Origin of the sequence: Proteus sp. G2300, assembly GCF_009915965.1 — a bacterium.
Lineage (GTDB): Bacteria > Pseudomonadota > Gammaproteobacteria > Enterobacterales > Enterobacteriaceae > Proteus > Proteus vulgaris.
In genome coordinates, this window is the sequence record NZ_JAABNK010000007.1 from 173014 (window position 1) to 219401 (window position 46388).

A 46388-nucleotide genomic window follows, 5' to 3' on the forward strand; every position below is an offset into this window, starting at 1 on the left:
TCCTGCTTCGCTTTTTACTGATCCTGATATGCGCGATATCTTCTTTATCAGCCGTGTGCCAAGAACCCTGTCATTATTACTTGCCGGTGGTGCCATCAGTGTTGCAGGCTTAATTATGCAACTGCTAACTCAAAATCGCTTTGTCGAGCCCTCTCTTGCAGGAACAACTCAATCTGCAAGCCTCGGGTTGTTAGTCGTCATGTTGCTCTTTCCTGCGGCGGGCATCTTTACCAAAATGGTAGTGGCTACTGTTTTCGCCCTTCTTGGTACGTTGTTATTTATGTTACTCCTGCAAAGGATCACGTTAAAAACAACACTGATTGTGCCTTTAGTGGGAATTATGCTTAGCGCAGTTATCGGTGCATTGACTATCTTCTTAGCCGTTTATTTCGATTTATTGCAATCCTTAGATGCATGGACAAGTGGCGATTTTTCAAGTGTATTACAAGGCCGTTATGAGTTGTTATGGCTTGTAGGTGCACTTGCATTAATGGCGTGTTGGGTCGCTGATAGCTTTACTGTTGCTGGTATGGGACGTGAGTTTTCAATTAATGTGGGCCTAAATTACCGTAAAGTGATGATCATCGGATTATCGATTATCGCTCTAATTAGTGGCGTCGTTGTTTCTGTTGTAGGTGCATTACCTTTTCTCGGCTTGATTGTGCCAAATCTGGTGAGCTTAGTGATGGGGGATAATATTCGTAAAACCATCCCTTGGGTTTGCTTAAGTGGCGGCGCTATCGTTTTATTATGTGACATCATTGGTCGCCTTATCCGTTATCCATTTGAGATCCCAGCTAGCGTTATTTTAGGGGCTGTAGGGGCTGTCATTTTCCTTTTCTTATTATTAAAGCAACAACGTTATGCAAAAAGTTAATTCATCTATAATTAGCACATGTACTGGCGCTGTTAAAGATAAGAAAAAGCGCCTATCTCCGATGGCACGTATTGGGTTATTGCTTGGTGCCTCGTTATTAGCCATTGTGTTATTTATGACAATAAACCTAAATGGCAATATCTCTTATATTCTGACTCATCGTGCTTATATCGTTCTCACCATGATTGTAGTGGCGTTCGCGGCCGGTGTTTCCACCATATTGTTCCAAACTATCGCGAATAACCGTATCTTGACACCGTCGCTGATGGGATTAGAGGCTCTGTTTGTTTTGCTACAAACCGTGTTTGTCTTCTTTGAAGGTGATATGCCTGTATCGTGGATGTTGAACCTATCAAAGTTTTTCCTAGAATCAACATTGCTGGTACTGTTTTCGGTTGTACTCTATCGTTGGTTATTCAGCTCTGTGCGTTTTAACATTAATTTAGTCCTGATGATTGGAATTATCTTAGGCACGTTATTTCGCAGTTCAGCGACTCTATTACAACGTTTGATGGATCCCAATGAGTTCTCCATTTTACAAGGGCGCATGTTTGCCACTTTCACCCGTGCAACCCCTGATCTTATCTTTTGTGCTTTAGCGATTATTGTGGTTGTTGGCATCTTACTTTGGCGTATGCGCTACAGCTTTGATGTCATGGCATTAGGTCAAGCAAATGCCATTAACCTTGGTATAAATTACCGCAAACAAACCACTTATATTTTATTACTGATTTCTGTTTTAGTGGCTGTTTCAACTGCCTTAGTTGGTCCATTAACCTTTTTAGGTTTAATTGTGGCTAACCTTGCTTACCATATCAGTGGCAGTAGCCAACACCGTTTCTTAATGCCTGTTGCCTTTTTACTGGGCACTATCGCCTTAATCGGCGGGCAACTGGTTTTAGAATATGGTTTAAAAATGACAGGAACACTTTCTGTTGTAATTGAGTTTGTCGGTGGAATGTTCTTTATCTATTTGGTGTTAAGAAGACTTTAATATGATTGAAATCAGCAAAATATCAAAGCATTATCAAGATATAACCGTTCTCGATAATATTACAACAACAATTCAACGTGGCGGTATTACTTCGATCATTGGCCCTAATGGTGCGGGTAAATCCACACTGCTTTCTGTTATTGGACGTTTATTAATTCCTGAAAGTGGCATGGTCAGTGTTAACGGTATGGACGTTGCAGCAACAGATAGCGATGTGCTTGCAAAAAACCTTTCAATACTGCGCCAAGAAAACCAGTTCGTCAGTCGTTTAACCGTAGAAGAATTAGTCGGATTCGGCCGTTATCCTTACAGCAAAGGCCGTTTAACGCTTGATGATAAAAAAGTCATTGATGAGTCATTAGCTTTTTTAAATTTAACTGAATTTCGTCATCGCTATCTCGATGAATTGTCTGGTGGGCAACGTCAACGCACCTATGTGGCGATGGTGCTATGCCAAGACACAGAATATGTCATGCTTGATGAACCACTCAATAATCTTGATATGAAACATGCGGTGATCATGATGAAACTTCTGCGAAAAGCCGCAGATGAATTAGGAAAAACTATTATTATTGTTATTCATGATATCAATTTTGCCTCTGTTTATTCTGACTATATTTTAGCCATGCGTAATGGACAATTGTATTATCATGGCTCCCCAAAAGAGATAATGAAAGCGGACATTATCGAAGATATTTTCGACACCCCCGTTGACATTAAAGAGCTCGATAATAAATTAATTGCTATGTATTACTAATTCTATTTATCCCGATTATCGTCAATAAAAAGCATGTTGTTCTTCTTATTAACAACATGCTTTTTTATTGTCTTTTTTCTTTTGAGATCAGCGCCGAATCAATATCTTCAAAGATAGATTGCCATTCATTATCATCAATATCCATCAACCCAAAATAGCGTAACAAAAAAGTGCCTTCTGCTGCTAAAAATGCCAATCGCGCACGTTTTCCTGCTTCTGTTTTCGTATCTACACCTGCTAATCGTTGCTGATACCACTCTTTTGTACTTTGTAAATATTCTGGCGTTTGTAGCAAAGCGGCCATCAAACTGGCACCTTTAGCAAAGGCGACCTTATCATGTGTATGAATGGCACGAATATGTGCGGTTACCCGATTTTCAGGCGAATTATCGTTTTCAACGATCGCGTTAAATTTAGCTTCGTAACTACCTTCCCAGTGTTCAAACATTGCGTCAATCATCGCTTCTTTGCTACTAAAACAGTATTGAACACCACCTTTTGAAATTCCCATTTTTTTCGCCACAGTGTCAATAGTCAGAGCCGCAGCACCTTGCTCCATGACAATATCAAAAATGGCTTCGAGTAGCTTTTCTCTATCAATCGTTCTTTGGCGTCCCATGAAAAAACCTCTTTTCAATACGTTCGTATGGATTTATATTATACCCGCTAGTAAAAATAATACTCATAAAAATAACCGAGATTCTCTATGATAAAAGATTATAAGCGTTGGATAGTATTACTTTTGGTATCTAGCATGCTGTTTCTCATTGTTGTTGATGTAACGGTGCTTTATACCGCATTACCTCGTTTAACCCATGATTTAAATGCAAGTGCTTCAGAAAAGCTTTGGATAATGAATGCTTATCCATTAATTGTTGCTGGATTATTACCTGCAGCAGGAATGCTCACAGACAGAATAGGCCATAAAACACTCTTTATTTGTGGGTTACCATTATTCGCGTTCGCCTCTTTGTGTGCGGCTTTTTCTCCCACTGCGACAACCTTAATTGCGTCTCGTGGCTTTTTGGCTGTGGGAGCAGCAATGAGTATGCCTGCCACCCTATCGATAGTGCGACAAGTCTTTAGTGACTCGCAAGAGCGTGCTATTGCGATTGGCATTTGGTCTGCAGTTGCTTCAGGCGGTGCGGCTTTGGGGCCTTTAATTGGTGGGATGTTACTTGAACATTTTTGGTGGGGCTCAGTCTTCTTAATTAATGTCCCGATTGTTCTTTTAGTATTACCATTCTCTCTTTGGCTTATTCCTAAGTTCGCAGGACAGGGTAACCACAAAATCGATTATTTAAGTTCAGTGCTTATCTTAATCGGTTTGATCAGTGCCATTTATGCTTTAAAAGAGCTAGGCAAACCTTATACACAGTGGAATGAAGTCGCTATTGCGGGCGTCATTGCAGTCATTTTTCTCACCTTATTTACTTTGCGCCAGCGTAAACAAGCTCACCCAATGATTGATTTTAGGTTATTTAAAAACCGTTTTTTTAGTATCGGTATTTTAATGGCTGTTCTTTCAATGGTGATTATTGTGGGGATTGAATTGTTGCTTAGTCAACGCTTACAACTGGTTGCTGGTTTTACCCCCTTAAATGCAGCATTAGTGATCTTACCTATTCCAGTTGGCTCTGTATTAGCCTCTCCTCTAGCAGGCTATTTTTTAACACGATTAGGTGAAATCCGCCTGATTATTTGCGGATTCTTGCTCACTTTAATCGGAAATATATGGTTAATCGCTATCTATCAAACAACCTCTCCAATCGTGTTAATCGGTAGCTTATTTTTCATTGGCTTTGGCTTAGGTATTATTTTTACGACAGCATCGACATCTATTATGTTAAGTGTTGCCGATAAACAAGCTGGCATGGCGGCTTCTATCGAAGATGTCGCTTACGAACTTGGGAGTGTGATTGGTGTGACGTTTATGGGCAGTTTAATGAGTACGGTCTATACCTTAAAACTCGTACTACCTGACGCATTAGCTATCAATAATGCTGTCTATGACAGTTTAGATGAAGCGCTAATTGTGGCGGAAAAATTACCTAATGACACCGCATTTCTTGTCATTTCCCAAGCAAATATCGCTTTTGAAAATGCCTTTTTCGTGGTGTTAGTTACCACCGCAATTATTACTGCGGTAAGTTTGATTTTCTTACCCTATTACTTGCACAATTCTATAAGAAAAAAGGTAGCTTAATCTTCAAAAGAAAGAAACGTGCCTATAAGGCACGTTTCTTAACCATCGAAGACTAAAACCGATCTATATCTAACGCATCCATACTAAAGTGAGAAGGCGATTGCCCCATCTGTTTTTTAAACATTGTCGAAAATGAGCCGGCACTGTTATAACCTAAGTCAAAGGCAATGTCGGTAATGCCGCGTCCTGATAAGATTTGTGTTAATGAATTCAATAAACAGACTTGTTGTCGCCATTGTGAAAATGACATTCCTGTTTGTTGGCGGAAAAAACGGCTAAAAGAACGTTCACTTTTATGTAATTTATCCGCCCACTGTTGCGGTAAAGAATCAATTTTAGGATGACGAATAAAATCACGACATAATTTAGCTAATTTACTATCTTGTGGAATAGGCGCAAAAAACGGTAACGGTTTTGCTTTCCCTAGTTCACATAAGATTAACTGCATTAAAAGACCATCTCGCCCTTTTTTATCATATTCTGCAGGCACATCTACAGCTTCAAGTAAAAGTTGACGAAAAAGAGGGGAAACACTGACAACTTCACATTGTTTGCTATCACGAGGGGCTGCAGAAGGCTCGATATATAAGCTTCGCGTACTCACTTCTAACATACGAGTTTCATGCCCAGTTTCTGGTGGGATCCACACACCACAAGATGGTGGAATAACCCATTCCCCCTCATCTGTACTCACTTCAATTAATCCCGTAGCCGGGTATAAAAATTGGGCTCGGCGATGTTGGTGCGTTTCTAACAGCGTATTGGGTAAATAGTCTGTACCCAGCGCAATAACATCTCGATCAAGTGAATCAACGCTTTTTAACGGTACATTTCTCACTGTTTGGATCACTCTCTTTTTATCTTCGTCCTTTTTAATATAGCAGTTATCCCATACTCCACGCATTGGCAAATAATGAGCTATATAATTAAAATAGTTATATATTTAAATAAACAACAAAAGTATCTTATGTGAAATTTCAACCTTCTTGATATCTATTTAATAAACCTTATTAACAATCAAAAAACGAACTATTAACACCCTTCGTAAATAGGCTGAAATTCAAATGTCATTGTCTGGTTTTAGAATGTTGGCAAAAGATTAATCAACTACTATCCCTCTCGTAGATGTTATTTCGAACATGCTGCAATTATCTATGCATTCAATAATAATGCAGCGGATACCAGACATTCCCTTTATTCATAGCCTAGAAAAATCATGCACATTCTTTATATCAAGTATCGGGTATATCGGCATCCGCCTATTATGTTTAAGGTAGAGTTCATTATGAGCAATCAGTCCGATCACGATAGTGATACAAAGAGCATTCTTAACGATGTTAGTCGCCGTCACTTTATTCAAGCGAGCTCAGCATTAGTCACCCTCCCGTTCCTCGCTTCACACTCTTTTGCCACGACCACAGACAATGCTATACCCGTAAAACCAATAACAACTGAAGCTGATGAACGCGTTGTTTCAACTTGCAGTAGCTTTGACTGTGGCGGTAAATGTGATATTCGAGCCCATGTAAAAGATGGCAAAGTCACCCGTATTAGCACACGTCCCGATGCTGATCTAGATGAAGAAATGCCTATTATGCGTGCCTGCGTTCGAGGTCGCGGTTATCGAAAATTTGTCTATCATCCAGACCGTTTAAAATACCCAATGAAACGCGTTGGCAAACGTGGTGAAGGCAAATTTGAACGTATCACTTGGGAAGAAGCGACCACTCTTATTGCGCAAAATATGCAGCGTATGAACCAGCAATATGGCCCCGCATCACGCTTTATCAGCTTAAGTACGGGGGTTACTGGTGGTATTTTCTCTGGTGCGAATATGTTACGTCGCCTATTTAATATCACTGGGGGTTTTCTGGAAAACTATCACTCCGTTAGTAATGGAAATACCCTTGCGGTCACTCCTTATACTTACGGTACAGCTGCCAGTGGTAGCACACTTGATACGTTAGAAAATACCCCTCTTGTGATTTTATGGGGCCATAACCCTAACGAAACGATTTTTGGTCATTCAAACCATTTTTTCCAAAAAATGAAGAAAAACGGCACTAAATTTATTGTCGTTGATCCTCGTTATTCTGATACTGCCTCTTCTTTGGCTGATCAATGGATCCCGTTACTCCCCACAACAGATAACGCCATGATGGATGCGATGATGTATATCATCGTAAGCGAAAATCTGCATGATCAAGCTTTTATTGATAAATATACTGTTGGCTTTGATGAGCACCAAATGCCTGAAGGTGTGGATGAAAATGAATCTTTAGTTGCCTATTTAATGGGTAAAAAAGATGGCATTAAGAAAACCCCTGAATGGGCTGAAACCATCACTAAAGTACCAGCAGATACTATTAAACAATTGGCTCGCGAATATGCATCCACAAAACCAGCTACATTGATGCAAGGTTGGGGGCCTCAGCGCCATATTTGTGGTGAACGGACGGCACGCGGTGCAACATTACTTGCAACTATTACCGGTAATGTGGGTGTTCGTGGTGGTTGGGCTGCCGGCTATGGTATGGCTTTAAACTCTGAGTTGCGTAAAACCATTGCAGGACCAAGCCTATTAACCAACCCAGTAAAAGCGAAAATTAATATCACCAACTGGGTGCAAGCGTGTGAAGACAAAAATTTAGTCACACCACAAAATGGGTTACTGAACGCCGAGAAACTTGATACTGAAATCAAGATGATTTTCTCAATGGCGGGTAACTACATGACAAACCAAAATACCGATATTCTTCATGCTGCGAAAGTACTTGAAGATGAATCGAAAGTAGAATTTATCGTCTGTAGTGATCTGTATCTGACACCTAGTGCAAAATATGCCGATATTTTACTACCTGAAACCAGTTTCTTAGAACGCTGGAATATCGGTGGTACATGGAGTTATGGCGACTATATTATTCTTTCTGAAAAAGTCATCGAGCCTGAATTTGAACGTCGTACTGACTACGATTGGTTACGTGAAGTTGCCGATAAATTAGGTGTGGGTAAACAATTTAGCGAAGGCAAAGAGACTGATCGCGATTGGATTGAATATTTAGTCAATGACGCAAGTGTTAAGCGTCCTGAAGACGGTATTCCAACCTTTAAAGAACTATTGGTTAAACGCCGTCATCTCTTAAAACATCGTCCACATACCCAAAATGTGGCATTTGAGAAAAATATCCAAGATATCAAGAATAATCCATTCCCAACGCCATCGGGCAAAATTGAGATTTTCTCTAAGCGCTTATATGACATGAATAATGTCGATATTCCGGCACTCTCTCATTATGTGCCTGCCATTGAAGGGCCTGAAGATGCGCTAACGGATAAATTCCCATTACAACTGATCACATGGAAAGGGCGTAATCGCGCAAACTCAACACAATTTGCCAACCCTTGGTTACAAGAAGTACAGCGTCAAGAACTCTGGATTAACCCATTAGATGCCCAAGATAGAAACATTAAAGAGGGCGAAAAAGTCAAAGTGTATAACGATCGTGGGGTAACGATGGTTCCCGTCAAATTAACACAACGAATTATGCCTGGTGTCGTGGCCTTGCAAGCAGGAGCTTGGTGGCAACCTGATGCAAAAGGCATAGATCAAGGTGGATGTGCCAACGTATTAACATCATCCCGTAGCACCGCAATGGCACACGGCAATGCTCACCAAACATTATTGGTCGAGGTAGCAAAAGCATGAGTCAATTTATCGTTTATCCCGCTGTGAGCAACAAACAGTTAGGGTTTTATATCGACAACGCTCGCTGTTCAGGTTGTAAGGCGTGTCAGGTTGCGTGTAAAGATAAAAACAATCTTGATGTTGGACGTAAATTTCGTCGGGTCTATGAAATCACTGGAGGCGGTTATACTCGCAATCCTAAAGGCGCGCTAGTCAATAATGTCTTTGCTTACACGCTGTCTATCTCTTGTAACCACTGTGACGACCCTATTTGCGTTAAAAACTGCCCAACAACAGCAATGCATAAGCGTGAAGGTGATGGCATTGTCATGGTAGATACAGACAAATGTGTCGGTTGCGGTGCTTGTGCGTGGTCTTGCCCTTATGGCGCGCCACAAATGGATCCAGAAACCAAACAGATGTCGAAATGCGACTTTTGTATTGATTTACAGCAAAAAGGTGAACAACCGGTTTGTGTTGCAACTTGTCCTTTAGGTGCAATCCAATTTGGTCCTATTGATGAACTACGTGAACGTTATGGTGATTTAGATTATGTCACGGGTTTACCTTCCCCTGAAATAACGCATCCAAACCTTGTTATTAACCCACATCAGGGTGCCAATAATGACGGAATTAATAATAAGGGAGAAAGAAAATGAATGAATGGTCATTGTTAATCTTCACATTTATGATGAATGCGACCATTGGTCTTGCGCTAACAACAGGGCTTTTTGCGCGTCGCCTTTCTCATTATCTCAATGCAGAAAGCGACTATCGCTTTATGCTGTTAGCCTTATTTGTTATTTGTGGGTTAGCTGGTTTAGGCTCTATCGCTTCAATTACTCACTTAGGCGTACCGTTAAATGCACCGAATGCGATTAGAAATGTGTTTTCTGCTTGGTTAAGTCGTGAAGTTGCCGTCACGGCCATTTTTGTCGGTTGCCTAGGATTAACCTTTTTATGGCTCTGGCGCACTCGCAAACTCTCAATGCTTCTATTAAGTATCAGTATTCTGATTGGGTTATTTGATATCTATTGCATGGCGTCGATTTATCGCCATACCTCTATTTTAACCTGGATGGATCCTAACACTTACGTCATGTTCTTCGGGGCAATGTTAACGCTTGGCGTCGCTCTTTTCTTTTTGCTGACCAAAGTATTACAACGTATAGGCAGTAAGTTAGGTATTGAAATACCACAAGACTCTTTACCCATGCGCTGGAAATGGCAATTATGGGGAATAATGGCATTTAGCTTAATCGGTCGATTACTGTATCAACCTTTTTATGAGCAATATTTAACTAGCACACTCTATAGCCAAAAATCGGTGACATTCCCGTTATCGCCTATTCAAGTGTATTACTCCATTGGTTCGTTACGTACTACCTGTTGGATATTAGCCACCATTGCAGTATTAGCTTGTGGCTATAGTTTAGTGAAATTTCTAGCTCCTAAAAATCAAGGTAAATCAACTGAGTCTATTTTTGCACTTGGCTGTGTTGTCGCAATTATCGCTGACTTTATGTTGCGCTATGTTTTCTACTCAATTCACTAATTATCATTGAGCAAATCGTTTAAATAATAAAAAAACAAACCCCATTATTGGGGTTTGTTTTAAGGAAATATTAAAAATTATGAGCAGGCTTTCTTATTACGCGACTGCATTTAATTTATTGGGAATTTGTTATTTATTCTCACCAGATGATGAAACCAATAAAATTGCACTCAATTTTTTTAAAACAGGGGATTTTGTAGCACAGTGGCCTTGTAAGATTGAAAATCACCTTTGTGAACGTCTAATTAATTCTGTTTCTATCGATACTGCGCAACTAAAAACCCAATGGCAAAATCTTTTTATTGGCCCTCATGCCTTACCCGCACCGCCTTGGGGGTCGGTTTATTTAGATCCTGAAGGCTTATTACAAGGGGATTCTACCCTTGCTCTCAGTGAGTTTTTAAAACGGGAACGTTTAAAAATAAACACGTCTTTTCCAGAGCCTGTTGATCATATCGGTTTAATGTTATTTCAAGCGGCGGTATTAGCATCGGAAAAAAGAGAAGACGCAGTTAATGAATTACTTTCCCTTCATTTAACCACATGGCTACCTCACTATTTAAATAAATTAAAAATGAGTGGGTATAGCCAATTTTATAGCACATTAACAGAACTGGTAACCATCACGGTGAAAGCATTCAGAAAATAGAAATTAATTAACAGCTCATCATCCTAACATAATTATTTAAGGTAATTTGGATCACGCACCCAAATTACCTTTTTTCGTTTAGGGTATTTTCCTTTTTAAATCATGACGACTTTAATCCTAAACGCTTTGTTAAACGACGTAAGTTAGCCGGATCAAGTGATAATTCTCGCGCAGTTGCCGCCCAATTTTGGTTATTACGTAGCAATGCTTGTTTAATTAAGTCTCGCTGAAACTCATCCGTTGCTTCTTTTAAATTTTTGTCTTCAGAAGGTAACGTTTGAGGGGAAGGGTGAAGCGAGTTTTCAGTTCCCAAAGCAAAATGGTTAACTTGTAAAATAAGGCTATCAGTTTTATTTCCAGCCCTCGCTAATACAATTGCTCGGTGAATAGTATGCTCTAATTCACGCACATTACCCGGCCAAGAATAGTGTAACAAATAAAGGCGTAACTCAGGGCTAATAATCACTTGAGTCAGATTAAAACGCTGACGATATTGCTCGCAGAAATAACCCACTAATAACAAAATATCTTCCCCCCTTTCTCGCAATGGCGGGACATGCAGAGGAAAAATACTTAACCGATGGAAAAGGTCAGCACGGAAATTCCCTGCTAACACTTCTTCCCATAAATCACGATTGGTTGCTGCCAATACACGCACATTAACGCGTAAATTACGATCATCACCAATCCGTTGAATATCCCCATATTGTAAAACACGCAGTAACTTGGCTTGAAGTGATAATGAAAGTTCCCCTATTTCATCAAGAAACAAGGTCCCGTTATCAGCCATTTCAAATTTACCACTGCGATGGCTAATTGCGCCGGTAAAGGCACCCTTCACATGACCAAATAATTCACTTTCTGCCACACTCTCAGGAAGTGCCGCGCAATTTAAATAGACTAACGGATTATCTGCACGATTAGACATTTCATGAATGGCTTTGACCACCAGCTCTTTACCCGTTCCCGTTTCGCCACTCACTAAAATATTCATATCTGCGGGTGCAACAATTTCTATCTCTTTTTTCAGTTGCATCATCGAAGGCGATAAACCAATAATTTCTGTTTTTACTGTAGGCTTAAACGTATTAGTTGGTGTAAATAACATATTTTGATTTTCGAGTTGCTCAATCAATAACGCATTATTTAATGCACCAGCGGTTAATGCAGCAATTAAACGTAATTCTTCATCACTAAAGGTATCAAACTGATGGGGATCCATACCATCAAGCGTTAAAGTGCCAATTAAATCTTGCCCCGCAAATAATGGTAACCCCACACAAGCATGAACTTTTAAATGCTCTCTATCTGGGATAAGGCCATCGTAAGGATCGGGTAAATCACTGTCCGCAGGAAAACGCACCACATCCCCTGCTCGCGCGATAGTTTCCAAACGAGGATGCCCTTCAAGTAAAAAACGGCGCCCTAATACATCAGGCACAAGGCCATCTATGGCTAATGGGATAAACTGATGAGGTTCATAACGAAGCAATGCTGCGGCATCACAATTTAACACTTGTCGAAGTGTGGTCACCAGTCGCTGAAATCTATCTTGGTGACCCACATCTTTTTGTAATTCAATGGCAATTGTAGCCAACACATCAACGGAAAAGCCCATAAAAACACCTCATAGTCATTATGACTGTTATTATGGTCATTTTGACATGATAAAGATAGTCATATTGACAATACACAAATAGCCATAAAAATAAAAATCTTTTAAAACAATAAGATAAAAACTGGCACGCTTCTTGATTATATCTATACATATCCCGATGAAAAGATTAATGAGAAGGAACAATACAAAATGGCTATTCATGTTAAAAATAATGTTAATTGGGTTGGACAACGTGACTGGGAAGTTCGTGATTTTCATGGCACTGAATATAAAACATTATTAGGAAGTAGCTATAACAGCTACCTAATATGTGAAGAAAAGAATGTCCTTATTGATACAGTTGACCATAAATTTAGTCGCGAATTTGTACAAAATTTACGAGCTCAAATTAATCTGGAAGAGATTGATTACATTATTATTAATCATGCAGAAGAAGATCACGCTGGCGCACTTACTGAGCTGATGTCTTTTATTCCTAATACTCCAATTTACTGCACAGCAAACGCCATTGATTCAATCAATGGGCATCATCATCACCCTGAATGGAATTTTAATATTGTTAAAACAGGCGATAGCCTTGATATTGGTAATGGCAAGCAACTGATTTTTGTTGAAACACCAATGCTACACTGGCCTGACAGCATGATGACCTATTTAACTGGTGATGCGATTTTATTTAGTAACGATGCTTTTGGTCAGCACTATTGTGATGAACGTTTATTTAACGATGAAGTTGACCAAACAGAATTATTCGAGCAATGCCAACGCTATTACGCCAATATTCTGACGCCTTTTAGTCGGCTTGTAACACCCAAAATTAACGAAATTTTAGGCTTTAATTTACCTGTCGATATGATTGCCACGTCTCACGGCGTGGTATGGCGTGATAATCCAACACAAATTGTTGAATTATATCTAAAATGGGCAGCAGATTATCAAGAAGATCGTATCACTATTTTCTATGACACCATGTCTAACAATACCCGTATGATGGCAGATGCCATTGCACAAGGTATCAATGAAATTGACCCTAATGTGTTTGTAAAAAGCTATAACGTCGCCAAAAGTGATAAAAATGACATTATCACGAGTGCGTTTCGTTCTAAAGGTGTGCTTGTCGGTTCATCAACAATGAATAATGTCATGATGCCAAAAATCGCCGCCATGCTTGAAGAGATGACGGGTTTACGTTTTCGTAATAAAAAAGCCGCTGCTTTCGGGAGTTATGGATGGAATGGTGGTGCGGTTGACCGTATTCAAACCCGTTTAATGGACGCTGGATTTGAAACCGCACTGGCACTAAAAACCAAATGGCGTCCAGATATGCAAGCACAAGAAATTTGTCGTGAATATGGTCGTGAAATTGCACGTCAATGGGCTTTGGCACCACTTCCTGCGACTCAACCTGATTGTATCACCTCATCACAATCTGAAGCTATCGCAGATGTTGAAGCAATCGACTTAGGCCCACGTATGCAATGCAGTGTATGCCAATGGATTTATGATCCGGCAGTAGGTGAACCAATGCAAAACGTTCAACCTAATACGCCGTGGAGTGAAGTCCCTGATAGCTTCTTATGCCCTGAATGCTCATTAGGAAAAGATGTCTTTGATACACTTGCGAAGGAGGCAAAATGAGTACAGGCCTTCTTAATAATGGGATTGTTATTATTGGTGCGGGGTTTGCCGCACGCCAATTAGTTAAAAATATTCGCAAATTTAATGCAGATATTCCCATTACTTTAATTGCATCAGACAGTATTGATGAATATAACAAACCGGATTTAAGCCATGTTATTAGCCAAGCTCAGTGTGCAAATGATTTAACCAAACAAACAGCCCAAGAGTTTGCACAACAGTATCAACTTGCGATCTATCCTTATACGCAAATCGTTGATATTAATACAGATGAAAAACGTATTCAGAGTGCCCAAGGTGAACAATGGTATTACGATAAATTAGTATTAGCCACTGGAGCCAAAACTTATTGTCCTGCTATTTCAGGCCATGAGTTAATGTTTACGCTTAATAGTCAGCAAGAATACCAAACTTATGAAACACAAATTCGCCAAGCTAAACGTGTATTAATTTTAGGTGCGGGTTTAATTGGCACTGAATTAGCCATGGATTTTAGTCGAGCAGGTAAAGAGGTGATCCTTGCAGATATTTCAGGGCAATTATTATCGTCCTTGATCCCGTCTGATCTTAGTGGTCGTTTGCAATCTAGCCTCACTAAAATTGGTGTGCGATTAATGCTGAAATCACCATTACAGTCATTAACACAAACTGATAACGGTATTTTAGCGACATTTAATCAACATCATCAATTAACTGTTGATTGTGTTATTGCCGCAACAGGACTCACGCCGAATATAGAGCTCGCTCATCTTGCGGGTTTGCATACTGATCGTGGGATTGTTGTGAATGAATATCTGCAAAGCAGTAATAGCAATATTTATGCCTTAGGTGATTGCGCACAAATCAACGGTAATTTACTACCGTTTTTACAACCCATCCAATTAAGTGCGATGCATTTAGCCAAATCACTCGTAGGTGAAAATAATACTCCACTGAATTTACCGCCAATGATTATTCGGGTGAAAACACCGTTAATGCCTCTACATCTTGCCGGTGAGACTGCGCGTAATGACTTAACGTGGAATATTAATACAACACAATCAGGTGTTATCGCCAAAGGCTTTGATGATAACAATGTATTACGCGCCTTTGTCGTTACAGAAGAACAAGTAAAAGAAGCTTTTGCATTATTAAGAGCACTGTCCGCTTAATTTAAATAACATACGAGATGCTGATATGAATTTACGTGATCAACCATTGGGCCAACTGGCTCTATCTATTTCTGGCGCCAGTGCCATATTCCGTCAATATAACCTCGACTTTTGTTGTGGTGGAAAAAGAACATTAAGCAAATCTGCAGAAAAAGCAGGGCTTAATATTAATGAAATTGAAAATAAATTAATTGCCCTTTCAGAACAACCATTAGAAAAAGATTGGCGACAAGCATCATTGAGTGAAATTATTGATTTTATTATTGTTCGTTATCATGACAAACATAGAGCACAATTACCGGAACTTATTCTACAAGCAGAAAAAGTAGAACGAGTTCATGAAGCAAAACCGACTGTCCCTAAAGGATTAGCACGCCAATTGACGCTATTATTAGATGAATTGACAAGCCATATGATGAAAGAAGAGCGCATTCTCTTTCCTATGATAAAAAATGGCTTAGGAAACCAAGCCGGAGCCCCCATTAGTGTTATGGAACACGAACATGATGATGCAGGTGAAATTGTTGAAGTGATTAAATTTATTACCAAAGATGTTACTCCTCCGCCGGAAGCCTGTACTACATGGCGAGTGCTTTATAATGGTATAAATGAATTTATTGACGACTTAATGAATCATATTAGTTTAGAAAATAATTTATTATTCCCAAGAGCATTAGCGGGTGAATAATAAGTTAATACAGGGGATTTCATCATCCCCTGCTATTTTTATGACCATCAGTAAAATCTACCGCTCTCCTTGCGTATCAATCAACAAACGCTGATTAATATATTCAATGGTCTCGTCTATCGTCATAATATTATTTACAACGTTAGTGATCCCTTGCCCGATAATAATTTCTGCTTGGCGTAAATTAAATAACTTACCATTCGGTATCGATGACTCTCGTATTCCCTTATTAATTTCTTGATAAGCCAATGTCATCCATGGATAACGATGGCTAATCTCTTGGTTATGACTGAAATTTTGATGATTACTATTTCCACCTAATAAAATGAGATGATCCATAACCATTGGAGAATAAAGCCAACGATAAAATTGCTCAGCATATTGTGACTTTTGACTATAACGAGAAACGGCTAATACACCGCCCCCTAATTGTGGAATACCACCTGGTACGGGCGCAAATCCAGTTTTAGGTAAAATATTACTATGAGCCACATCGTTAAATAAATTCATATAAGAGACAAGCATAGCAAGATGCCCTTGCTCAAATTGTCTAACCGACTCACTCCACCATTTATTATAAATATTTTCAGTAATCGACAATTGTTGTAGGTATTCTTTTAATACTTCACCCGCTAAAGGCATTGCTAATTGAGGAATATTATCACTTCCTATTAAGCGCCCCTCTTTGGCGTAATAACGTAAAAGATATTCTGTTGCAATTAATCCTGCACTGCCCAATGTTGTTGAAGCGCCCATTGGACGACTTATTTGTCCTTCTTCATGTAATTGTGTAAAAAACTGAGTCACATTGTCGTACTCTTCAAATGTTGTCGGTACGGTTAACTCATTACCTGTTTTTTCGTAATACATTCTTTTTAGAATAGGATCTTCAAACAAGTCTTTTCGATAAAATAGGAGTTGCGCACTGGCATCAAAAGGCATGGCATAAGCAACATTATTCACTAAACTAAATTTCTGCTGAGTAGGCAGTGAAAAATTATTTAATAAGTCTGTTAATCCGTTACCAATTTTATCTAATGGCTGTAATATTCTTTCCGCAAACCAAGGAAAACAAGCCATATCAATACGCAATAAATCATAATATGGATGTAAATGTAACTGACTTAATATTTGATAAACTTCATCGTATGGATGTATCGCTAAATTAACTTTAATCCCTGTTTGGCGATAAAAATGAGGTAGTAATTTTTTTAATGCACTAGTAGAAGGGCTAGGTAAAATCAGTAAATTAAGACTTAAATCGTGTTTATCAGAAGCAATAATGGCAGGTGTCGCCGTATAAAGATGATCACTTTGATTACGCACATAAGTGACTTTACTCTCGATTATCTCCGTTTCCTCTTCTTGCATTAGTGCATCAATCACTTCCAACCCAAGTTGAGCGTAGTTCATGGGAAAGTAATATAACCCTTTTAATACAGGAGGGATATTGTCGCTTAATGCAAAAATAGGTGGGCAATCATCATGGCTACCGAAATAACTGGCTTGTGTTAAATAACGCGCCTTTTCGCTATCTTGAGCAATAAAAATGTCTGGAATTTGCTCCATAGAAAAGAAATCAAACGCAATTTTATAGCTCTCTTCATCTGATGCACAAAGCACCACACTTTTTTTATTAGGTGCATACTCTAAAAGTCGACTTTGCAATTCATTAGCAAAAATCTGATTATTCACATAATCACTACTCCCTATAAAAATACCTACTAATTGACCAGTTGTATGCATGACTTGCAGGCAAATAGCATCAGCGGCTTGAGCAAAATCGAGTGTGAAGAATCGTTGGGTATTAAGTGGCTGACGATAAACAAAGGCAACGTGTGAAGGGGATAATTTTAACGTGTCAAAATAGATATTTGCATCATTGAGGCAACTTACGGTGATCACTTGTTTATAACCCCCCGCTGCAATTTTCTGTAATGCCTCTAGCTCAGTGGTTTCAAGATCATCCGTTAAAAAAAGATCATAAGTCACTTCAGAAAATTGAGCAATAGACTGCCTTAAAGCATTAAAGAAAACGGCATATTTTTCAGAAACTAATTGCGGTAAAAGTATGGCTATTTTATGACTTTTATTGGCTCTTAACAGTTGAGCCTGGGTATTTAATTGATAACCCATTTGTTTGGCGGCTTGATATACAGCTTCAATTTTCTCAACGCTTACATTTCCACGTTTATTCAATACGTTAGAAACTGTCCCATGAGAAACGCCTGCTAATTTTGCAATATCTTTAATCGTTGCCATTGACCTTTTTCCATCTCAATTTCCGCTTTCACTAGCATACCTGAATTATTTATCACGACTACTGCTAATTAATTTGAACGTTCCATCATTAAATAGCTTATAAAACAATCTGCTAGAACTTATCTAAAATAAATGATTATCAATATCAATTTTCTTTAATATATATATTAATCAATAAGATAAAAAATTTAATTTGAATAAGATCACTGATCTGATCTTCATTTATTGGCAAATAATCTTCATCATTTTATTATTGGAACGTTCAAATAAATCTATAACTTACAGATAGCCAACACCAGATAATTAATAAAATCCTAATAAAACAATAGGATAAGGGAATTTTTATGAAACTTCATTTTTTAGGGACGGCGGCCTCAGAAGGCATACCCAATCCCTTCTGCCGTTGTGAACACTGCCTGAAAGCAAGAGAACTTGGTGGGAAAGATATCAGAACTCACTCTTCTGCCATTGTCGATGACATTATGTTAATCGACGTATCACCTACATTTAGTTACCAATTAATGCGTGATGGAATGGATGCTACCAATTTTGAAAGCCTTCTATTCACTCACACTCATCCTGATCATTTCAATGTTGGCGATCTGTTTAGCCGAATGGAAGGTTATGGTTTTGAAATTAACCATCCTCTTCATATTTTCGGCAACGATCGCGCAATTAATGGCTGCATTGAAGTACTACCTGGCTACAGTAAAGAACGTTTTGCTTTTCACTGCTTAATTCCTTTTGTTACTGTCGAAAGAAATGGCTATAAAATTACACCATTACTCGCTAATCATGCGAAATGGGAACTTTGTTATGTTTATCATATTGAGAAAGATGGCAAAGTGATTTTTTATGGTCATGATTCTGGTTGGTTCCCTGAATTAACATGGAAATGGTTAGAAAATAAACCTCTTGATATCGTTGTTTTTGAATGTACTTATGGACTCAATGGTAAAGATCGTACCGATAATCATATGAGCCTAGAAACCGTATTTGCCGCGCAAGAAAAACTGCAACAACAAGGTTGTTTGCATCAAGATACACAAATTGCTGTTTCACATATTTCACACAGTGGCAAATTGCTTCATCACGAATTAGAAGCTGTTTGTGCTCCTCATAATATCCGTGTTGCCTACGACGGATTAACGTTAGAAACAAATTAAGAGGAGAACGATGATGGAGATGAAAATAACCTCTCGCTTACTGATTATGATGTTTGTGCAATATTTCATGCAAGGTGCGTGGAATATGACCATGGGGCTGGTATTAAGTAGCTATGGTATGGCAAGCATTATTGGTAATGCCTACGCTTTATTAGGCGTCGCAACCATTATCTCCCCATTATTTATAGGTATGGTGGCTGACCGTTTCTTTGCTTCACAAAAAGTCATGGGCATCCTTCATTTAATTAATGCGGCAGTCATTATTTGTGTTCCTCAATTTATTGAAGCACAAAACAGTGGCATGACACTATTCTTAATTTTCATTATTGGATTACTGTTTTACCCTACAACTGCGCTTTCAAATAGCATTAGTTTCTCCCATATTAATGGCGTGAAATATTTCCCTATTATTCGTGTATTCGGTACGTTTGGTTTTATGGCTATCGGATTTATATTAGGTGAAATGGGCTTCTCTGGGAGTACGATGACTTGGTATATCGCTTCTGCAGTGGGTGTTTTACTTGGTTTCTACTGCTTTACCTTACCGAACACTCCTCCTAAAGCAAAAGGCAAACCATTCTCTGCTCGTGATATTTTATGTTTAGATGCGCTTTCATTATTTAAAGACCGCTATTTCGCTATCTTAATGTTTAGTATCTTTATTTTAATGATCCCAAAAACAGCGTATTCCGCTTATATTCCGGTCTTTATTAAAGCATTAGGTTTTAATAATGCGGCCTCTATCATGCAAATAGGTATAGCCTGTGAAGTCCTGTTTATGTTTGTATTGTCATTCTTCTTAATGAAATTTGGCTTCAAAATTACATTACTTTTAGGTGCTGTTAGCTGGATCATCCGCTCCATATTCTTCTCTTATGCGGCGGTAAATACCGAATTCTATTTTATCGTTATCGGATTAATGCTACAGGGATTATGTTGGGACTTTTTCTTTACTGCTGGTGATATCTATGTTGACCGCAAAGCCAAACCCGAAATTCGTGCTCAAGCACAAGGCCTACGCTTTATTGTCTCTAATGGTTTCGGCTTATTATTTGCTTCCACTATTTGCGGTCAAATCTTTAATTCAACCGTAACAGAAACAGGCGATGCGTCATTACCACAATGGTCAACATTCTGGATATATCCAGCAATCGTCGCTGCCGTTGTAACCATATTCTTTATCTTCTTCTTTAAAGATGATGTAACGAAAAAGAAAGATAATGAAAATAAAAAAGCCCAGGAAGGCATTGCAACACCATAGTCTTAAAGTAAAGGAATAAGCCAACGTTAGGAGCAAACCATGGACGCATTAATTCAGTTTGTTGACAGCATTGGCCCTTTATCACTATCAAGTATTGCTAAACTACTGGCTGCCTTTATTTTGGGTGGCCTTATTGGCTTAGAGCGTGAATCAAAGGGAAAACCTGTCGGTTTTAAAACCTGTGTCATTATTGCCGTTGCCAGTTGTTTATTAACGATTGTTTCTATTCAATCCGCAGAACATTACGCCAATATCTCCGACAACATTCGTAGTGATCCAATGAGATTAGCGGCACAAATTATCAGTGGTGTCGGCTTTCTCGGTGCTGGCGTTATATTGCATCGACGAGATGATGCCATTTCAGGCTTAACGACGGCGGCAATAGTATGGGCTTCTGCGGGTGTTGGTATTGCTTGTGGCTCAGGTTTTTATTGGCATGCCATGATTGTGACGTTTCTCTTTTTTATGGCAATTAAACTCAGTCCACAAGTGGTGCTATTTCAGATGAAAAATCAACGCCTAGGTAAAATTAAAGTCCGTATGTTATTTACTCATGAAAGTGGCGTTCCCGTTTTAATTGAGTATTTGAAAAACCATAAAGACGTGATTGAAAATTTGACGATCCGTGATATTAAAAAAGAGCGCGTTGAAGTGAATTTGAAATTATTAGTGAGGCAAAAAATTACTTTACCTGAATTTTATTGTTCATTAAAACAGCTTGAACATGTTCATTCTGTTTCGCTAGATCACTAGTTTCTTCGAAAACAAAAATTGCGCTTTATCTTAGATAATAGCGCAATTTTTATTAGTCGGACGCCACTCCGAACACCACCAAACAAAAAACACATAAATTATCAATCAATTAGTATAATCTTGATAAGATTTTTACCATTACTTTGTTATATTCACATTTAATCTATAGCTAATTTCCTTACTATTTATTGTGTCAGAAACTCATAAATGATGGGATTATTTTCTATTAAGATGATAACGATAGACGGTAGCTTCTAAACATTTTTCTTCTGGTTTCCAGTTTTCAATGATATTAACTAAACCACCATCAGCATAGTAATTACCATCTTCTTGTAGAAAAATATCTATATTATTTACAATATATAAATCTGTTTCACACTCATCTGAATGTGCTGATGCCACTTCATTCCTAGTAACATAAACTGCGTTACCTTCTGTCGTTGTACCTTTAACTTCAACACGCCTAAAGATACCATTTTTATGGCATTCTAAATCATAAGGGCTATTAGAAGATGTATCTAATACTTCAAATCCCTGCTGTTGATAATCTTCTTTTGCTTTGTTCATTGCATAAAGCTCAATTGTCTTTTTCTTTTTAATGTCAGTAACTCGCCCCTGATAGCTTGATTTTTCCTTTTTCAATATTAGAGGTAATTCAGTATCAATATCTAAAGTGTCTATCTTTTCCCAAGCATAAATAGCACTTAACGCCTTATTTGGTTTTTCCTTATAATCGAGCACATTATACAAAACCTGAACTGGTTTGTTCCCATAATGTTCTATATAAGATAGACGACCAATATAAATAAAAGGCTGACTACTACTTTTTATTTTTTCATGTATCCGAACAAATAAAATAACATTTTCACCAGAGAAAATTCTTTTCATATGAGGTGTTGTTATGGTGTTTGTATTTTGTGATTCCCAATGAAGCTTCTTTCCATTATCAATAAAAATATCATTATATTTATGACTACGTTCTTTACTTCTTTTATCTAAAGTAACAAATAAAACAATACAATTTTTAAAGCTTGTAATTCCTGTTATCTCTTTATTATTCTTTTGAGGCTCTACATTGGCTGTTACTAAAGCGTCATTTTTTCTATATTCATTTCCAACAACCAAATTTTGGTAGTCAAATACTTCATCTTTACGTCCCATCATAAAACCTTATTAGATGATCTATGTATAATAGCTAATTATATTAGCCAAAATTCATCACCCATCCAAATGAGTTAATCACGGACTATAAAAAATTTATACATATTGTGATTTGAACACCATCAGAAAACTGACACCAAGGGAGTGCTTTAATTTTCAGGGTTACCCTGCTGACTATAAATTACCCAAAGATATGAGCAATGCTAATCTATATAAACAAGCTGGGAATAGTGTTGTGGTACCTGTTATTGAACGAATTGCACAACAAATAAAAGTGGCGCTAGGATAAAATGTAATAGTTTTAAAATTTAAATCCCTAATCTCAATTTTCTAAACCTATTATCATGATCATAAGACAAAGCCCGATAAATAAATGATTTTATCGGGCTTTGTCTTAACAGAAATCGAGTTATTACTCTTGATATTTTAACGGGTTACCAAAACGTTCTAGATACATAATGCCAAATATTGTTGAAGCATAGTCTGTAATATGTCCTACATCACGATAAACTGGCACACCTTCTATGTCGGTTAGACAGACATTTTTGTCGCATTGTACATCTTTGGGATCAATGATAATTAAGGTTGGATAGTCTTTTTTTAATTTAGCAAATAACTGATCCATCCATGTATTTCCCCCACCTTTATAGTTTTTGGGGTTACAGTTATTATCTGCAAAGTCTTTTCTTAATTTTGCATTTTCATAAAAGCAGGTCATAAAACCACTTGGCATAGAATTGACTGCTTTAATAAAAACAGGTTTAGCTCCCGTAGCAATAATAATATCAAGTGCTTCACGCATCGCTTTCTCAACGCGTTTACGAGACTCATCAACAGTTCTTACATCTCCTATCTTATTAATGACATGATTTGACGCGTAATTATTCCAAACCTGCCCAAATATTACATAATCAAAGTGGTTATTCTTAATAAGTTGATAATATTTCGCTGTTTGATCATAACAACGTTGATAAACGGTATTTTTATGATTAGACCAGTCATAAAGATAAATATTAGGAAGTGTAATACACGATGAAGTTGCTTGCGCATAGACATCTATCTTGGCATCTTTACCTAAAATATCCATAAAGCCCCAGTAGTGATTTGCATGAGAATCACCGAATAAAAAGGCTTTTTTCTGGCCTCCCACTTCACCAATATGGCACATTTTATCGGGATCAGAGGCCTCAAAATTCATACATTTAGTTCTATTTGGGTAATCAAACTGATTCAGTTTAGCTTCTAAATTAACATAATTTTGTCCAAGTCTAGCGCCAACACCTTGATATTTTTCATTCAACGCATTTAACCCTAGAGCCAATAAAATAGGAACAATCAACAAAAGTGTGATGGAATATTTAAAAGCTAAACGCTTTCTTCTAAATGGTTTTTCAATAAGAAAATAAGAAGTCATTGAGAGCAATAAAGTTAATGCTAACAGCAATCCTTTTTGTAGTTCTGTATTAAATACACCAATATAACGAGCGATAGAAAACAGTGGCCAATGCCATAAATACAATGAGTAAGATAATAACCCAACAATCACAATCGGCTTTAATGAAAGTATTTTTTTAATAATACTTCCATGCTGTCCAGTATAAATGATTAATGTAGCACCAAGACAAACATACAACGTATTAAGGTTTGGATAACCGGCGATAATATCATTTTGAAATGCAATCCAAAAAATAACACCAAACGCAATTAAGCTAATAACATCATTTATTCTTCGAGTAGGTTTTATCTTTGTTGGGAAGTAGGCAACACAAGCTCCCAGCATAAACTCAAAGATCCGCGTACTAAAATAGTAATAATTTTTGGGTTGATCTTTTTGATAATAAAATACCAAGACAAACGAAATAATAGTGACTAATACTACAAAATAAAAATGATTAATACTTTCTTTTACATTGATTTTATGCAGAAAATAAAGTGCAAAAGGTAAAAAAAGATACCATTGCCACTCTATCGCTAAAGACCAAGTATGCAATAACGGTAAGAAGAGCGCATCTTGCGCGGCATAGCTGGTTGTCGCTCTTGCAAAATATTTATTAGAAAGAAAAGCTGAGGCATACTTCTCGCTATTTGTAACATCTAAATAATCGCTAGGGAGATAAAAACCCCCTGATATCACGAGTACTGAAATTAATATAACAAGATAAAGTGGCTGTAATCGCCATAATCGACGATTATAAAAATCACGAAATGAAAAATTGCCTTGTGATAATGACGTTTTAATTATCAATGAGATCAAAAAACCAGAAATTACAAAGAAAATATCGACGCCAATAAACCCTGAAGGAATTAAACGATTATCCAAATGGAAAAGAATAACCAGAATAACAGCGACTGCCCTTAAACCATCTACATCAGCACGATATTTTACATTCATCATTCAAGTACATAATCAGGATAAAAAGAATTGCTGGATTATATACTAGTTAAGAATATCACTTTAGTCGTAAAAAGATGAATTGATTATTTAATGCATTAAAGCATCTTAATATCCGTCTGGATCTTTACATTAAATGATTAATAACACCCCAATGGCCATAACTGATTAAATTCCATCGTTAACCCCATTTGAACTTCAGATGAGAGTGAACCTTTACTCACCACAAATTTTGGATGTCGGATAACGATAGGGGTGTTAATCGCATAATGTATTAATGATGATCGGTTTTGCTCTAGCTCATCATAAAGCTTCTTCATATCTGCTGATGACGTACTATCACGTAATCGCCCAAGCGTAATATGAATAATATCTTTATGAAGTTCACTTTCAATTGGGATCTGCTGATAAATCTGTTGCCTAAAGCGTGTTAATTCCTCTGAAATACCCGTTAATATCAAACTACCATTGGATGTTAGGACAACGTCATTAAATAAAATTCCAATACTTTTTATTTGATTAAAGATTTTTGCAATCTCATGACACCACGATAATAATACAGGCCGTTGTAGTTTAAACTGCTCATTTTGTTGATTACAAATCGTTAATAATGTGGAATGAAATTCTTGCGGCTGAGTAAATTCAATAAATGGAAATTTAAGTGCAAGCTGTTCACAATAAACCATTAGTTTCTGACTAAAGAGAGTAAAGCTTTCCTCAATTTGAGGCTGACAAATCATTAATTGCCCCGCATTTAAGCTGACATCAATAATACTTTCATCATTAATTTGTCGTTGCCAAGTTTCACCTGTTGCCAATTTTTTGAGTGTTGCTTGTGTCAGAAATTCGTATGCCATCAAGACACCTTAATTAAAAATAAGACAATAGTTAGTACTTTGGTTTGAGTGGCATTTAAAATCAAGTTTTAGACATAATAAAAAAGTGGCTTTATTCTAAAAGCCACTGTCACATCAAAGGGGGAGATGTTGAAATATGGGTCTATCTATAAAATTATCAATCAAAGTTAAATCGATTACAGAAAATTAGCTGCTTTAAACTTCGCTAAAGCATCAGCTTTTTGCTCTGCCGTCATTGGACGTAATGGGCGACGAGGGTCACCAACATCAATACCATGCAGTTGCATTGCCACTTTTCCTGCAGCAACACCGCCGTACTCAACTAAAACACGAATAATCGCAATCACTTTATCCATGCAAGCGGTAACACCTTCATGATCACCTGCTTTAAATTTTTCAATAATTTCAAGGTATAATGGTGCAGCATAGTTATATGTGCTACCAACTGCACTTAATGCACCACAGGCTAATCCCGCAGGAATAAATTCATCAACACCAAATGGCACATCATATTTTCCGCCATCTACGCGTAAACAACGCTGGAATTCATACATATCAGGAGAATTAAATTTCATACCAGATAAATTTGGAATTGCTTTACCCGCTACTTGTAAGAATTTCTCCATATCAATACTTAAGCCTGACATGGTGGAGTGATAATAGTAAAAACCTTTAGATGGCGCACTTGCAGCCGCTAAACGACAATATTCAACGAGATCATCAACATTGCCTGGTTTAAAAAAACAAGGGCCAATAACGGATGTTGCTTTGATATCTAATGTTTCAGCATGACGAGAAAGTTCGAGTGTATCCGCAATACTTAATGCTCCCGTGTGGACAATAAGATCAAGTTTACCCTGACTTGCATTAACCCAACGTTCAGCGACTTTCTTGCGTTCTTCGACAGAGCAATGAATACCTTCACCTGTTGTGCCTAATACATAAGCACCTGTCACACCACTTGCAATTAGGTGTTTTGCTATCTCATCAATGACAGGATAATTAACGCTACCATCTGTTGCAAAAGGAGTATGAGGTGCGGCAATCAGTCCAGAGAGTTTGTTCATGATAACTTCCTTTGGAGGTTAATTTCTTTTCTATTAATATTATGGAGCTTAACTCTATATTAGGGAGCAATACTTCAGAACGCAATAACGAAATGAGCATTAAAGGAAGAGAAAAATGAAAGTGTGATCTTTAGCCAATTTTCACTAAAAATCACACAATGTAGAGATAAGTTTACGCAGAATGAGTCTGTTTTAACGCATTCAGTGTTCGTAGTTTTTGCTCTTTAACCATATCAGGCTGAGCTTGCACTAATAGCGTATAAAGAAGATCTAACACAAAGAGCTGTGCGGTTTTTGTACCAATAGAGTCACCTTGCAGTTTTCCTTGTCGATTACCATTAATTAAATGGTGATCAGCATACGCCATAATTTGTGAGCCTAGATTATGAGTCAATGCTATCGTACTCGCCCCTGCTTCTTTCGCCAATTTAAGGGCATGAACGGTTTCAGGAGAGTTACCCGAGTGACTAATGCCAATAGCAACATCGCCGGGTTTTAGTAATGAGGCTTGCATATACATAAAGTGATTATTTGTAACCGCATCAACACGATGACCAATTCGCATCAGTTTATTTTTTAGATCTTCTGCTGTAATTCCTGAAGAACCAACACCACAAATAAAAATATAGTTTGCGGATAATAAAGCATTTACAGCACCTTGAACTTGCTTCATATCGAGCAGATTCAATGTTTCTGATAGTACATTATTAATCGTTGCTTGAAGTTTTAAACCTATAGTATGGATATCGTCTTGATGAGTTACTTCTGCATCAAGGATCGGTGACTCTTCACTGTCTGACGTTGCCATTTCAATGGCCAAATCCATTTTAAAATCTTGAAACCCTTTATAACCCAATGTACGACAAAAACGCACAACCGTCGCTTCACCCGCTTTTGTCGCTTGTGAAAGTTGGGCAATAGAAAGTTGAGTAACCTCTGTAGGATGGAACAGGATATAGTCTGCAATACGCTGTGATACTCGCGTTAGACTATTTTTCATTGCACCTAACGTATCAAGTATTTTACCCGGCTTTAATCGGGTCGTTGCCTGTTCTGTCATGGAGATTATCCTTGGTTGCAGAAGATACACGGAGGAAAAATTCTGCCAACAAGAGTACCAATTCCAACAGGTTAAAAAAAGCCTTGCTCATACAATAATGTAATAATAAAAACGCTTTATTCCTCAATGTCATCAGAATACAACTTACTGATACATCGGAAATAAAGCGCTTAATAAAACAGTAATTGTTAGTCAACTAATTCTGTAACATCTAACTTAACAACAACTTTCTTCAGTGTATTTGCACCTTTTTCAGCCGAAATGCCCGGTTTATGAGGTTCATTAGGCATAAAAACAGCAAACATATTGGGTGTCAGTGCTAAAGTTTGTTGGCCTATTATCGTATCTGTTAGCTGATAATCATCGGTTTCATTATAAGGCGTCACATCTTGTGCTGAGCCCTGTATACCAAAATCAATAATTTCTTCACCACTCAGCAATATTTGAATATCAATATAACGTTGATGCAATTCAGCTCGCTTTTGCTCACGAGGCTGAGTGTCAAACGTCATCACATTCATAAACAGAGTTTCACCATCAATTTTATAGCTTCCCGGAGCAAGTGAAGCGGGATCAAGTGCTAATGCTTTTTCCATCGCGTCACGCAACGCGGGATTCATTTCTGGCATCATAGCCAAATCTGATATATGCCCAAATAACATAAATTATTCCCTATTAGTTTCCTGATGTTTCATTGTCATCTAATGAAACCTGTTTTGCTGATGCGAAAAGCGGTGCTGTAATTGTTCCTGCAATAACAACAGACATTGCGCCAATCACGCCGTAGAAGAAGAAATTAAGATCACTGCCATAGCGCGCTGCTAATACGGCAATAATACTGACGATGATCCCGACAACCGCACTACCTGCATTCGCGCGTTTAACAAAAATACCCAGCATAAACAAACCTGTCATTGGGCCACCCATTAAACCAATCAGACTATTAAAGGCATCCCAAATTTCAGATTCATCGGATAAAACTAACCAAATTGCAGCTAAACTACTAAAGACACCAGCAACAATAATGACTAACCTTGCGACTTTCATTTTTTGTTCGGCACGGCGTTCAGATTTGCTTAAACGTGTATAAATATCAGAGTTAAAACAACTAGAGATACTGTTTAAACTACTCGAAATACTAGACTGAGCAGCAGCAAAAATAGCAGCAATAATTAATCCAGCAATCCCGACCGGCATTTCCGTCACAATAAACAGAGGTAGAATACCGCCAGTATTAAAGCCTTCAGGTAATAAATTAGGGTTTTGTTTGTAATACACAAACAAGGCAGATCCAATTGCAAAGAAGAAGATAGGAATAATCGCAACCAACTTGGCATTCGTGATCAGAGTACGCTTCGTTTCTTCAATAGAATCCGTCACAATATAACGCTGTACAACATCCTGACTTGCTGTAAATTGCTGAATATTAGCGAATAAAAATCCGATCATCAAAACAGGAATAGTGCTATCTGTCCAACTCCAACGGAATTGCGTCGTAGGAAAGAATTTATCGGCTTGGGATGTTGCAGTGAAAATTTCGCTAATTCCACCGTCAACTTTAAAGCAGATCATAATAAAAATAAGAACTGCACCACCTGAAAGTAATAACCCTTGAATAACGTCAGTCCAAATAACCCCTTCAATGCCACCCATCCAAGTATAAATAATACAGAGCAAACTAATCAGTACGATTAAGACAACGGGGTCGATGCCCATAAATGGACGCAAAGCGAGTACAGTTAAATAAGTAATAATGGCCACGCGACCGATGTGGAATAACATAAATGAAAGGCTGGCAAATAAACGACTGCGTACATCAAAACGTGCTTCTAAATATTCATAAGCCGAGGTTATCTTTAACTTTCTAAAGAAAGGAATATAAAAATAAAAAACTAATGGCAAAATAGCAATAGCCAAATATTGCCCGATAATAAAAGTCCAGTCAGAAGTATAGGCTTTTGCCGGAATCGACATAAAAGTAATGGAACTTAAGGTGGTTGCAAAAACAGAAACCCCCGCAGCCCAACCAGGAACTCGACCACCTCCACGGAAATAATCATCCGCTGTTTTTTGGCGTTTAGAGAAATAAACACCCACGAGTAACATTGCTGCTAAATAACCAAACAGCACAGCATAGTTAATGAAACCAAAATCATGTAATTGCATTTTTTAGTCCTGCCATATGTAGGGTAAAAAGGTAAGTTTTACGACAGTTTTTTTATTGCTCTCTAGCCCAAAGGACAGCGCCCCAGAGCCCAGCATCATGATGATAGTGAGCCGATAATATCGGCACTTGTAATGCAAGTGGTTGTTTTGTCTGGGCAGCTTGAACGAGTTCGATATATCCCTTTGCCAACCCGACACTTCCCCCAAGAACGACACAATCGGCATCCGTCGTTGCTTTAATATCTGTTACCAAATTTGCAATGGTGTTTGCTGAACGTTCAATAATTGATTTTGCTTGTGAATTTCCCTGATGAAAGGCAGCGAAAATCGCTTTTGCATCTTTCCCTGCAAGTTCTTCTGTCGCTTGCGTAGCAATGGCTCGACCTGAAGCCATTGCTTCAACACAGCCATAACGCCCACAACCACAAACAGGTCCATGTGGATCAGCAAGCGTGTGACCTAAATGACCAGCAATACCTCGCTTTCCTGTAAAGAGTTGTCCTTGTTGAATTACGCCACCACCAACCCCTGTTGATACAGTAATAAATGCCATATCAGAGATAGTTTCTCGACGATAATCATATTCAGCCCATGTAGCAGCTTGAGCATCATTGAGTAACCAACACGGTAATCCCGTCAGCGCTACAAGCGTCTCTTTTAAAGGAAAATCTTTTAATCCACCCAAGTTATCTGGGTTCAATGCAGTCAAAATGCCATTACAAATAATCCCTGTTGATGCAACAGCAACACTATCTGCATAACCTTTTAGCGGTGTAGTAATAGCAACTAAAGCTTCATAAAGTTGCGTAGGTGATGCACTTGCTGGCGTAGTGATCTGAGTATGTTGTGTTAATTGATTATCTCGACTAATTAGAGCTGCCGAGATTTTTGTCCCTCCAATATCAATTGCTAATGTATTCATTTATCTAACTCCTGTTGCCACTTTAATGCCTGAATAAACCAATCACAGACATGCTCAAGACGCGTTAATGCAGAACCGACTGTGACAGCCCAAGCACCGGCTTGCATTCCTCTTGCGGCTATCATTGGTGTGTTATAACGCCCTTCGGCAATCACTCGACATCCTTTTTCAGCCAATGCGGTGACTAGCTGTAAATCAGGCAATTTTGGTATCTCACCACCGGTATAACCTGACATCGTTGAACCAATAAACTCTGTACCTAACTCTTGGCAATACATACCTTCATTAAAGGTGGCGCAATCTGCCATCGCTAATTTTCCCAAATGATGAATATGAGCTAATAATGTTTGTACAGGTACAGGACGAACACGATCAGTGCCATCAAATGCAATAATATCGGCGCCCGCATTAGCTAAGTCATCAATATCACTAAGCCATGGCGTGATCCTCACAGGGCTATCAGGTAAGTCGCGCTTTACGATGCCAATAATCGGCACATCAATAAGAGGACGTGTTGCTCTTAAATTATCAATTCCTTCAATACGCACTGCGACTGCGCCCGCATTCACTGCGGCTTGAGCCATTGCAGCGACAATTTCAGGCTTATCCATTGGACTATTATCAACAGGCTGACAAGACACAATTAATCCGCCTTTTTGTTGAATATCCTTTGTCATCTTTTCAATTAGCGCCATTTTTGAACCCACTGTTCTCTTCTTTTGAAATGTAACTCCAAATTATAGTATTTTACGGAGTTTAATTTCTCAATCAAAAAAACAGTAATTTGTGAAGAAGATCAAACAATAACCAACGTAACGCAACTAATTGATAAATAGATAAAATAAAAATAGAGTGATGTTTCCATCACTCTTCTTGTTTTTTATTCTGTTTTACTTAAATTAGAAATGAAATTGTAATCCAACTCGATACCGTGTCTGACGATCATCACTGAAAGGACTTACAGCCATGTTGCCAACTTCAATATAAGGTGTGAAAGCACTATTGATTTGATAAGAAAAAGCAACATTATGTTCGTAATTACGTTTTTTATTATCGTATTTTATGGCATCGCTATACATTTGAGTGTAATCATATTCCACTTTAAATTTGTTATATTTATAACCTATAAAACCATCCAAACGATTTGTTTTTTCATCATCAACACCTTGTTTTGTTTTACGGGCATAATCAAAACGATAACGTCCTGCAATATATAAACCATTATCGAAGTTATATTGTGCTTTTAAATAAGGTTTATATATAGAAGTATCTGTTACGGTTTCAAAAATAAGACCAGGCTGTAATGTAATATTATTATTTAGCTTATAGTTATAACTTAATCCCATTTCAATGGCATTATTAACAACATCACTAAATAATTTATCTTTTTCACCGTCAACACCACCCGATTTAACGCTAGCATCAATATAAAAACCAACACCATTTGAAAAAGAGTGAATAAATGCAATTCTATCTTTATTAATTCTCGTAGAATCTGCATATTCATGACGAAAGTCTAATGTAGTCGCGTATAATTGAGATGACATTAATAAAGTACAGCATGCCAATAAAATTTTTTTCTTTTTATTTGCCATAATATTTACCTAAATAGGTAGATCCCCTGGTTTAATCAGGGAGATCTTAATGAATTATTTTAATGTGTAGAGAAAAAGATTATTCAATAATTAATTGTTTATCTTTCATGGTTAAAGTAATAACCGAATTAACAGCCTCACCTTTATTTGTTTCACCTCCAATTAAATAAAGTGAATTATCATGTGAAATAGTGACACCATAACCAAGAGGGAGAGGTAATTCACCAATGACTTTCCATTGATTATTAACAAAGCCATAAATTTCTTTATGCCATGTCTTTTCTAACCCTTGATGAGCAAAATAATGTTGCTGTGCATAGTTTGCCTGAGCACCCGGAAAGTTAGCACCACCAGCAACAAGTAAGGTGTGCATGCTGTAACCTGCAAATGCTCCCGCTAAACCATCTTGTTGCTGATTAGGCGCAGGATCAGGTAATTTCTGGGTAATAAAATTCCATTGTAATTGATTGTTTTTTAAAATAGCTGTTTGTACTTCACTAGTACGTAATCCTGGTTTTATTTCACCATTGATTAAGGTGATTTTATGACCATCAGAAGCTAATGCAGAACCTGCTGTTCCATTAAATGGCATAACACCAAATAATCGCCATTGATTATTTTCAGCGTTATACTCCATTATATTTCTGTTAAAAAAATAACCTTCTGCCGGTTTATTAAAATAATCACTGATGACTTTTTTATTCTCAGATTTATTCGCTTTAGTACGATCTAGATCAACAAAATAACCATCAAATATTTGTTGATTAACACCGCCAAGAATAATAGCCTGCTCGTTATTAATATTAACGCCCGCATGTCCCACTAATCCATAAGGCGCTCGTGTATTTACCTTTTCCCATTTGTTTTCTTGTGGTAAATAACGATAAACATCTGTAAGCGCACTGATTGTTGCGCTATTTTCATTTTCTTTTCCTGCACCCCCGAAAACATAAATATTATTATTTAATTCCAGAGCAATAGCCTGGTCTCTTTGTGTTCCAGGAAAATCTGCTATTTTTTCCCATTGTTTTATCGCACCATTGAGATCAAGCTTATACCATGACTTTCCCGCTGTACCTAAACCAACATAAATAACATTTTTACTGATTGCCCCAGCCCCACTTTTAAATGTTACAGGTAAATTGGGGAGTTTCTCTGCAAAGCTAGTAGATGTGAATATTGCCGACACTAGCATTACAGAAAGACAGGAGTAAGATATTTTCTTTATTCTGTTCATACTTATTAGCTCTTATTATGATCATCAAGTAGGGTATTTTTCTTGTGCCTTAAATATCACTCCAATATATAATTATTTTCGGAGTTAAACTTCAAATCGATCTTTTCTGAATTGTGAAGATGATCAAAATGTCTATTTTTTAATCTTATTTTTTTACATCTGACTTTAAATCAAATTTGGGAATAAAAATCTAAAAATAGAATAAAAAACAGCCACAATAAATTATTTTTGGGGTTTTATGCAGAATATAATGTTACTTATTTTTAAGTAAAAAAGTTTCATAATAAAGGTATTAATGGAGTTTTACTTCAAGAGGCTTTTTTATCGGCTTTATACCCATTTTCACCTTGTGTTAATTAAAAAATGAGTTATTTATTAATACGATGTAAATCAAACTAATTTGTTATTTTTTCCTCGTCGTAATCACCTATGTCATTTTAATAGTCGTGGCTCGTGATGTCCGAAAGGTGCTGAGAAAGAAAATTAAACTAAAAGTTATACCTTCCTGATTTATATGAGACAAAAATGGAGACTTAATCGTCTCCATTTCTATTTTTAATCAACACTCAGCTTAATGGGGCGCTTTTTTTGCCTGCTCCACTAAGTTAATTAAACGACTTCTCATCGTGTGATAATGTTGAGCAACTTGGCTTTCTGCCCATTTCTGATCGTCAATTTTTATCACTTTAGCTGCACAATATTTTGTTTCCGGTGTTTTTGAAACTGGATCAAGATTATCTTGAGTCAGTTCATTACATGCGCCAATCCACCATTGATAAGTCATATAAATCGCTTGCTTATTGATTGTCTCATTCACATGACAACGCGACATCACTTTGCCTCGACGTGATCCAACCCAAACAATATCTTGATCACGGATCCCAGCGGCTTTAGCAATATCAGGGTGAATTTGAACATAACCAGGTTCATCTGCAAGTGATGCTAATGCTTTACAATTACCAGTCATAGAGCGACAAGAATAATGCCCCACCTCACGCACTGTAGATAAAATCATTGGATAATCAGCATCGGGTACTTCAGCCGGCGCCCGCCATGGCGTAGCAAATAACTGTCCTTTACCAGAGAGTGTAGTGAATTGATTACCTGAATATAAATAAGGCGTACCTGGATGGTCAATATCCGTGCAAGGCCATTGAATATGCGCTAAACCTGCCAATTTTTCATAAGTAGCACCAAAGAACAGCGGGCACAATGCTCTAACTTCATTCCAAATCGCTTCGTTATTCTCATAAGACATCGGGTAGCCCATTTCAGTAGCTAATAAGCTGATAATTTCCCAGTCACGTTTTACATTACCTCGCGCATCAATCGCTTTTTCAAAACGCTGAAAACCTCTATCCGCACAAGTATAAATACCTGCATGTTCACCCCAACTGGTTGAGGGTAAAATCACATCAGCACGCTCGGCAGTTTTAGTCATAAAGATATCTTGAACTACAACAAAATCGAGAGCCTCAAAACCTTTTCTCACTAAGCCTAAATCAGCTTCTGTTTGAAGCGGATCTTCACCCATGATGTAGTAGGCTTTTACTTTACCTTCAATGGCTAAATGTGGTACTTCAGTAATGCGATATCCCACTTCAGGATCGAGTTGTTCAACAGGAATATTCCAGGCTTGTGCAAATTTCTGACGCACATTTTCGTCAGCCACATATTGATATCCCGGGAACATATTTGGTAAAACCCCCATATCACAAGCCCCTTGAACATTATTTTGTCCACGAACAGGGGCAACACCGACATGTGGCTTACCTAAATTACCCGTTAGTAATGCAAGACCTGACAAACCTTTGACCACATCAACCGCTTGACCAAATTGCGTTACCCCCATGCCCCACATAATGGTGGCTGTTTTAGCATTAGCATAAGTACGCATCGCCTTACGGATTTCAATAGCAGGAATACCGACAATATCTTGTACCGCTTCTGGACTATAGTCGGCAAGTTGTTTTTTATATTCATCGAAACCTTCGGTATAGCGACTAACATAATCTTTATCATAAAGATTTTCATCAATTAGCGTATACGCAAATGCATTAACTAACGCCATATTTGTACCGTTTTTTAAGGGTAAATATTGATTAGCAATTTTAGCGGTTTCAATTTTACGAGGATCACAAACAATGATTTTGGCACCTTTTTGTTTCGCTTTAACAACTCGACGCGCCACAATAGGATGAGAATCAGCACAGTTATAACCAAAAACTAATAAGCAATCTGAATCTTCAATATCGGCAATAGAGTTACTCATTGCCCCATTGCCCAACGTTTCTTGTAAACCAGCAACAGAAGGCCCATGGCAAACACGGGCACAACAATCGACATTATTATTACCTAATACGGCACGAACAAATTTTTGCATTACAAAGTTGGTTTCATTCCCCGTACCACGAGAAGATCCCGTACACATGATGGATTTAGCGCCGTATTTTTCTTTTATTTCCAATAATTTTTTTGCTGTAAATTGAATCGCTTCATTCCAACTCACTATTTCAAAATCAGCCCCTTTTTGTCGGCGGATCATGGGTTCATGAATTCGAGCTGTCAGCAGTTTATTGTCGTTAAGAAAATCCCAACCATAGAGCCCTTTTAAACAAAGTTCCCCTTGATTGGTGACACCATTAGCACCTTCCGCTTTGATGATGCGACCATTTTCAACACAGAGATTAATTTTGCAGCCAGCGCCACAATAAGGACAGACGGAGTTGATTTTGTTCATTTGATATCCTTTCCCCTAACTAGGGAGTAAAAGAGTCATAAAGAACATTCAACTAAGCAGGAATTATGCCAATTAATTTTTAACAATATAATCAACAAGATATAAAAACGAAATAACATTTTATAATCGTTTCGACATTTTTGCCGATACTCACCTTACACAAATAAGGTTAACACCATAACTTATTATGATTTCTATCATTGGCATCAGAAAAACATTTATGAATAAAAATTAACATCAAGTTCTAACAAAATTTATTTCTTTAGTTTGAATTTATGATATAAATAAGAAATACGCATTTTTAAAAACAATATTTCATATTGTATTGCGATTATATCCATTTCAATAAAGAGCAAAAAGGTGAATATGAACACCAATAATCGACTCCTAGGCCTAAACCTACTACTCCTTCATTAGGTGGCCCAGCACGTTCATTTTTTTGCAAAAGCCACCAGTTAGGTGGCTTTTTTATTATGCCCCCTACTGGTGAAATTATTTTTTAGGGGAGTTTCTATGATGTTGAGTTTTACCATAAGGATGATGAGTGACAACGTCTTCTCAATAAACAATGGTCTGGAAATGCCTTCCATAAATAACCAAATAAAGCAGGAGGCAAAATGAGCCAGCAATGGACATCACGAATCGGCCATATCTTAGCAGCCGCAGGCTCTGCAATTGGTATTGGCGCAATCTGGAAGTTTTCTTATGTTGCCGCCAATAACGGTGGTGGTGCCTTTTTAATTGTCTTTTTGTTATTTAGTTTTATTATCGGGCTTGCCGTATTACTGGCTGAAAATATCTTAGGCAGTAGTACACATGCAGAAGCTGTTAATGCCTTTAAAAAGATGATGGGACGTAACTGGGTTATCATCGGCGTTATTGGTGTCTTCAGTTCTTGGTGTATTTATAGCTTTTATAGTGTTGTCGGTGGATGGACAATTGGCTATACCGTTATGGCAGCAACAGGCCAGCTGAACATTACAGATAGCGCAGAATTAACTGGTATTTTTACCCGTTTTATTAGCAATCCTTTATGGCCTATTTTGGCTCACTTGACCTTCGCTGGATTAACCTGTTTTGTCGTTTTAGCCGGTGTGCAACGTGGGTTAGAAAAAGCCGTCAAAATCATGATGCCCATGTTATTTATCATTATGATTTTATTAATTATTGTTGGAATAAGCTTACCTGGATCTTCTGAAGGTTTAAAATTATTTTTATACCCTGATTTCAGTAAGTTAACCCCTCAAGGCGTGTTAGATGCATTAGGATTAGCCTTCTTCTCTCTCTCTATCGGTTTAGGTATTCACATCACTTACAGTGCTTATTTAGCAAATAACAAAGGTATCGCCAACGCCAGTATGTGGGTAGTTATTTTATCTTGTATGGTGTGTGTACTTGCCGGATTAATGATTTTCCCTGCATTATCTGCCGCAGGTTTAGAACCCAATGCCGGCCCGGGCTTAACCTTTATGACCATGCCGGTTTATTTCGCTAACTTACCCGGTGGTAATATTTTAGCTGTCACTTTCTTTGTCTTGTTATTAATGGCAGCGTTAACTTCTGCAATTTCATTACTTGAACATATCGTGGCTTATGTGCAGATGCGCTTTCAATGGACACGCCGTCGCGCAGGACTCGTCGTTACGGCTTCCATTATGCTGATGGGAATTCCTGTTTCATTATCTTTCGGCCCTATGAGCGATGTGACATTAGGAGGGAAAACTGTTTTTGATTTGTTGGATTATCTGACATCTAACATTTTAATGCCTTTATTTGGTATTGCGATGTGCTTAATTTTCGGTTGGTCACGTAGAGCAAATGCATTAATTCCTGAAAATATCACAGGTGTAAAACGTCAATGTTTATTACTGGTTTGGCGTTATATTGGCCCAATTTGTATCGGGATTATTTTGGTGCATGGATTGATTGGCTAATAATTAACTAAAAAGAGCCACTCATTTAAGTGGCTCTATGCTTAACGGATACTTGTTTATTTGTAGCTAATTGATAACTTTTTGTTATTTATAACTTTGTTTAATTTCTTGTGAGATCACAAAACCTCGTTTTGCTTCTTTTTCAGCAAGCTCAACGGATAAACCGATATAAGAGCGAGGATCAAGCATGGCCTTAATTTCATCTGCATTAAAAGCCGCGGTAATGGTGTCATTTTTCATCAGGTTAGTATAAAAATCTTCACCATCTGCGGCCGTTTTAATGGCTTCTTCATATAACAGTGAATGCGCTTTATCTTTACCCAGTTTTTCTGCCATTTTCATCATAACGTATTCAGTATTATCTAAACCTTTATTTCTCATCACGTTATGTAGCATTCTCTCTTCATGAGGAACGATAGTTCTTGAAAGCTCTTCTGTTCTTAATAAAATTTCTGTTGTTAATTCTAACGATTCTTCAATTAAGCCATCGAATAACATATAAGAACTGCTATCACCTTCATATGGTCTTACCGCAGAGTACATTCCCACATTAGGCAACGAATATAATTTCTGAGAGTTAGCAATAATTCCTTTCGCTAATTTTGGATTAATTTTATGAGGCATCGTGCTACTTCCTACCGTGCCTTTTGTAAACCCTTCAGAAACCTCAGCAATTTCTTCCAATGTAGTGCTGTAAACTTCTTCACCAATTTTATGGCAGATATTTGCCATCAGCGCTAAGTTCATCATGTATTCTAATTTGTGCGTGCTTAAATTACGTGATGGCACTTCCATTGCTTGCATACCCACTAATTCAGCAACACGTTTTTGTACTTTCATCCCAACTTCTGGCATTGAGTTAAAAGCACCTACTGCCCCCCCCATCATAATGGTGAATACTCGCTTTTCGCACTCTTTCATACGTTGGTAGCAATCAATAAAATCACTGATCCATACTGAAACTTTGTACCCATAAGTAATAGGAATAGCATGACGACCGTGCGTTCTACCAGCCATTACCATGTGTTTTGTCTTTTCAGCAAGATTAGACAAGTTTTCAATAATTTCACTCAATAATAACATGAACTTATTGTGTACCGTTTTCATCATATACAACTGCGAACTTTGCTGTATATTTTGCGTGGTAATGCCATAGTGCACATATTTACCACTCTCTTCAGAGCACGCATTCACCAGTACTTTTAAGAAAGGCACAAAACCATGACCGATTTTTTGATAAATACGGTTCATCTCTTCAAAATCAATATTCTCAATAATCGCCTTTTCTTTAATTTCATCTGCGGCAGACTGTGGAATAAAACCATATTCAGCTTGCGCTTGCGCTAACATTGCTTCAAACATTAACCAAGTTGAATATTTAGCTTCATTGGACAGCAGATTTTTTATACCGCGATCGTCGATTGTTTTACTTTTAGAATCGTATAACGCTCTCATCATGTATCCTTTTATTTCTTCATTGCTTCATCAACAGCATTGCGAACAAATTCGACTTTAGGGCCATAAACAACATGGACATGGTTTGCTGCCGGAAAGAAGAATGCTGTACATCCAGACTCCAACATTAATTCTTTATCTATTTGATTAACTTCATTAATATCAATACGTAGCCGTGTAATACAGTTATCAACATTACGAATGTTTTGTTTGCCACCTAACGCTTGAATTAAGATTTCTGCAATTTCACCATAACGTTTTTCTTTGATTAGCGTGTTTTTCATATTGCTTGATTCTTCTCTACCTGGGGTTTTGATATCGAATTTGATGATAGCCCAGTAGAAAATGAAGTAGGTCACAACCGCAAGTGCACTACCAATCAGCACTAAGAAGATCCAGTTAGTGTGTTCGTACAGTAAACCAAAGATAGTGAAATCAAAGACCGTGCCTCGGATATAACCAATTGCAACACCAGCAAAAGAGAGCAGAACTGCGCCAATACCCACGATAATCGCGTAAATTAAATAAAGTAACGGTGCGATAAAGACGAAGGTAAATTCAAGAGGTTCGGTCACGTTACCTAACATTGCAGTTAAGACCATCGTCACCAGCATTGATTTAACTTCAGCGCGGTTCTCTTTTTTCGAGGTTTTATAAATTGCTAATGCAATCGCAGGAAATAAGAATAACGTAACCAACATTTGTTGCTGAGCCATAAAACGCGTCAAGCTTGGCATCATTGCCCAATATTCACTACTTGGCCCTTGGTTAAATAATACTTCTGTCATTGCTGGAACAACACCCACATAGGTTTGCCCATCAATCACATAAGAACCACCGGCTTCAGTAAATCTAAACAGCACGTTCCAGACGTGGTGTAAACCAAATGGAATAAATAGACGCTCACCACCTGCGGTAAAGAAAGGCCCAACAGGACTTAAGAAGACAGCTGAGAGCTTAGTTAAGCCCATGACTAATACTTCCCAAATAAATGGCAACAATGCACCTACGCCAATCATTAATCCAACCATAATAATGGCGACAGATTTTTTCCCAGAGAAGAAGGCAAATGCCGTTGGTAATTCAAGGTTATAGAATTTATCCGTTGCCCATGCGGCGATTAATCCTGTAATAATCCCCCCTGCGGCACTGATATTCATGGTTTGTATACCCAGAACCTTGATTTGCCCAACCTGCGTCATAATGGCAGGATCAGCCAGTTTTCCAGTCAATACTAACCAGATATTGATTGTACTTATCAAGGTTAAATAACCCACCACGGAGGCAAAGACCGCGATCCCCTTATCTTTATGGCTCATTCCATATGCCACCCCCATTGCAAATAGAAGTGGAATATTGTCAAACACCACACCTGCAATAGAACGGATACTGACTAATAAAGCATTGACTGTTTCATTTCCTAAGAAAGGAAAGCGTGCAATCATATAAGACTGAACTAAAGCACCACTGATCCCCAAGATCATACCGATAGGTGCTAATACACCGATTGGTAGAAGTAGGGTTCTACCAAAGCGCTGAATAGATTCGCTGAACTTTTTCCTGGCCATATTTTTTTCCTTATGACTTCTCGAATATAAAAGAATTACTGAGGTACTCTAGCTTAGGGATTATAGGAAATGAATGACGTGGCGGTTTTAAATATTATCTCAGGTCATTTTTTATGACTTAGGTCTTTTTAATAAACATTTCAATTAATAATAATTGACAATTTTTTATTTCGGTAATGAAGAATGATCCTAGATCTTAATATTAATATTGAAAAAAGAAGGTTGTTTTTAAAATAACTTATCATTATTTTAATCAGATAGATTAATGCTTTTTACATATTAAGAATAAAAAGAAGATTTAATTAATAGAATTGCCCGCCTATTAAAACTTAAAGTAAAATTTCTAACTCATTTATCAGTAAATCCACCAGCATAAAAAAACCAATACGTGATTTAGTATCGTCTTTTTTGGTATCGTGATTATCGGCAAAACAAAACAGAGCATGGCTTGCATAACTCGTTAATTCATTGGTGTTAAATGCCGTCATACTAATAATATTTGCATCTTTTAACTGTACAATTTTTGCTGTTTCTATAATTTTCTTGGTGCCACCAGAAAGGGAGATAAAGATAACCGTATCATCTTCATTAACAAGGCGAGTAAATGAATCAGATAAATTATAATCATTAATAAAAAAGCAGTGTAAACCTAAAGCAAATAAAAGGTGTTCCAGGTAATAACCGACCGCTTTACTCGTTCCTCTTGCCACAATAAAAATATTTCTAGAGTGACGTAAGGTTTTCGCACATTCTCGAATATGCTCTTCATTAATTAAAGTAAATGTTTTATTAATATTTTTTTCTAATTGCTTTTTATAAGATGCAGTGCTCGTTTTCTCAATTTTATTTTGCGTCAATATATAATTATTAATTTGGAATTTAAGCTCTTTAAACCCGCTAAATCCTAACTTTTGCGATAAATTAATGATAACCGTTTTTGATACAAAGGTTTTTGCAACTAAATCATTAATATTTAAATAGGGTATATCCGCAATATTATCGGTGAGATATTTTAATACTTTTTTTTCGCTGATGGTTAAATTGTCATAATTCTTTAGGAAATCCAGCATATCTCACCCAACCAATTGAATATAAAACATCCGATAAAGAGGCGAACATTCCAAAAGTATGTCCGTTCTTTTCGTACGCTTATGTGAAATAAAATCAATAACGAGTATACGTTAAATCATACAGTTATGTAGGATTAGCGTTGTTTTTTGTGAATTGAGCTATTATTGAGCCCATTTTTTTAATGAGCTCAATACGTATTATTCATTACCCCAGCGATTAAGAAACATCGCGATATCATCAATACGTTTTTTATTAATACCCGCCTCTTTTGCCATCTCTTGCTGCGCCGTTTCACTGATTTCTTCGTTGTTCATTAGCCGAGTAAGCAGTAATTGAAAATAGAGAGCAAGTGCATCTTCTTCAGATTCAGCAACAGGCTCGGTTGATTCCAGTGAATACTCTTCTACCATGTCATAATATTTAAAATGGATTTCATTGTTCATTGGTTGTCCCCAAGATTAGTTTATAATCATTATATTCAAATTATTAAGAGTATATCTCTACATTCGCCTGTTAACTTAAAATTCGCTATCATCCACTTCCTTCTTTTTCTGCGGATAAGCTGATGTCTACGATTATCGATACTTTTATTGCCCCACCTTGCCATGATGAAATCGAGATCCTCTATCAAGACGAGCATTTAGTTCTTATTAATAAACCAACAGGATTATTGAGCTTATCAGGAAAAAATCCACAAAATATAGACTCAGTACATTATCGATTAGTGAAGCTATTTCCGGGATGTACGCTTGTTCATCGGCTTGATTTTGGGACATCAGGGTTAATGGTTGTGGCACGCAATAAGTCAATCAATGCTCTTTTATGTCAGCAGTTTAGCCAACGTAAAGTAACCAAAGTATATAGTGCGCTACTGTGTGGCCATTTGAAGGAAAATGAAGGCATAATAGATGCATCAATAGCAAAAGATCCGGCTCTATTTCCACGTATGTCGATTTGCTCCCTTAATGGTAAACCAGCACGCTCTGGTTATCAGGTTATTGAACGTTTATATCATACACAAGAAAATGGAACGTTATTACCTTTAACCCGCGTACAATTTATGCCTGAAACAGGAAGGACTCATCAACTACGTATTCACAGCCAGTTTATAGGGCATCCTATTTTAGGTTGTGATTTATATGGTGGGTGCGACTGCGACTTAATTGAAGAAACTAAACGGGCTCCAAGACTCATGCTTCATGCGAGTGAACTTCATTTTGTTCACCCTATTAGCCAAGCACCAATAAAAGCGCGTTGCGAGAGCCCGTTTTAAATATCGATATTAGAGTTTAAGTGCTTTTACGGTTTCCTCAATATCAAGTTCATCTTCCGTAAAAACTATCTCTGTACCGTGCATTGTGGTGATCGCAAGCTTTCTCAACATACGCATATCATTAGCGTTATCTGCTGATTTGGGTCTAATGCTATTCATTAAAATACCCACAGAAAGTACCGTATTTTCTTTATCAATACGCGTATCGGCAGGCACTTCTTCACTGTAAATTCGATAGGATTTAATTGACGTTAGCTTAATTCGCTCGCCTGCAATATAAACGTATTTGCTATCAGGTATCACTTTAACCGCATACGCAGATAAACCTTTGGTATTGGTGGTCGGTTCAAAGGTGACATTTGCATCTACCTTTATCAACGCAGGGTTGGCAACTTTAATCACATGAAAATAACGGTTGTCACCATTTTCATCTTTAATAAATCCAAAACCTTTATCTTCAAACCACTTTGTGATTATTCCGTTCATTGCCATTATCGCCTACTTAATCGTTTTATCTACAAAAATTTCCAGATGCAGTATAAAGCACAATGCGTATACAAACTATGCCTTTGAGGTAATAAGCTACATTGCTTATTACCACATCAAATCATCTGGTATTTTAAAATCAGCATAAGGATCGTCTTCATCTTGTTCTGTCTTACTAAGTGTATTATTTAACAAGATACAGTCCACATCTCTTTGTGTAATTTTATCCGCCACACTGGCTGGAATAATCGCGTATTCCGTTTTATTTGCAGTATCCAAACGAGCAATGGCGAGGCGCCCACTAATTAATTGAGATTGCGTCAGTTTATCCACCACGATATTTTTAATCACATTGTTATCAGTGAAATTAAAATCAATATCGCCTTTTGCTGGCGTAATTCTATTCATCTCAATAAGTTGTTTAACTTGCGCTTTATATTCTTTAGATAAGGTTGCTTGCTTTTGTTGCTCACTCAGCAGTTTATCGCGCTCAAGTTGGGCTTTTTTATTTTCTTCTACGGCTTCTCTTGCTTCTCGTGCCTGAACACGTGATTTTTTTGCCGTTCTTTGGACTTTTGCCATTTTTTTGCTGGTCACAAGCCCTGCTTTTAACATTTGCTCTTGTAAGGTAAGTTTTGCCATTTTTATGCCTAAATCTGCTCAGTCATTTTTAAAATTATACCTGTAATTTCCAAGAGTGCATCAGATTGTAATATTGGTGGTTTATTGAAGTAAACAGGACTTATGAGATTGAACCTATCCGTGCATTCAGAGTATATTGAAAAAACTATCGTTAAACTTTCTCTTATAACAGGTAATACTAACAATGGCTCTGATCCCAAAAAACTATGCACGGTTGGAAAGTGGCTACCGTGAAAAAGCACTGAAAATCTACCCATGGGTATGTGGACGTTGTGCGCGTGAGTTTGTCTATTCGAACTTACGTGAGCTCACCGTTCATCATATTGATCACGACCATACCAATAACCCAGAAGACGGTAGTAACTGGGAGTTATTGTGTCTGTTTTGCCATGATCACGAACACTCTAAATACACAGAAGCAGACCAATACGGCACAACTGTTGTCGCTGGTGAAGATGCACAAGATGATGTCGGTGTAGCCACTTATAATCCTTTTGCTGATTTAAAGTCGATGCTCAATAAGAAAAAATAGTGAATTCAATATCAGCTTTGATGCAACAAACCGGCCCCTTTTCACGCTCTTACGTAGAATAGTGTATACTTGCCAACCATAAATTTGTTCATGGTTAATTAATAATGAAAGAAATCGAAAAAGCAAAAATCAAACTCCTTAGCGTAAAGTGGGTTATGAATATAATGACAATGGACAACTCACTTGTTATGTCTCCCCTTTTGGCGATAAATGGCAACTGACCTACGACGACAAAGGTAATTTAACCACAGTTACCGATCCGCAAGGTCGCCAACAAAAAGGCCGTGTCACTCGCCGTATCACCGCCAAAGGTTATCAAGACTATCACTACGACATTAATGGTCGATTAACCCAAAAAGTGGTTCACCAACACGGTTTTCGGGCAAAAACGTGGTATTACCAATGGAATATGGAATACGCTTAACCAACTTATCGCCTGTTTTAACCCTGAAGGGGAATGCTGGCGTTACACTTACGATGCCTTTGGACGACGCCTCAGTAAAAGCAAGGTGGTCGATAATCACCCTATTACACCGCCCAATTCACCGTTTAAAAACAAACGCATTCAGCGTGTTGATTACCTGTGGTCTGGCGACCAGATGGTGCAGGAAACTCCGATTTATGCCGATGGCACACCCGCTTATGACGCTCAAATTCAGTGGCTCTACCAACCCAATGAAATTACCCCAACAGCACGTTATCAACGTGGAAAACTGCATTATGTCGTCACTGACCATCAAGGCACGCCACGCGAAATCTTTAGCGAAAAAGGCATTGTCAGCTGGGCAGGACGGTTAAATACCTGGGGACAAATGGCGTTTTGGCAATCTCATGATGATTATGCCGATAACGATCCTGAATATACCGAATGCCATTTTCGATTTTCCGGACAATATGAAGATAAAGAAAGTGGCTTGTATTACAATCGCTTTCGCTACTATGATAAGGATACAGGGCAATATATTTCACC

Annotated in this window: 42 protein-coding genes (1 of these 42 running past the window's edge); 20 read left to right on the top strand and 22 right to left on the bottom strand. The window is 37.7% G+C overall.

The window, feature by feature from the left end:
• The 3 genes in view from GWI97_RS06055 to GWI97_RS06065 are tightly spaced (at most 1 nt apart) and all read left to right on the top strand, a layout consistent with a single transcriptional unit that may run on beyond the window.
• On the top strand, window positions 1-877 hold the 3' portion of the coding sequence (locus GWI97_RS06055) for an ABC transporter permease (protein ID WP_036933682.1). It extends 86 nt beyond the left edge of the window; only the last 877 of its 963 coding nucleotides appear in the window; its start codon lies off the left edge, out of view; it ends in the stop codon at window positions 875-877.
• Window positions 864-1871 carry an iron chelate uptake ABC transporter family permease subunit gene (locus GWI97_RS06060; protein ID WP_036933680.1) on the top strand — a complete coding sequence of 336 codons (1008 nt, stop codon included), beginning with the start codon at window positions 864-866 and terminating at the stop codon, window positions 1869-1871. The genes GWI97_RS06055 and GWI97_RS06060 overlap by 14 nt, the downstream gene beginning before the upstream one ends.
• Window position 1872: 1 nt before the next feature.
• Window positions 1873-2628, top strand: a complete 756-nt coding sequence (locus GWI97_RS06065; protein WP_115370591.1) for an iron ABC transporter ATP-binding protein — start codon at window positions 1873-1875, stop codon at window positions 2626-2628.
• A gap of 64 nt (window positions 2629-2692) precedes the next feature.
• Here the strand turns inward: GWI97_RS06065 and GWI97_RS06070 are convergent, their stop codons facing one another.
• Complete coding sequence (locus tag GWI97_RS06070) at window positions 2693-3247, bottom strand: TetR/AcrR family transcriptional regulator (RefSeq protein WP_036933676.1); 555 nt, start codon at window positions 3245-3247, stop codon at window positions 2693-2695.
• Window positions 3248-3334: 87 nt separating this feature from the next.
• Between GWI97_RS06070 and GWI97_RS06075 the strand changes: the two genes are divergently transcribed.
• Window positions 3335-4834 (top strand): MFS transporter, encoded by a 1500-nt coding sequence (locus tag GWI97_RS06075; protein WP_036933675.1) that lies wholly within the window; start codon window positions 3335-3337, stop codon window positions 4832-4834.
• A 52-nt stretch (window positions 4835-4886) separates the two neighbouring features.
• Here GWI97_RS06075 and GWI97_RS06080 read toward each other — a convergent pair whose 3' ends face one another.
• Window positions 4887-5672: an AraC family transcriptional regulator gene (locus tag GWI97_RS06080; RefSeq protein ID WP_036938726.1), complete on the bottom strand. Its 786-nt coding sequence runs from the start codon at window positions 5670-5672 to the stop codon at window positions 4887-4889.
• A gap of 447 nt (window positions 5673-6119) precedes the next feature.
• Here GWI97_RS06080 and GWI97_RS06085 point away from each other — a divergent pair, with 447 nt between their 5' ends.
• The 4 genes from GWI97_RS06085 to dmsD all read left to right on the top strand — a co-directional run bounded on the left by GWI97_RS06085 (window position 6120) and on the right by dmsD (window position 10723).
• Window positions 6120-8540 (top strand): DMSO/selenate family reductase complex A subunit, encoded by a 2421-nt coding sequence (locus GWI97_RS06085; protein ID WP_103005169.1) that lies wholly within the window; start codon window positions 6120-6122, stop codon window positions 8538-8540.
• The gene (locus tag GWI97_RS06090; RefSeq protein ID WP_036933670.1) at window positions 8537-9178 is read left to right on the top strand and encodes a DMSO/selenate family reductase complex B subunit; all 642 of its coding nucleotides are present in this window, start codon (window positions 8537-8539) and stop codon (window positions 9176-9178) included. Before GWI97_RS06085 ends, GWI97_RS06090 begins: the two co-directional genes overlap by 4 nt.
• On the top strand, window positions 9175-10074 hold the full coding sequence (locus GWI97_RS06095) for a dimethyl sulfoxide reductase anchor subunit family protein (RefSeq protein WP_103005170.1): 900 nt from the start codon (window positions 9175-9177) through the stop codon (window positions 10072-10074). Before GWI97_RS06090 ends, GWI97_RS06095 begins: the two co-directional genes overlap by 4 nt.
• Before the next feature lie 79 nt (window positions 10075-10153).
• The gene (gene dmsD / locus GWI97_RS06100; RefSeq protein WP_161751877.1) at window positions 10154-10723 is read left to right on the top strand and encodes a Tat proofreading chaperone DmsD; all 570 of its coding nucleotides are present in this window, start codon (window positions 10154-10156) and stop codon (window positions 10721-10723) included.
• A gap of 100 nt (window positions 10724-10823) precedes the next feature.
• Here dmsD and norR read toward each other — a convergent pair whose 3' ends face one another.
• Window positions 10824-12341, bottom strand: a complete 1518-nt coding sequence (gene norR / locus GWI97_RS06105) for a nitric oxide reductase transcriptional regulator NorR (RefSeq protein WP_036933665.1) — start codon at window positions 12339-12341, stop codon at window positions 10824-10826.
• 189 nt (window positions 12342-12530) lie between these two features.
• Between norR and norV the strand changes: the two genes are divergently transcribed.
• Genes norV through ytfE form a run of 3 tightly spaced genes read left to right on the top strand, consistent with a single transcriptional unit; the run spans window position 12531 to window position 15818 of the window.
• Entirely contained in the window at window positions 12531-13979 is a 1449-nt protein-coding gene (norV, locus tag GWI97_RS06110) for an anaerobic nitric oxide reductase flavorubredoxin (RefSeq protein WP_036933664.1), read from the top strand.
• On the top strand, window positions 13976-15130 hold the full coding sequence (gene norW / locus GWI97_RS06115) for an NADH:flavorubredoxin reductase NorW (protein ID WP_036933663.1): 1155 nt from the start codon (window positions 13976-13978) through the stop codon (window positions 15128-15130). Before norV ends, norW begins: the two co-directional genes overlap by 4 nt.
• Before the next feature lie 25 nt (window positions 15131-15155).
• Window positions 15156-15818 carry an iron-sulfur cluster repair protein YtfE gene (ytfE, locus tag GWI97_RS06120; protein ID WP_036933661.1) on the top strand — a complete coding sequence of 221 codons (663 nt, stop codon included), beginning with the start codon at window positions 15156-15158 and terminating at the stop codon, window positions 15816-15818.
• A 57-nt stretch (window positions 15819-15875) separates the two neighbouring features.
• Here ytfE and GWI97_RS06125 read toward each other — a convergent pair whose 3' ends face one another.
• Window positions 15876-18080, bottom strand: coding sequence for an extracellular solute-binding protein (locus GWI97_RS06125; protein WP_087803738.1), 2205 nt, complete (start codon window positions 18078-18080; stop codon window positions 15876-15878).
• Window positions 18081-18424: 344 nt separating this feature from the next.
• Here GWI97_RS06125 and GWI97_RS06130 point away from each other — a divergent pair, with 344 nt between their 5' ends.
• The 3 genes from GWI97_RS06130 to GWI97_RS06140 are packed head-to-tail and all read left to right on the top strand — an operon-like array spanning window position 18425 to window position 21260.
• On the top strand, window positions 18425-19246 hold the full coding sequence (locus GWI97_RS06130) for an MBL fold metallo-hydrolase (RefSeq protein ID WP_036933657.1): 822 nt from the start codon (window positions 18425-18427) through the stop codon (window positions 19244-19246).
• Between the two features lie 13 nt (window positions 19247-19259).
• Window positions 19260-20507, top strand: a complete 1248-nt coding sequence (locus tag GWI97_RS06135) for an MFS transporter (protein ID WP_036933654.1) — start codon at window positions 19260-19262, stop codon at window positions 20505-20507.
• 39 nt (window positions 20508-20546) lie between these two features.
• On the top strand, window positions 20547-21260 hold the full coding sequence (locus GWI97_RS06140) for an MgtC/SapB family protein (protein ID WP_036933651.1): 714 nt from the start codon (window positions 20547-20549) through the stop codon (window positions 21258-21260).
• Between the two features lie 216 nt (window positions 21261-21476).
• Here GWI97_RS06140 and GWI97_RS06145 read toward each other — a convergent pair whose 3' ends face one another.
• Window positions 21477-22424, bottom strand: coding sequence for a DUF3427 domain-containing protein (locus tag GWI97_RS06145; RefSeq protein ID WP_103005173.1), 948 nt, complete (start codon window positions 22422-22424; stop codon window positions 21477-21479).
• A 109-nt stretch (window positions 22425-22533) separates the two neighbouring features.
• On the opposite strand from GWI97_RS06145, the gene GWI97_RS18585 reads away from it, so the two are divergent.
• Window positions 22534-22710 (top strand): DNA cytosine methyltransferase, encoded by a 177-nt coding sequence (locus tag GWI97_RS18585; protein ID WP_196738676.1) that lies wholly within the window; start codon window positions 22534-22536, stop codon window positions 22708-22710.
• A 123-nt stretch (window positions 22711-22833) separates the two neighbouring features.
• Here GWI97_RS18585 and GWI97_RS06155 read toward each other — a convergent pair whose 3' ends face one another.
• The 11 genes from GWI97_RS06155 to fdhF all read right to left on the bottom strand — a co-directional run bounded on the left by GWI97_RS06155 (window position 22834) and on the right by fdhF (window position 36457).
• Window positions 22834-24816 carry an acyltransferase family protein gene (locus GWI97_RS06155; RefSeq protein WP_224215407.1) on the bottom strand — a complete coding sequence of 661 codons (1983 nt, stop codon included), beginning with the start codon at window positions 24814-24816 and terminating at the stop codon, window positions 22834-22836.
• A gap of 137 nt (window positions 24817-24953) precedes the next feature.
• Window positions 24954-25670, bottom strand: coding sequence for a hypothetical protein (locus tag GWI97_RS06160; protein ID WP_036933642.1), 717 nt, complete (start codon window positions 25668-25670; stop codon window positions 24954-24956).
• A 176-nt stretch (window positions 25671-25846) separates the two neighbouring features.
• Window positions 25847-26737, bottom strand: a complete 891-nt coding sequence (locus GWI97_RS06165; RefSeq protein ID WP_036933640.1) for a dihydrodipicolinate synthase family protein — start codon at window positions 26735-26737, stop codon at window positions 25847-25849.
• Between the two features lie 172 nt (window positions 26738-26909).
• Window positions 26910-27797: a MurR/RpiR family transcriptional regulator gene (locus tag GWI97_RS06170; protein WP_036933638.1), complete on the bottom strand. Its 888-nt coding sequence runs from the start codon at window positions 27795-27797 to the stop codon at window positions 26910-26912.
• A 188-nt stretch (window positions 27798-27985) separates the two neighbouring features.
• Window positions 27986-28459 (bottom strand): N-acetylneuraminate anomerase, encoded by a 474-nt coding sequence (nanQ, locus tag GWI97_RS06175; RefSeq protein ID WP_036933636.1) that lies wholly within the window; start codon window positions 28457-28459, stop codon window positions 27986-27988.
• 13 nt (window positions 28460-28472) lie between these two features.
• Window positions 28473-29963 carry a sodium:solute symporter gene (locus GWI97_RS06180; RefSeq protein ID WP_036933635.1) on the bottom strand — a complete coding sequence of 497 codons (1491 nt, stop codon included), beginning with the start codon at window positions 29961-29963 and terminating at the stop codon, window positions 28473-28475.
• Between the two features lie 52 nt (window positions 29964-30015).
• Window positions 30016-30885, bottom strand: a complete 870-nt coding sequence (gene nanK / locus GWI97_RS06185) for an N-acetylmannosamine kinase (protein WP_036933632.1) — start codon at window positions 30883-30885, stop codon at window positions 30016-30018.
• The gene (locus GWI97_RS06190) at window positions 30882-31580 is read right to left on the bottom strand and encodes an N-acetylmannosamine-6-phosphate 2-epimerase (protein WP_123822456.1); all 699 of its coding nucleotides are present in this window, start codon (window positions 31578-31580) and stop codon (window positions 30882-30884) included. Before GWI97_RS06190 ends, nanK begins: the two co-directional genes overlap by 4 nt.
• Window positions 31581-31784: 204 nt before the next feature.
• Window positions 31785-32480 carry an oligogalacturonate-specific porin KdgM family protein gene (locus GWI97_RS06195; RefSeq protein WP_036933629.1) on the bottom strand — a complete coding sequence of 232 codons (696 nt, stop codon included), beginning with the start codon at window positions 32478-32480 and terminating at the stop codon, window positions 31785-31787.
• 79 nt (window positions 32481-32559) lie between these two features.
• Entirely contained in the window at window positions 32560-33717 is a 1158-nt protein-coding gene (locus GWI97_RS06200) for an N-acetylneuraminate epimerase (RefSeq protein WP_087803741.1), read from the bottom strand.
• A gap of 571 nt (window positions 33718-34288) precedes the next feature.
• Complete coding sequence (gene fdhF / locus GWI97_RS06205; RefSeq protein WP_103005175.1) at window positions 34289-36457, bottom strand: formate dehydrogenase subunit alpha; 2169 nt, start codon at window positions 36455-36457, stop codon at window positions 34289-34291.
• 617 nt (window positions 36458-37074) lie between these two features.
• Here fdhF and GWI97_RS06210 point away from each other — a divergent pair.
• Window positions 37075-38391 (top strand): sodium-dependent transporter, encoded by a 1317-nt coding sequence (locus GWI97_RS06210; protein ID WP_036933624.1) that lies wholly within the window; start codon window positions 37075-37077, stop codon window positions 38389-38391.
• Window positions 38392-38475: 84 nt separating this feature from the next.
• Here GWI97_RS06210 and GWI97_RS06215 read toward each other — a convergent pair whose 3' ends face one another.
• The 4 genes from GWI97_RS06215 to GWI97_RS06230 all read right to left on the bottom strand — a co-directional run bounded on the left by GWI97_RS06215 (window position 38476) and on the right by GWI97_RS06230 (window position 42928).
• Window positions 38476-39846, bottom strand: coding sequence for a class-II fumarase/aspartase family protein (locus GWI97_RS06215; protein ID WP_036933621.1), 1371 nt, complete (start codon window positions 39844-39846; stop codon window positions 38476-38478).
• A gap of 11 nt (window positions 39847-39857) precedes the next feature.
• Window positions 39858-41414, bottom strand: coding sequence for a PTS transporter subunit EIIC (locus GWI97_RS06220; RefSeq protein WP_036933619.1), 1557 nt, complete (start codon window positions 41412-41414; stop codon window positions 39858-39860).
• A 329-nt stretch (window positions 41415-41743) separates the two neighbouring features.
• The gene (locus GWI97_RS06225) at window positions 41744-42484 is read right to left on the bottom strand and encodes a MurR/RpiR family transcriptional regulator (protein WP_036933618.1); all 741 of its coding nucleotides are present in this window, start codon (window positions 42482-42484) and stop codon (window positions 41744-41746) included.
• 198 nt (window positions 42485-42682) lie between these two features.
• A complete protein-coding gene (locus GWI97_RS06230; protein WP_036933617.1) occupies window positions 42683-42928 on the bottom strand; it encodes a DUF2543 family protein in 246 nt (81 codons plus the stop codon).
• Between the two features lie 122 nt (window positions 42929-43050).
• Between GWI97_RS06230 and GWI97_RS06235 the strand changes: the two genes are divergently transcribed.
• The gene (locus tag GWI97_RS06235) at window positions 43051-43758 is read left to right on the top strand and encodes an RluA family pseudouridine synthase (protein ID WP_103005176.1); all 708 of its coding nucleotides are present in this window, start codon (window positions 43051-43053) and stop codon (window positions 43756-43758) included.
• Window positions 43759-43767: 9 nt separating this feature from the next.
• Here the strand turns inward: GWI97_RS06235 and GWI97_RS06240 are convergent, their stop codons facing one another.
• Both GWI97_RS06240 and GWI97_RS06245 read right to left on the bottom strand, forming a co-directional pair.
• Window positions 43768-44250, bottom strand: coding sequence for a cold-shock protein (locus GWI97_RS06240; RefSeq protein WP_036933615.1), 483 nt, complete (start codon window positions 44248-44250; stop codon window positions 43768-43770).
• A 102-nt stretch (window positions 44251-44352) separates the two neighbouring features.
• Window positions 44353-44886 carry a DUF2058 domain-containing protein gene (locus GWI97_RS06245; RefSeq protein WP_036933614.1) on the bottom strand — a complete coding sequence of 178 codons (534 nt, stop codon included), beginning with the start codon at window positions 44884-44886 and terminating at the stop codon, window positions 44353-44355.
• A gap of 184 nt (window positions 44887-45070) precedes the next feature.
• Here GWI97_RS06245 and yajD point away from each other — a divergent pair, with 184 nt between their 5' ends.
• The 3 genes from yajD to GWI97_RS18510 all read left to right on the top strand — a co-directional run.
• A complete protein-coding gene (gene yajD / locus GWI97_RS06250; protein WP_036933612.1) occupies window positions 45071-45418 on the top strand; it encodes an HNH nuclease YajD in 348 nt (115 codons plus the stop codon).
• Window positions 45419-45566: 148 nt separating this feature from the next.
• Complete coding sequence (locus GWI97_RS18345; RefSeq protein ID WP_224215408.1) at window positions 45567-45842, top strand: RHS repeat domain-containing protein; 276 nt, start codon at window positions 45567-45569, stop codon at window positions 45840-45842.
• A gap of 85 nt (window positions 45843-45927) precedes the next feature.
• A partial coding sequence (locus GWI97_RS18510; protein WP_337247646.1) for an RHS repeat-associated core domain-containing protein occupies window positions 45928-46388 on the top strand: 461 nt, incomplete at its 3' end.

Bases quoted from the DNA above. Each gene is read 5' to 3' on its own strand.
- GWI97_RS06155 (WP_224215407.1), bottom strand. From the start codon at position 24,816: ATGATGAATGTAAAATATCGTGCTGATGTAGATGGTTTAAGGGCAGTC.
- GWI97_RS06070 (WP_036933676.1), bottom strand. From the start codon at position 3,247: ATGGGACGCCAAAGAACGATTGATAGAGAAAAGCTACTCGAAGCCATT.
- GWI97_RS06095 (WP_103005170.1), top strand. From the start codon at position 9,175: ATGAATGAATGGTCATTGTTAATCTTCACATTTATGATGAATGCGACC.
- GWI97_RS06145 (WP_103005173.1), bottom strand. From the start codon at position 22,424: ATGATGGGACGTAAAGATGAAGTATTTGACTACCAAAATTTGGTTGTT.
- GWI97_RS06200 (WP_087803741.1), bottom strand. From the start codon at position 33,717: ATGAACAGAATAAAGAAAATATCTTACTCCTGTCTTTCTGTAATGCTA.
- GWI97_RS06220 (WP_036933619.1), bottom strand. From the start codon at position 41,414: ATGGCCAGGAAAAAGTTCAGCGAATCTATTCAGCGCTTTGGTAGAACC.
- GWI97_RS06180 (WP_036933635.1), bottom strand. From the start codon at position 29,963: ATGCAATTACATGATTTTGGTTTCATTAACTATGCTGTGCTGTTTGGT.
- GWI97_RS06210 (WP_036933624.1), top strand. From the start codon at position 37,075: ATGAGCCAGCAATGGACATCACGAATCGGCCATATCTTAGCAGCCGCA.
- GWI97_RS06060 (WP_036933680.1), top strand. From the start codon at position 864: ATGCAAAAAGTTAATTCATCTATAATTAGCACATGTACTGGCGCTGTT.
- GWI97_RS06225 (WP_036933618.1), bottom strand. From the start codon at position 42,484: ATGCTGGATTTCCTAAAGAATTATGACAATTTAACCATCAGCGAAAAA.
- GWI97_RS06090 (WP_036933670.1), top strand. From the start codon at position 8,537: ATGAGTCAATTTATCGTTTATCCCGCTGTGAGCAACAAACAGTTAGGG.
- GWI97_RS06085 (WP_103005169.1), top strand. From the start codon at position 6,120: ATGAGCAATCAGTCCGATCACGATAGTGATACAAAGAGCATTCTTAAC.
- GWI97_RS06240 (WP_036933615.1), bottom strand. From the start codon at position 44,250: ATGGCAATGAACGGAATAATCACAAAGTGGTTTGAAGATAAAGGTTTT.
- GWI97_RS06170 (WP_036933638.1), bottom strand. From the start codon at position 27,797: ATGACAGAACAGGCAACGACCCGATTAAAGCCGGGTAAAATACTTGAT.
- norR (WP_036933665.1), bottom strand. From the start codon at position 12,341: ATGGGCTTTTCCGTTGATGTGTTGGCTACAATTGCCATTGAATTACAA.
- GWI97_RS06130 (WP_036933657.1), top strand. From the start codon at position 18,425: ATGAAACTTCATTTTTTAGGGACGGCGGCCTCAGAAGGCATACCCAAT.
- nanK (WP_036933632.1), bottom strand. From the start codon at position 30,885: ATGAATACATTAGCAATTGATATTGGAGGGACAAAAATCTCGGCAGCT.
- GWI97_RS06065 (WP_115370591.1), top strand. From the start codon at position 1,873: ATGATTGAAATCAGCAAAATATCAAAGCATTATCAAGATATAACCGTT.
- GWI97_RS06160 (WP_036933642.1), bottom strand. From the start codon at position 25,670: ATGGCATACGAATTTCTGACACAAGCAACACTCAAAAAATTGGCAACA.
- GWI97_RS06230 (WP_036933617.1), bottom strand. From the start codon at position 42,928: ATGAACAATGAAATCCATTTTAAATATTATGACATGGTAGAAGAGTAT.
- ytfE (WP_036933661.1), top strand. From the start codon at position 15,156: ATGAATTTACGTGATCAACCATTGGGCCAACTGGCTCTATCTATTTCT.
- yajD (WP_036933612.1), top strand. From the start codon at position 45,071: ATGGCTCTGATCCCAAAAAACTATGCACGGTTGGAAAGTGGCTACCGT.
- GWI97_RS06075 (WP_036933675.1), top strand. From the start codon at position 3,335: ATGATAAAAGATTATAAGCGTTGGATAGTATTACTTTTGGTATCTAGC.
- GWI97_RS06135 (WP_036933654.1), top strand. From the start codon at position 19,260: ATGGAGATGAAAATAACCTCTCGCTTACTGATTATGATGTTTGTGCAA.
- GWI97_RS06215 (WP_036933621.1), bottom strand. From the start codon at position 39,846: ATGAGAGCGTTATACGATTCTAAAAGTAAAACAATCGACGATCGCGGT.
- GWI97_RS06195 (WP_036933629.1), bottom strand. From the start codon at position 32,480: ATGGCAAATAAAAAGAAAAAAATTTTATTGGCATGCTGTACTTTATTA.
- fdhF (WP_103005175.1), bottom strand. From the start codon at position 36,457: ATGAACAAAATCAACTCCGTCTGTCCTTATTGTGGCGCTGGCTGCAAA.
- GWI97_RS06190 (WP_123822456.1), bottom strand. From the start codon at position 31,580: ATGGCGCTAATTGAAAAGATGACAAAGGATATTCAACAAAAAGGCGGA.
- dmsD (WP_161751877.1), top strand. From the start codon at position 10,154: ATGAGCAGGCTTTCTTATTACGCGACTGCATTTAATTTATTGGGAATT.
- nanQ (WP_036933636.1), bottom strand. From the start codon at position 28,459: ATGTTATTTGGGCATATATCAGATTTGGCTATGATGCCAGAAATGAAT.
- GWI97_RS06235 (WP_103005176.1), top strand. From the start codon at position 43,051: ATGTCTACGATTATCGATACTTTTATTGCCCCACCTTGCCATGATGAA.
- GWI97_RS06125 (WP_087803738.1), bottom strand. From the start codon at position 18,080: ATGGCAACGATTAAAGATATTGCAAAATTAGCAGGCGTTTCTCATGGG.
- norW (WP_036933663.1), top strand. From the start codon at position 13,976: ATGAGTACAGGCCTTCTTAATAATGGGATTGTTATTATTGGTGCGGGG.
- norV (WP_036933664.1), top strand. From the start codon at position 12,531: ATGGCTATTCATGTTAAAAATAATGTTAATTGGGTTGGACAACGTGAC.
- GWI97_RS06165 (WP_036933640.1), bottom strand. From the start codon at position 26,737: ATGAACAAACTCTCTGGACTGATTGCCGCACCTCATACTCCTTTTGCA.
- GWI97_RS06245 (WP_036933614.1), bottom strand. From the start codon at position 44,886: ATGGCAAAACTTACCTTACAAGAGCAAATGTTAAAAGCAGGGCTTGTG.
- GWI97_RS06140 (WP_036933651.1), top strand. From the start codon at position 20,547: ATGGACGCATTAATTCAGTTTGTTGACAGCATTGGCCCTTTATCACTA.